Here is a 57671-nt window from a genome sequence, read left to right on the forward strand (position 1 = left end):
CAAGAAAGTCCCGGAAGGGTTCCGCGTAAGAGAACCCGTCTTTGCTGTAGAGGAAAAATCCAAATTCGGCGCCGGGATACAACGGAACGATGGAGCGGTAAGCACTGATATGCGGCAGGTACTGCTTCTGCTTCATAACACTGACGAGGTTTTCGTCCTTGTCGCCGCAAATTTCCTGCAGGAACTGCACGCGCTCCCTACCGATAAAGATACTATCCGAATCGAGCACCACGCCGTCCGGCCGCAAGCAGATCGCGAGGTCCTGGCAGAAGGCCTCGGTAAATACGCTGGAAGAAGGTCCGACCGGTTCGGTCAGATCCAGGATGATCAGATCGAACATGTCACCGGCAACGGCAGCCTTTCGCAGATAATCCGCCGCATCCGCACAGATCAGTTCAACCCTTGGATCGTTATAGTCGCCGTTGATTCCGAGGTACTGGTTTGAAAGCTCGATGACCATGCGATCGATTTCGACCATGACCACCCGTTTCACCTCATCGTGTTTTAGGACTTCGCGCAGGATGCCACCGTCCCCGCCGCCGACAATGACCACCGAGGCGGCATCACGATGACGGCCGAGCAAAGGCACATGAACCGCCATCTCGTGATAAATGAATTCGTCGGCCTGTGCGGCCTGAATCAAACCATCAAGGACAAGGATGCGTCCAAAGGTTTTATGCTCGAAGATCTCAATCTTCTGAAACGGGCTGACCTCTTTATGCAGAAGCTCCATCTCCAGCGCGTGGGTCAGGCCGATACCGCCTGAATCCTCATGCCACCACTTGCTGTAATCTTCGCCATTGCTCATCTTTGATTGGATACCTTTATGCTCGCAATCCGCCCCAGCGGTATCGCCGTTGTCATGGTTAGAGAATATCCTGCCGCCGCACGTCCCGCCAGGAACCTTGTGCTAAATCCTCCAATCCAAGCTTCCCCATGGTAACACGAAGAAGACGGAGGGTCGGAAAACCGATCGCGGCCGTCATGCGGCGAACCTGTCGGTTCTTGCCTTCGTTCAAGGTGATTTTGACCCAAGACGTGGGGATTGCCTTGCGCGCACGGATCGGTGGATCGCGCGCCTCTACTTTTGGCGGCTCATGCAGCAACTCGGCACGACAGGGTTTTGTACGATAGCCCTTGATGACAACACCGCCGCTCAAGCGCTGGAGGTCACGCAGTGTCGGTAAACCCTCAACCTGCACCAGATAGCTGCGCGCATGGCCATGGTCCGGGTCCAGCAGGCGTTTAATAAACGGCCCGTCATCACTGAGCACCAGCAATCCTTCGCTGTCCTTGTCCAGGCGCCCAGCCGCATAGACCCCAGGCGGGAGTCCGAATTCCGCCAAAGTCCTCTGGTCTGGCTCGCCGGTAAATTGGCTGAGCACACCGTAAGGTTTATGAAAGGCAATATAGCGAAAGCGGGACAAGGATTCTCCGGCGCGTCTGGATTTCTGAGGCTCTGTACAAGCGATATCGAAAAAATCGTGGTCACGCCAGCGGTCACGGGCGTTGGCTATTACGCTTGAACTTGGATCAGATTTGAACTGAAGATGAAACCGTTCCAATTCCGGCAGCTTGAGGTCATTCGGAGTCACCGCCCATGTCACTGCAAACCACCTGTATCGGGGCCTACCCAAAGCCCGGCTACGTCCCCGTTCGCGACTGGTTTCAAGGAGAAAGCCACAACGAGTCCACAGGCAACTACGAAAGTCAGATTGCTTCGGTCGGGTCCGAAGATGCAGAAGCGATTTTTGTCAGAGCCGCCGGTGAAGTGATCGCCGACCAGGTCTCCGCCGGCATCGATGTTCCCACCGACGGCGAGGTGCGGCGCGAGAACTACATTCACTATCACTGTCGGCACCTGGAGGGTTTCGATTTCGTCAACCGGACACGCACAACCGCGCGGGATGGTGCCTGCGAAATCGATCTCCCGACCATCCGCGGTCCAATCAAACCCAAGGGCAACCACTTTCTGCCAAGTGACTTCAAATCCGCGCAGGTCTTCACAAATCGCCCTCTAAAGGTGACCGTTCCCGGCCCATTGACCGTCGCCGACACCTCCGCCAACGAATTTTACGACGACCCGGTCAGGCTAGGTGCCGATCTGGCCGATGCCATCAATTTTGAGGTGCGGGCGCTCGCAGAAGCAGGCTGCAGGGTCATTCAGATCGACGAACCCCTCTTCGCCCGCAAGGCACCACAGGCACTGGACTATGGCATCGAGCACCTGATGCGCTGCTTTCATGGCGTCCCCGACGGGGTCACCAAGGTGATGCATATGTGCTGCGGCTATCCGAATTATCTAGACCAGACAGACTACGCCAAGGCCGACCCGAAATCCTATTTCGTCCTTGCCGATGCAGTCGACGCAGCAGGCCTGGACCAGATATCGATTGAAGATGCCCACCGTCACAACGACCTCGCCCTGCTGGAACGCTTCACCCGCTCAAAGGTCATTTTCGGTGCGGTTGCCATCGCACAGAGCCAAGTTGAATCTGTGGAGGAGATTTCAGAACGCCTGAAACAGGCTTTGGGCCACATCGATAAGGACCGTCTGATTGCCGCGCCGGACTGTGGCCTGGGTTTCCTCGGGCGGGATCTCGCCTGGCGGAAACTGCGAAACCTTTGCCTCGCGGCTCAGAACGTCTAACCTTCGATTAAGACCCGCTCCAGGAGAATTGGAAACGACCATGCGTTTGATCGCCATCATCTCTGCAACGATCCTCGCCCTCACAGGTGTGACCTTCGCGCAAGGCAATGGGACCGCGATCTATCCTGATATCACGTCGAGCGAAGATTACATCAGTCCGCTGGACAGCAATCACGATCAGGATGCGGGCAGCCGGGCAGCACTCGTGGCCGCCTTGACCGACCAGCAACTCAACCGGGGCTATCCACCGCAGGCAGCCTTAATACTGACCGGTATCGATTCCGAGGAACTGGCTGTTGTTTCACTGCATCGGAACGTCCTCACGACGCAGTTTCAGGCACGCGCCTACATCAACCAGCTTGCCCCTTCTTTGCGGAACCTGCCTGTCGTTACAACGAGTGGTGCAACCCTGAAGCACAACACATTGGATCTACTGAAGCTATTTGGGTTCCGGCGTGTCGTTGTCAGCGATGGAGAAAGCTTCAGTCTGCAGATCAACGTCTTTTAGCACTCGGCATCCCCCGTCATTCTGCCTACAAACAAGCAAACGGCGGAGCAGGCCTAACCTAGACACTGGCATCTGCGCAAAGCTGTGCTAATAATCGCCATGACAATAAAAAACGACAAAGTTCCACTCATCAGCGATCTCAGACCATTTGACGATCCGGATGCTGCCTGGCAGCGGGTCGACGAAATCTATCGCGACAACACCCACGAACTTAGGGCGCGGTTCGAAGCATACCAGATGGGCGAAGAGTTCGCCGGCCGGGTGCGCGCCTGCTACCCCTATGTGCAGACCCGCACAACCACCGCGGCGAAGGTCGATACTCGTCTCTCCTACGGCTTTCTTGCCGGTCCTGGTGTGCATGGCACCACCCTCACCCGTCCCGATCTTTTTAAGGACTACCTGCGCGAACAGTTCCGTCTGCTGTTGAAGAATCATGAGGCTCCACTGGAAGTCGGCATTTCGGATACGCCAATTCCTCTGCAATTCTCCTTTGCCGAAGGCATTCATATCGAGGGCAATCTGACGCCCGAACGCTACGGCAACATGGGGGACGTCTTCGATCTGCCCGACCTGACCGTGATCGACGACAGCATCGTCAATGGCATTTACGAAGTTGCGAACGATCGTCCGCGCCCATTGTCGCTCTTTACCGGACCGCGCGTGGATTACAGCCTGCACCGCCTCAAGCACTACACTGCAACTTCGCCCGAACACTTTCAGAACTTTGTCATCTTCACCAACTATCAGTTCTACGTTGAAGCCTTTATGGCCTTCTGCCACGAATTGATGACCGGCGAGAACGACGATCCGCGGCGCAGTCAGTACTCCGCCTTCGTCGAACCCGGCGACGTCATCACCTACAACCAGGCTGCAGGCGGATCGCCTGCGGCCGCAGAACAAAACGGCTCCCCGCCCCCGCGCCTTCCACAAATGCCGGCCTATCATCTGAAATGCCCGGACAACCGGGGCATCACCCTGATCAATATCGGTGTCGGTCCCTCTAACGCGAAAACCATCACAGATCACGTCGCTGTTCTGCGGCCGCACGCCTGGTTGATGCTGGGGCACTGCGCAGGCTTGCGACGGGCGCAGAAACTGGGCGACTACGTGCTCGCGCACGGCTATGTCCGCGACGACCACGTGTTGGATCGTGATCTCCCGATCTCAGTACCAATTCCGGCACTTGCGGAAATGCAGAAGGCACTTGAGAGCGCAGTCGCAGAGACCACCGATCTACGTGACTACGACCTGAAACAGGTCATGCGGACCGGCACGGTCGCCACCATCGATGACCGGAACTGGGAACTCCTCGAGCAGACCGAGATCGTCAAACGCTTGAATCAGAGCCGGGCCATTGCGCTGGACATGGAATCGGCAACAATCGCCGCCAACGGTTTTCGCTTCCGTGTACCCTACGGAACTCTGCTTTGCGTCTCGGACAAGCCGATTCACGGCGAGATAAAACTACCGGGCATGGCCAACAGTTTTTACCGGCGGCAGGTCGATCAACACCTCATGATCGGTATTCGCGCCATGGAAATGCTGCGCGAGTTCCAACCGGACCGACTGCATACCCGTAAGCTGCGCAGCTTCGCTGAAGCCGCGTTCCGCTGATCTCAGGCGTAGAAATTTAGCTGTCTTCCGATCTGCCTTCGCGTTCAGCTTTTTCCTGAAGCTCGGCAGCATGATGCCGATGTGCAGCCATGTGAGCCATCACAGTCGTCATGCGCGGCACGAATACCATGGGATGGCGCAGAACGCGCAGGATCGTCTTACGTGCGGCCGCCCGGTAGATGGCGAATCCAAAGAGCAGCACTTGGATCACGCCGATAAAATAATACAGCCCTTCTGTGCCGGCAAAACCCATGACGGTCGAAGCAATCAATGGGCCAGAGGCTGCCGCGCAGCCGTAGACGACCATCAGGCCGCCGGAGGCATTGACCCGTTGCTCGGCATCCAAGAAATCGTTTGCGTGCGCTGTGCAAACGGGATGCAGGGCAAAGGCCGCACCGCCAAAAATAGCGGTCAGGACATAGATCGCCAGTGGATCAATTCCGACCAGCAGCACCATGCCCAGAGAAGTGATGGCGATAATCACCGCGAGCGTCATGATAATATGCCGCCGATCGAAGTGATCCGACAGCTTGCCCAAAGGCCACTGCAGCACCAGCCCGCCAAAGATAGTGACCCCCATGAAAATCGACACGCCGGTCAGAGGCAATCCGGCCTCCTTGGCGAAAACCGGCCCCATACCATAGAAAGACGCGTTGGAGATTCCCGCTGCGGCACCACCCACAACAGCCAGCGGCGAGAGTTTAAAGAGGTCGACCACGCCGAAACTCACTTTGGGCACAGGCGCAGGAGCCTCGGACTGCGTGAGCGAAATCGGAATAATCGCCACGGAAAACAACACCGATACCAGCACGAACAGGCTGACTTTCTGCGTGTCATCCAGGTTGATCAGAAACTGACCGCTGCCCAGGGCCAGATAAAAAGTGATCATATAGATTGAGAGCACCTGCCCTCGGATCTGGTTGGTCGCACGCTCGTTGACCCAGCTTTCCGCGACCATGAAGACCCCGGACAAGCAGAGTCCTGCGATAACCCTGAACATAGCCCAGGCCCACGGGTTGACGACGAAGGCGTGGCAAAGCGGCAGGATCGAAAGCAATGCGGCAAAGGCAGCAAAGGCTCTGATGTGGCCAACCTTCCGGATGACTTCACGGCACCAGAAGACACCGACCACCAACCCAAGAAAATAAGACGACATGATCGCGCCGGTCGTCTCGGTTGAACCGAATTGAAGGCTCGAACGCACCGAGATCAGGGTCGAAAAGAGACCATTTCCGAGCGCAAGATAGGCAATAGCCAGAAGCAACGCGGCAATCGATGAGAGGGTTTTAAGCATCGCTGGAGCAGCAACCGCATTCAGGAATTAGGACTCGGTGAATTGTCTATAGCGTAGCAGCGATGTTGAACCCGGCTTTATGACATGTCTATTGCAATTTCCGATCATGCGCCCGGCGCATTCTGCACAGCTTAAATTGCTCCTGGGTGACGAAGCCGTGCAGTTTTGTTTGAAAGACAGCGATCATGCTACGCTCCCAGCAACGATGAGAGTGCAATGGAGTCGGTCGTGGTAACTGGAATTCTACCCTGGGTGAAGGCGCATCGAAATTCTGGTCGTGCCATCGATTTCTCGACCTTTCTCCTTGTGGCTTTTCTAATCTGCGTGCCGTTCTCGCTTGGACAGGCACAGACAATCCCAGGCGTAATCACAGAGAGTACCCAAAAGGCAGAGAGCGAACTCTCTCCGCTTGCAGAAGATCTGACGTCGGAAGAACGGAGTGACCTGCTTGCGCGGCTCAGTGACGGCCAGGTGCGGCAGTTGCTGATCGACTACCTCGACCAAAGATCTGGCGCAAACGCAGATGGAGACTCGGCCGGTATGGTCTCCGATTTCGACAGCCGCGCACATATCGTCCGCGAACGGCTGGCGGACGTCCTGCATTCCGCACCACGATTCCCTGAGCTGATCTCCGAGACTTTCGCGCATATTGCCCCGCCGGGACGCGGCAGCGAATTCCTCTTCATTCTCCTGGCTGGTTTTGCCTTCATCTTCGGGGCTGGAGCCATAGCGGAATTCGGCTTCCGGCACCTCACACAAAAAGTCAGAAATGAAATCAGTCAGGCTACGCCGGCAACAACGGCCGGGAAAGCAGGTTACCTGATTCTGCGTGTCCTGCTCGATTTCGTTGCCGTCGCTATCTTTGCATTGGTCGCCTTGGCTTGCTTCTTCGCAGTTTATCAAGGTTATCCGCCCGTCAGGCTACTGGTGCTCACCATGGTTGGAGCGGCCGTCGTTTACAGGGTCATCTCGGTAATCTCGCGTTTCCTGCTCGCACCCCTAACCCCGTCACTGCGATGTCTGCCCTTTGAAGACACCCTCTCCAAACGCCTGCACAGTCAATTCATGTGTTTGGCTCTCTTCTCCTTTTTCTTTATGGGCGGCAACCTGCTGCGGGCCTTTAACATGGATCCGGATCTGACCGAGCTCTATCATATTGCCGGCGGTGCGGTTTTCTCTCTTCTACTAATCGGCTTTATCTGGCGCGACAGGCGGGATATCGCCGGTTTGATCGGCAATACGGATGAGCCCACGACCGTTGGCGAACGCCTGCGCGCTATTTTTGGGCAGATATGGCACCTGCTCGCCGTAGCCTATGTTGTTGCGATCTTCCTCATTGCCGTGACTGCTTCACTCATCGGTCATGACAGTATCACCACCGCCGCAATGGGGAGTTTGGTCATCATCATTGCCGTGCCGCTGGTCGACTACACGCTGCGGCAGATGATCGGGGACGCGATCGCGCCGGAAAGCGCCGGCCATGCCTACCTCCCCATTCTATTCCGGGCCATCCGTCTTCTGCTGGTGATTCTCGGCGTTCTGATTTTTGCCCGGCTTTGGGGCATTGATGTCTTTGCCATATCAACCGGCGGGCTCGGCGCCTCGGCCATTCGTGCCATCGTAGAGATCGGCTTCACCATCCTGCTCGCCTACGTGATCTGGCAGGTCGCGCAGCATGCCATCGATCGCCGGATCAAAGCCGACGGCGGCGGCGAACAGGTTGAGAGCGAAGGCGAAGGCGGCGGCAAGGGCGCCACCCGGCTGGCCACGCTCCTGCCCCTGCTGCGCAAGTTTCTTTTCATCACCATCCTGGTCATGGCGGTGATGGTCATGCTCTCGGCCCTGGGCGTGAACGTCGGTCCGCTGCTGGCCGGCGCCGGGGTGATCGGCATCGCTATCGGCTTCGGCGCACAGACTCTGGTAAAAGACATTGTCTCCGGTGTGTTCTTTCTGGTCGACGATGCCTTCCGTCTTGGGGAATACGTCGATATCGGCGATGTAAAAGGCACGGTGGAGGCGATCAACGTGCGCTCTCTGGTCCTGCGCCATCACCGCGGCCCGCTGCACACCGTCCCCTTCGGCGAAATCAAATACCTGACCAACTACAGCCGCGACTGGGTGATCATGAAGCTCGAGTTCCGGGTGACGTACGACACCGATATCAACAAGGTGAAGAAGATTTTCAAGCGGATTGGCGCTGAGTTGCTGGAAGACGAGATCCTGGGCGCTGGTTTCCTGGAACCCTTGAAGTCACAAGGCGTCAAAGCGATGGAAGACTCCGCTATGATCCTGCGCGCCAAGTTCAAGGCCAAGCCCGGCGAACAGTTCATGATCCGCAAGGAAGTTTACCGGCGGGTCCAGGAAGCTTTCCACGAGAACGGTATCCACTTCGCCCATCGCCGTGTGCTGGTCGATGTTCCTGACTCCATAAACGACAATCCGGAAATGAAAAAACGGATCGAAGAAGCCGCCGCCGCCGCCATGTCCGACGACGGACAGGTACAGGGCGCGTGAGGGTCATGTTGCAAACACTCTCGCCGCTGCTACTTTCATAAGCTTCGGCGCGGTTTCCCCCATATCCAACTCGGCGCTCCGCAAAAGGATCTCCCCCGATGATATCAAGCGACGAACTGCCCAAGAAACACGCCACCGTGCTGGGCAAGCGCATGGCTTATGTCGAGCTGGGGAAAGGCAATCCCATCGTCTTTCTGCACGGCAACCCGACCTCATCCTATCTCTGGCGGAACATCATGCCGCAGCTGGAATCCTTGGGCCGCTGCATCGCGCCTGATCTGATCGGCATGGGCGATTCGGAAAAGCTGGATGACAGCGGACCCGATTCCTACCGCTTTGTGGAGCATCGGAAATATCTCGACGCTCTCCTTGAAGCCATTGATGTTAAGAATGACGTCACTTTGGTGATCCATGACTGGGGCTCGGCATTGGGCTTCGACTGGGCACGGCGCCACCCGGATGCGGTCAAAGGCATCGCCTACATGGAAGGCATCGTTCGGCCCGTCAGCTGGGACGACTGGCCGGAGGCTATCACACCACTGTTTCAGGGTTTTCGGTCCGAAGCCGGTGAAAGCATGGTGCTGGATAAGAACTTCTTCGTCGAAAAGGTTCTGCCCGGTTCGGTTCTGCGCGACTTGACCGAAGCCGAGATGGCGGTTTACCGCCGTCCCTTTACCGACGCTGGCGAGGACCGGCGCCCTACCCTTACGTGGCCGCGGCAAATCCCGCTTTCCGGCGAACCAGATGATGTTGTACAGATCGTCTCGGACTATGCCGCCTGGATGGCGGAGAACGGTCTTCCCAAGCTCTTCGTCAATGCAGAACCAGGCGCGATCCTGGTTGGCCCGCAGCGGGAGTTCTGCCGCAGCTGGACGAATCAAAGCGAAGTCACAGTGGCGGGCAGTCACTTTATTCAGGAGGATTCCCCCGATGAGATCGGCCAGGCTTTGGTAAACTGGCTTCAAGATCTCTAAGGTTTTGAGGAATGTCCGGTAAGTATATGAAAAAATTATACCTTCTGCGCCACGCAAAGTCAGACTGGAAGACGCCTGCAAGAGGTGACTTTGAGCGGCCACTCGCCGCACGCGGACACATGGCGGCCCCGAGAATGGGCCGGGAGATGGTACGCTTGGGCATTGCCCCAGCTCTGGTTCTTTGTTCGACGGCACGGCGGGCTGCGCAGACCTATGATTTAATGACCGAATGTATGCCTCCTGCGCACAAGGTCGAGCATCGTGAAGACCTCTACATGGCGCCGCCCGCAAAGCTGAAATCCATCGTTCAGCAGCAATCAGACGAATTTGAGACGATGATGTTGATTGGCCACAATCCGGGCATGGAAGCGCTGGCGGGACAGCTTGCCGGTAATGATTCTGATGCAGAAGCGTTGTCTGCACTCGATGAAAAGTTTCCGACAGCGGCAATTGCCGCTTTCGAACTGCCGGTCGAGCATTGGAAGGACCTCGCTGAGGATCGCGGCAAACTCGTGCAATTTGTCAGGCCACGCGACCTGCGTGACTAATGTGGGATCACACTCGCAGCTGTAACAAAAAGACCGCGCGAATTTTATTTTTCCCAAAAACACGGTGTAGCCTCGTAGTCCTCCCATAACATGGCGAGGGACTTGATACTCTGCGCGGAGAGAGCCTGGTACCAGCCCTGCAAAACACCTGACGCAACGCGGAGATTTGTATTTCTGGGTGCAGCAGAGGTCATTTGCTTAAGGAGTTCCTCGCAGACCACGGCATCATTTACCGCGCCGAGCGCTTCCTGCAATGATGCCAAAGCCTTGTTACGCCTTTTGGCCTTTTTAACTGTGAAGAGGTTTCGGAAAAATTCGGCCGCATAACGCATCTTCTTCACACGCAAGCGAAGCCGGTGGATGTCTTCGACCTCCAACTGTTCGAGCCGTGCAGCCAATTTTCTTACGCGCCGGTCATGCTGCGTCAGCACGGACACAGCGAAATCCGGTATGGGCTGCTTCAACGCCTTGCGTACAGCCTTATCCTCATTGGCCAAAAAGGCATCCGATTCAAGGCCCTTAAACAAGCGTAAGAGCAACAGCGCGTAGCGTTCACTTCTCACGAAAGTTCTGGCATCACCTGATGTTGTTGCCCGCATTTTTGCCGCCACCTTCGCAAGATGCGAGAGAGACTTTTCTTCCGGCATTTGGTCGCGCACCTTGGCGAGCGTTTCCTCGACGAAGACATCCCAGTCGCGTGCAGGACCCAGCTGTTTTTGCGCCCAAGCCAACTCCTCGACAATTGTCCCCTGAGTCTCGGGGCTGAGAAGAGAGCGATAAAGGACGAACAGGGATCTCAACCTGCGAATGCCAACCCGCAACTGGTGAACGCCTTCAGGATCCGCCGACTGAAGAACCGGCTGTTCATTGTCTCGCATCTGGTTGATGCAATTCCAGGCGATCTGGGAAAACACTTCACGCGTATTCGACTTGGCGTCCAGTTTCATCGAACTGGCACGTACAGGTATCGAAACTTCGTCGGTAAAGAGGCTGTACCCTCTCTTTGCCTTGCTTCGCCGTTCCACAGAAAACGGCAGCGCGCCGTGAATTTCCAGTGCCAAGTTGAGGATATCCTCCGGCCGGCCGGATATCAGTTCGAACTCGGCTTCGCTCAGAGGCAGAACCTTATTACCAGTTCGAATACTCCCCTCATCGAGCGCCATTTCGATCTCGCTCTCACCATGCTCCAAAACCGTGATCCGGCGTTTGATATCGGTGGTAAAAACCGCAGTCAATCGGTCATGAAGCTCGGTCTTGGCGAAGAGTTTTTGCAAGGGTTTGCTGTCAATGAGGGAAAGATCAGGCTCGTCCTGCGTAATCTCCTGCTCATACTCGATCAGATGTTGGAAGCCCGTCGCCTTGTTGCCCGGCACTTTGAGTGTCTGGATCCGCCTTCGTCCGATCTTGCGCACGCGCAAGGCGATCCCTTGTGCCTTCAAATCAAGTTCCGGCGTATCGAAGTAGGTACTCAGCAGATGTTTGTTGGTCGAACGACCCTTTGCATAGCGTCGAAACAACGATGCCCGTCGCCAACGGACCATGTGCTCTTCAGCGATAGCCAGTTTCAGCTCAATTTCATGCTGCATGCGTCAAAGGCAGACAGCGAGCCCTATTGGCCGGACCTCGCCGTCGAGCCATCCCTGTAAAACTAAAACCCTATCGAACTCAGTACGTAAGTTGGCGATCTTGATGATTCACCTCTTGCGATGCAACAACAATTCAACAACATGTCATAACATTGTAATATTAATGTAATAATGGTCCTAACGAAGTGCTTTTAATCAGAATGTAATTTCTCCTAAAAGTGAGATTACTCTCGGCGCACCTTTCAACTTGGTTATGAAATATACCTGCGTCCTGCAAATCTATCTATCGCCTGATCAATCCTGACGGACTCTGTTAAGAACGACCGCCCTCTAGCACAAGCACCAACGGCTGGTGCGCAGCCAGCAGTCACTCGACTCTGGCATGTCCTCGCCGAAGTAAAACCGAGTAACTTTTTCCCAGCCTCCCCGGTCCAATGCTGCACCCAAAGCGGCCTCGGCATCTTCATCCCGAGCGCCCTCGCAGGGATAGATGGCAACCGGAGAGATCCAGCGCGCGTAATAATCGTCTCCACAGCGCTGCAGCCGAAAAACAGCGCCGCGGCGTTCAATGGGCTTCGCATCCGGCGACGCCATGAAGCCCTGCCGGGTTGTCAACGGTAAGATCATCCGCCCGCCATCGCGCAGCCGACTGATCCAATTTTTGGCTGGATGGGTCGCACCGGCGTTTACATAGATGATATCTGCAGGCTCGAAGCCGACCCTGGCTCCATCGCCCTGGATGACGGTGACCTGTTCGAACGATTGCAGGTTTTCTTCCGCCCTCGTTGCCAGTTCATTGTCGTATTCCACTGCAGTCACACGACCGGACCGCTCGACCATGGCTGCCAATATCGCACTGTAGTAACCAACACCGACGCCAATGTGAACGACATGTTCACCGGCTCGAGGAAAGGCGCTGCCAATTAACTTGGCATGCAGCGCGGGCTGTCCGTTGTTGAGATTACGCGATTGATCGATCCCGACAAGGTCATTGCTGTAAAGGTAAACCGGATCATCACTTGGCGAGGGAACATACCCTTTGCCCCAACGCAGAATCGGCCAAGGTCCCGGCCCTAAGAAGTCTTCACGAGCAACCGTTGCAAAGGCATCTTCCAACGATTGATTCTCTACACCGGCAGCAGCCAGAACCTGCATGGCATAGGCGCGACGAACACTCTGGATATCGATCAAATTCAAATCCCTTATGCTCTTTATGGAAGAACTATATCTTCGATAAAGATTATCCAGGATAGATCAAATCTGTGCTCGTGTCAGCGGACCGCGGCGCCTCAGGACGGATCGATAAGCAGAACCTGGAGGTCCGCGACATTGGTCCCGGTCGCGCCTGGCTGCAGCAAATCGCCAGCCAGCGACAGCGCCTGATAAGAATCGTTGTTTGCTAAAAGCGCCTCAGCATCTCCGCCTGCCGCCTGGATACGTGCCAGACTTGACGGATCGACAATACCACCCGCGGCATCCGTGGGACCGTCACGGCCGTCCGTTCCGCCGCTCAAAAAGGTCCAGCGACCGGAGAATCCTCGAGCGGCTGCCTTCATCGCAAAGGCAAGCGCAAGCTCCTGATTCCGCCCTCCACGTCCGTTGCCCTGCAAAGTTACAGTGGTCTCGCCCCCTGTCAGCAAAGCCAATGGCCGGCCCATCTCAACGTTTGCAGCAAGCGCCGCGGCAAGAAGCAGCTCAGCGGCATCCTGTGCTTCACCGCAAAGGGCATCGCTAACGATTTGGGTCTGAAAGCCGAGCTCGCCGGCAACGCGCTCCGTCGCGGACAGGCTCATGCCGTTGCTGCCGATCAGCGACGATCCCGCAGAGTCGAAGATCGGATCGCCGGATTTCGGCGTCTCTTCGACGGCACCGTCCCGGCCCTGCTCAAGCCTTGTTTTTACGCTCAAGGGCACACGGTTCCATACATCCCCCTCTTCGAGGATCGCGATGGCATCTGAGAAGCTCGTTGCATCCGGTACGGTCGGCCCGCTCGCGATCGCGCTCAGATCGTCGCCGATAACGTCGGAAAGGATCAGTGCGTGCAGTGCCGCGGGCGCGGCGTAACGGACCAAGCCTCCCCCCTTTAGGGCCGAAAGGTGCTTACGGACACAGTTGACTTGCACAATGTCGGCACCGCAGGCTAACAGCAAATCCGTGGTCGCAATCTTTTCTCCCAGCGTGATCGGCGGCACCGGTGCCGGTAACAAAGCCGAACCGCCACCGCTGACCAGTACCAGGACAAGTTCGTCCTCATCGGCTTGAGCGGCGATTTCCATGACCCGTTGCGCCCCGCGCACACCGCCCTGATCAGGCAAAGGATGCCCGGCACCGATCAACTCAAAACCTCGAATGTCACCCGCACCGTCGTCACTGGCATTTTCGTGGTTGGTCACGATGACGCCGCCGTCGCGAAAGAGACTCTCCGGAAGCAGATCTGAAACGGCCCGTGCCATGGCTTTGGCCGCCTTGCCGATCGCGATCGGGCGCACGGTCTGCCAGTCGCCGCGACGAATCTGCGAACCCGGCGTGCCCGGCAACAGCATAATTTCAATCTGACCGTCATTAACCCGCAAGGCCCGGCATACTGCTTTCGCCGGATCTGCCGCCGCGACACCGGCCATATAGATCTTTTTCGCAACGGCCCTCAATTCGGCGAGCCGCTTGCTGTCACCGGCTTCATTCATCAAAATTTTCCGTTAGTAAGCCCAGGAAATCGGCGCAATGGGTAGCACATTCGATGCTCTCGGCACAACCGGGGGTCCTACAGCACACAGCGTAGTCGAAACCCAACAGCAAGCATGCTAAGATCATACGATCGGGGGAAGTTCAAGACGTCGGTGTTTCGTTTCAACGGTGTTGGTAATGAGCCTTATCTTCCGTTTGTCGTGGGTCGTTCTGCTGTCCTTCTTTCGCAGGCGCATGGAGCCTCTTGACTGGTCAAAGCTCAAGATGCGTGTCCTTCCGACTGATCTCGACATCAATTTTCACATGAATAATGGCAGATATCTGACCTTGATCGATCTTTGCCGGATGGATCTGTTTTTGCGCACCGGCCTTTACCGCTTGATGTGGAAATACCGTTGGGCTCCGGCCGTCAGCTCACTCACCATGGAATTCCGGCGTCCGCTCAGGCTGTTCCAGAAGTATACGCTGCGCTCGCGCATCATTCATTGGGACAAGCGTTTGGTGTTTAGCGAACATGAATTCCTGGTCGGCAAGCGCATTGTCGCCCGCGGCACCTCGAATACCTGTCTCATTGCCCGCAATGGCATGGTCGTGCCGCCGGAACGGATTTTGAAGCTTCTCGGGTGGACCGGACAAGCGCCAGAACCTGCGGCTAAATAGGCGTGCGAACCAGACAGAGTAAAATACGGTCTGCTCTTACCTATCAATCCTCGACGATCAGCTTGTAATCCGAGGTCGTATTAAGCGGGCAGGAATGGATTTATTCACCGGGCTTCAGAGTGATCTTGTAATCCTGCGCTTTGCCAGTGACGAGTCCGCCACCGGATACACTCGGCAGGTGCGCCCGATTCAGAAGACCGTCGCCCCTCACCCAAAACCCAAGCTCGCAGGAAACGTTCTTATTGGTGACGCGAAAAATATAGTCACCGGCCTTCAATGTGAGAGGCGCAGCCTTCACAACCCGTTCATCGCCGGTCTTATCGTTGAAAGCTTCGCAATCGGCTTTCCTGGTCGTTGAATAACCGTGGTAGATGCCGTCCTCGGACTCAATGAACTGACAGGCAATCTGGGTCAATGTAATGACCGTGGGTTTCGCGGAAGCATCACCGGCAAGTGCTGCTGTCGCACTCAGGCTTCCGGCCAGCGCCGCAACGAACAGATGTTGTTTGAAGATATGTGTGGGGAAAGTTTCACCATTCATCGTTCCGCCGCCAGGCCGAATTTCAGAATTGGATGAGTTACAGAGTCAGGCTGAAGTCTGAAGAACAAAGTCAACCGGCCGCCGCACCCGAAGGCAGCAAGCGGCCGGTCGTAAAAAGCCTGAAATAGACTTAAGTCTATTTAGCCGCGCAAGGGTTGCACGGGTTCTTGGCTGCACAAGGGTTGCAAGGATTGCAGGGGTTCTTGGCTGCACAAGGATTGCAGGGATTGCATGGATTCTTGGCTGCGCAGGGATTGCAAGGATTGCAAACTTTTTTCGCGGCGCAAGGCGAACAGGTTGCGAAAGCGGCCTTCGGCAGAGCCGTTACGCCAGCAGCCATGCTGCCTAGGCCAACGGCCAGACCAAGCATAACCGGAATGATTGTGGTCGAAGACAGAAGCCGTCCCTTATATGAAGTCTTTTTCATTTCTACACTCCTCGATGTTACGAACCCCCAGTGTGAGGATTCCGGGTCGGCGGACTGCCTCCCCTTGATACACTGTGCAAATGGCTACGCTCAAATTTGTTTCAGCCCTATTGCACAGCGTCGTGAAACTAAGTGATCGGACAGGGGCGAATTTACCTCAAACCGATGATTTAGTGCGTAAATTTGCGATCAATTAACAGTGATACTTCATTGATTCAGAGTGATATGAGGTAGTCTCGCGGCACAGTTAAGCAAGTCACCGGAGACACACCATGCGCTGGATCCTCTCAATGGTTCTCGCCTTTTTCCTCAACTACGCCCTTCTGGAAAGTAACGTCCAGGCGGCCTCCTCTTCTCCTTACAGCGGCTTTCAAGTCGTCCAAACGACACAGCCGTTCAATAGCTTTGCCGAGCAACTAACGGCAGCGATCAAGAAGAATAAGATGGGTTTGGTGGCGCAGGCCTGTGCCAATTGTGGGGCTAAGTCCATTGGTGTCACAATTCCGGGCAACCGCGTGTTTATGATTTTTCGCCCGGATTTCGCTGTGCGTATGCTCGCGGCGAGTGAAGCTGCCGGCATTGAGGCACCTTTAAGGCTCTACGTAACCGAACAAGCCGACGGCAATGCGCAACTAAGTTATCGCCTGCCAAGCCACACCTTCGGTGACTACAATGTTCCGGAGCTCGACAAGCTGGGCGCCGAGCTAGACGTCATCATTGCGCAGATCGTCAATGACGCTCTGAAATAGTCTGCCGCCCGTCCAGGAATTCAAGCACCGTATGACCGTAACCGCCTATCCGCCTTCTGATTTATCTCAGGATCGTAATCCTCTGCAGGTGACTGCACTGCTCATCGCGCTCGCCGCCATTTCAACGCTCGCGGTTGCAACCTACATGATCAGTGTAAAGCAGGTGATTCTGTTTGGAATTGGCATCGGGCTTGGACTGTCGCTCTACCACGCGACCTTCGGCTTTACCGGTGCCTATCGTCGGGCAATGGCGGAAGGTGACATTTCGGGCGTCACCGCCCAGCTTATCATGCTGGGCGTCGCTGTTTTGCTGTTTGCCCCTATTCTCGCGCAGGGCCAAGCCTTCGGGCATGGTGTTGGCGGCGCAATTGCACCGGTCAGCATCTCGATGGCGCTTGGCGCATTTCTCTTCGGAATCGGAATGCAGCTGGGCGGTTCCTGCGCATCGGGGACACTGTTCGCCGCGGGCGGTGGCAGCATCAGAACACTGCTGGTCTTGATATTCTTCTGTTTTGGAGCTTTCTGGGGCAGCCTGGATCTTGCCTGGTGGTCGCAATTGCCCGGCATCGGTTCGGTTTCTCTCAGCCAAACACTTGGGTGGGAAATCGCCCTGCCTCTGCAGCTCTGTGCACTCGTCGTGATCTATGGCGTTATGCGGCTGCTCGGTGGAAGGCAGAAACGCCCGCTCTGGGATGCCGAAGACTTCACCTGGAAGCGCCTCTTGCGCGGCCCCTGGCCGATATTGCTGTCGGCATTGCTGTTGGCGCTTCTAAATTGGCTCACTCTCTTGGTCGCAGGACACCCTTGGTCGATCACCTGGGCTTTTTCCCTCTGGGCGGCCAAGGCAGCCGTGCTGGCCGGCTGGGACCCCCTGACAAGCGGTTTCTGGTCTGGTGGCTTTCAGAAGGCGGCGTTGGAACGCAGCCTTCTGCAGGACGTCACCTCGGTGATGAATTTCGGAATCGTCCTTGGAGCCTTCATGGCGGCTGCGCTGGCAGGCCGTCTTGCCAAGCCAACGCGGATTGCCTTCGGCTCACTCTCCGCAGCCGTTCTGGGGGGACTGGTGATGGGCTATGGCGCCCGGCTTTCCTATGGCTGCAACATCGGTGCGTTCTTCAGCGGCGTCGCCTCCACCAGCCTCCATGGCTGGGTCTGGATCGCGTGTGCGCTGCCTGGGAACTACCTTGGCGTTCGGCTTCGCCCATTCTTCAAACTATAGAGCAAGGTACTGGCGGATAAGCGATTCAGATTATCCGCCGTATGCTTTATCCCCAGGAGCTATTCAGAAAGAGCTTCTCGGCCGGGGCCTCGGACAGTGCCTTGTGAATCTCCTTGATTTGCTCATCTACCGAAATCTTGATGCTCGAAGTGACCTCAAGCTTCCGGTCCTCATAGACGTCTTCTGCTGGATGGCTCGCCTGCCATTTCTCAATTTCAACATCCCGTTCACGCAAAAGCGTTTCAACCTGTGGGCGGAACAGGCGCAGCATCGAGCTGACCCAATTGTTCGCCGCCAAGCAGGGAAAGGTATGATCGATCAGGAACTTATCGAGCATCTTTATGACGTCTTCAGAGCTATAGAAAGTCTCGCCCGTTACCCAGCGATTGGTCGTAAACAGCGCAATGGGATAACCCTGGCGATCCATGGAAATTGCAATGATGTGCGCCAGAGCGTCGTCGCCTAAGGGGCGTTTTCCCTCGCCTTCATAGGGTGCAGGCCAGATTCCCGAAGGCATCCCCCCGGATCGCAGAAAAGTGTGAAAGTGACCGTTTTCGCCGTCAGTTCCACGATGGGAGTGGTAGTAGTACTGACTAAAAGTTTCACCGTCGTAGACATCACCGTTGGGATAGTGATCCCACTCGTAGAAAGTACCCTGGTTTGCAAGAACCTGCCCGACCACGTTGGCCGAAGTCTTGTTCAGTACCCGGTAAGATTCGACAACCTCGCCGCCGGCCTTAGCCATATCCTCGAGCCTCGCCTTACTGAGACCCGCCATTACATTACTACCAGCCATCATATTCCTCTTGCGTCAACAATCCGCCGATCTCTCACGAGACGGATAAAATCTGCACTGCGCAAGCCAAGGGAGGATTACTTAACGGCCTCTTCCTGGTTCGCGCGCCATACCCAGGGCGACGTAAACCGCCCACGCCACAATGCACGACCTGCGTTCTGTGCCCCAAGCATCGCCTTTTTGTAACGACTGGGGGCATCTTCTGTCGCCATGGCCCAACCAGTGTGCGCCATACCTTCGGCAATATCGTAACCTGCAGCCCGGCACACACCAAGAGCGTTGCCGCTCTCGCCTAGTCCTTCGACATCGCAAATCACCGAGGCTCCGGCCGTCAGGTCCATCAAAGCCGACTTGGCAATCAGACCGCAATCAATCTCTTTTTTAGGCCAACTGCAGGTCTGCTCCAACTCTGGAGCATCGATACCTTGCAGATCGATCTTCTGCCCCGCGACTTCAAGAGAATCGCCATCAATGATGCGTGAAGCACCGGTGATCGTCTCGCCGAAAGCCGGAGCGACCGTCAGAAAAAGCACCGCAGACACAGCCGTTACCAGAAATCTATTCATCTTCGCTACCAATCAAACTCGTCCGACCTGAACAGCCGAAACCGGTGCCGTGACCGCCAATACCGCGACCAGAGACGCTTGGGCAAATCGTTTGAGAATCATACGTCTTTCCAGTCACATTTGGTATTCAATCGCTGTGTTTTATGAGGTCTCGTTTAATCACGGGTCCGACACCGCAACGAAAATCGGGATGTGCCGCTACCTCAGCAGCAACACATCCCGATCAACTCGTCTAAAACACTATCTTCTTGAATCTATCTTCAGCTCAATTCGAGGCCCGCAGTTCTTCCGGCAGGAAGAATTGGAAGTCCTGGTCATCGCCGACAGCAATATGACAGTCCTTACAGAAACCAACCTGCGCGGAACCTTTGCCACCGGTCGTTCCAAAGATCTGACCATTCGGCATCATCAAGGTGTAACGCCAATCACCACCATCTGCATCGAACCCCGCCGACATCTTCTCCATCAGGAAGAAGGGTCCAGGGGTCACACGACCGCCCGAAGAAACAGTAAAGCTGTCCTTCGCCAGGATCGATCCAACCGGCATGGTCCCGCCGTCCTCAAACTTGCTATACTCGGATTTGGCCGTTGCGTTCGCGTAGTTGTTTACGAAGCGACCGCCATGGGTGTCCGAGGTATAGGAAATCTTGGAATAACGGGTCCAATCCTTATAGGCCGCCGCGCTTGGATTACCCGACTTGGAATAGCCGGCAACCAATTCATCCAGGATACAATCGTAAACCCGCATCATCTCAGAATCCGTCAGCGTAGCAGAAGCCGCAGCTGCACAAGGATTGCAGGGATTACATGGGTTACAGGGATTGCAAGGATTTGATGCCGCACAAGGGTTGCAGGGGTTTGCCGCTGCACAGGGATTGCACGGGTTTGCTGCTGCACAGGGGTTGCAGGGATTGCAAGGGTTCTTGGCCGCACAAGGATTGCAGGGGTTACAGGCCTTCGCTGCGCAAGGATTGCATGGGTTACAAGCCTTCGCCGCACAAGGATTGCAGGGGTTGCAAGGATTCTTGGCTGCACAGGGGTTACAAGGATTGCAGGCGTTTGCCGCACAGGGGTTGCACGGATTACAAGGATTGCAAGCCTTCTTAGCGGCACAGGGGTTCGCCGCCGCTAGGCGCGGCACAATGCAGCGTGCAGAAGCACCGCCGGCGCTACCGCCTGCACAAGGATTGCAGGGATTGCACGGATTACAAGCATTCGCCGCGCAGGGATTGCACGGGTTGCAAGGATTTGCCGCCGCACAGGGGTTACAGGGATTGCAGGGGTTCTTGGCTGCGCAAGGGTTGCATGGGTTGCAAGGATTCTTGGCTGCACAAGGGTTGCAAGGATTGCACGGATTTTTGGCCGCGCAGGGATTACAAGGATTTGTCGCAGCACATTGAGCGACAGCATGCCCAGGCAATGCCGTTACGCTCACTGCAACTGCGCCGGCACCAACCGCCAACCCCAAGACGACTGGGATAGCCGTCGTCGTGGTCAAAAGATTGTCCTTTAGCCCGGTAATGAATCTCCCTCGAGATAGTCCGTCGCCCATCTCCACCTCCTTATACTGTTTTTTTATCTATCCCTTCGAGGGAAGAGGACCGGGCCGAAACCCGGTCCTCCCGCGAGATCCTCGAGGGATGAGGACTTTGCTTTAAGCCCGACTCCCCGAGTGCTGGAAAGGAGCCGAACTACTGTTTATCGAATTCGGTCTTTTTGACCGACCCAACAACCAGTATATCCAACAATAGGGATTTTTATTCGGATTGGTGCATGGTTACACAGATTTGTGAAGTCACGTGATAAACTGTGCTCTGTCCACAACGCCGCTTTTCTATGAACGATAAATTCAGGAATTCATGAACACTACAGACCTCTCGCCTTTTGAGGCCGCCGCCGCACTCATCGTTCTCGCCGCGGTTCTCGGTTATCTGAACTACAGATTCATAAAACTGCCGCAAACCATTGGTTTGACGATCATCGGCGCCGTCGCGTCGCTTGCCCTGCTTGGCACGGACAAGCTCTTTCCTCAAATCGCCGTCGGCGCTGCCCTGCACGAATTCGTCAAGGACCTGGACTTTCACTCGACACTTATGAACGGCATGCTGTCATTTCTGCTGTTCGCTGGCGCATTGCATGTGGACCTGACGAGTCTCGCCAAACGCAAATGGACCGTGCTGGCAATGGCGACCATCGGCGTGGCCCTATCCACCGCCATTATAGGGTTCGGCTTCAAAGGCCTGTCGATGGCACTGGGGTTCGACGTACCGATAGCCTGGTGCCTCGTTTTCGGAGCCTTGATCAGTCCGACCGATCCGGTCGCCGTGATGGGAATTCTAAAATCAGCGCGTGTTCCCGCGACATTGGAAGCAAAGGTTGCCGGCGAAAGCCTGTTTAACGACGGCGTTGGTGTGGTGATATTTTCCATCCTTCTGGCGTCGGCCATCAGCGGCGAATCGCTTTCCCTGATAGATGCGGGCCAGCTCTTCGTCCAGGAAGCCATTGGCGGCGCCCTTCTCGGTCTTGTCATCGGTGGTTTGGCTTTCCTCGCCATGCGTTCGATCGACGAACACAACATTGAAGTCTTGATCACCCTTGCCTTGGTCATGGGGGGCTATGCCTTAGCCCAACGCCTTCACGTCGCCGGACCGGTGGTAATGGCGGTCGCCGGGCTCCTGATTGGAAACCACGGTTCACGGCTTGCCATGAGCGAAACGACGCGCGAGCATCTGAATAATTTCTGGGCGCTTTTAGACGAAATCCTGAACTCGGTTCTATTTCTGCTGATCGGACTTGAAATCGTCGCCATTGCCCAGGATAGCGGTCATTTGCTGCTCGGTGTCGCAAGCATCCTGCTGGTGTTGGCAGGACGCTGTGTGGGCGTCGGCGTGCCAATGCTAATCATGTCCAGAATCGCTGATTTCACACGAGGGGCTTACCCCATTCTCGTCTGGGGCGGGTTGCGTGGCGGAATATCCATTGCGTTGGCGCTTTCGTTGCCTGAAAGCCCGATCCGCGAAACCATCCTGACCGCAACCTATGTCATCGTCGTATTCTCGGTCGTGATCCAGGGTGCCACCGTAGGCAAGGTGGCGAAACACTTTGTGCCTCAGGACAAGTGAAGGGATACCCTCCGTCCCCGATTAATCTTCCAAATACCGGGCGCAGTTCCCCAAAAACCACCATTTGAAGCGGCGGAGTCAGCCAATTGCGACTCTCCTGCTCCTTTTGGTGGAAATCGTGGTACACTCACCCGTGGAATTTCGCTAAATTCAAGAGAATGAATTCGTGCAGGATCAAAAGCTTAACGTCAACGTCACCTGTTTGAAGGCTTACCGCCGAATTGCTTCGGCCCTACTGGCCATTGCGGTAGTTGCCGGGTTTTCCAGCGTCCCAGCGGCGCAATCCATCAACTGGGCAGATCCGCAAAGCCCGATCCTTAAGGCCGTCGTTACGCATCAACGCATTGCGAACGAACGCGAAGTCGGAAACATATTGGTTCTGCGTGCCGGCAGGCCTTTTGCCGGGGTGACCAGGATGACGCTGGTGGCTGGAGATTCACTGGTTACCGGCGATCAAACCGCGATTATTGGTTATGCAGACCAGTCTTGGGAAGCAGTGATCCATCCGGGCACACAGGTCGACTTTCGCGGTGGCGAGGTCAAAGTGACCTTTGGACGGATGTTCGTTCAACTGACCCCTTCCGAACAAAACCTGCTGCCGATCGCGGTCTCCAGCAAGTACGGCACCGTCACGGCAGGAGACGCCAGTTTCGAGATTGACGTGAGCGAAGATCGCGCGGTCGTCACAGTCATAGCAGGGAAAATCGACCTCACCCGGCCTTCGTCGGAAGTGGTAAAGCTTCAAGCTCTGGACGAAGCTGTTCTCGTTACCGATGCCCCTGTTGTGTCACGTCCGATAAGTGGCAGCCGTTCAGCTGAGATTGGCGATCGGATTGCTACCCTGGCCAATCTAGGGGTCGTGTCGTCGCCAGGCGCACGCCAAACGGCGGCAACTTCGCCACAACCAGCCACGACCACTGAGGCAACCGGGGCAAGCGAAACCGAATCAGATGCCGCGGCCCAGTTGGCGCGCAACCGCGTCGCCCAGCGCATGCTCAACGAGCTCGGATACGACGCGGGGCCCGCAGATGGTGTCGCAGGCCCCCGCACTCTGCGTGCTGTGGCGGCCTTCCGTCTGGACCGTCAACTGCCCGGCACGACAAACATCGACGATGGTTTGATCGCCGCTCTGCGCACGGCGCCCGCAAAAAAAGCTGAGCCGTCAGTCATGAGCCAAGCCGACATCGCTGCGGCCCTTGCCGGTAAAAAACAGACGCAACCGCAGTCTCAAGCACTCAAATCTCCCCAAGCACCCGAACCTCCCCAGGCGCCCAAAGCGCAAACCGGGTCTCTGGTTCCTGACGTTGTCGGGTTAGATTTTGACCAGGCCCGACAGGCGCTGATCAAGCGTAATCAGTTAATTGGACGTGTGACGTACCAATCCGACGAAGCAGCGGCACCGGGCACCGTCCTGCGGCAGTTTCCCGCGCCCGGAAATATCGACCGCCAAAACGTCTCAATCGATCTTGTTGTAGCCCGTGCTGCGCCGGTTGCGACAAAGGCCGCAACCACGTCGAGCGGAAACACTGCGGCACCCCCTCCGCCACCACCGCCCGGCAGCGCCTCAGGGTCCAACAAGACAGCAGTCGCGAGCACAGACTCCTTTCTTGGAGCGAAGGGTTATCTTGGAAACCAGGACGAGATCGCGAGCCTCTTCCGGCCGGAACAGAAACTGGAGTCAAGCAATACAACCGGAGCAAACGTCCTCAGTCGTGATGAACTCTCGGCCTGCCTGAGGATCGAGGATGATTATCTAGCCCAAAAGCTGAGAGTCGGTGCGTCCAATCAAAAGCAGGATGCGACCGCCGACGAAATCGCATCACTCGATGTCAGGCTGGATGAGATTCTGCCGAAAACCGACCCCAACAAACCTGAGACCGTGAAGGCTTATAATGACCTCCTCGATCAGCGGCTCAAATTGTTTGCCGAATACAAGGACAACATCCTGCCGGCGGCCCGGCAAAATGAGCGCGAACTGCGGGCGATAGAGCGGAACTTTCAGGCGGACTGCGGCCAACGCCCCTATCGCGCAGACGACCTGGAAGCAGCGCGCAAGGAAGCCTCCCTGGCCCGCTAGAGTGACATCGCTTTCCACTGTTTTTGCGAAAAACCTAGGTCAGCATCTCCTGCAGCAAGACAGAGTCTGGTTGCTTCCACAGAACCAGTGAATTCGTCAATCCATCCCGCAATTAAACAGTCAGCATGCAACCAGTCAGCATGCAACCGGACTTTGCCCCCCCTCAAGATGCAAAGGGGTGGCGCCGAAGTCCAGTGGAAACGCCCTCACAGAGTCTTCATATATTCGACAAGTTCCCAACGCTCTGCGTCGCTGAGTTTACCTGTGCCGTAGTCGTGTCCAGCGTTCGAATTACCAGTCTTGGAAGCATCGAAAACGAAGCCGCCATCGAAGGCCTCTGTCTCAAAGCCGACGTTCACCGGATCGAATTCGCGGCTGCCGACGGTGAAGCGGTCAACGCGCTGATCGGACGGCAACAGGAGCTGATAGAGATTGGGCACGGAACCATTGTGTAGATAAGGAGCCGTCGCCCATATGCCGTTCAGCGGTCGGCCTTTGTAAGCAAGCAAGGGGGAGTCGACGTTCAATTCGACTGTTTCGATATTCTCCTCACCTTCAGGCGCGAGACCAGCCAACGCAGCCTGTAATGATTTTTCAGAGACTTTGATGTTCTCCACGCCCTCGACTGCAGGGCCCGAAACGCGTTGAACGACGCGGCGGATGATCACGCCTTTGACGACGTGGCTGAGCAAAGCGCCTGCGGGCTCTTCTTCGCCCAGACGGCTGCGCCCAACGATGACCTTGGTCTTGGCGCCCTTCAGGCGCCCGGTCTTTGCCGTCCTCTGAATGAAGTTCGTTGCCATCCGCGGATCGGTTCCCAACTTCGAAACCTTTGCCATCTTGGCTTTGATCTTCCGCTTGGGGTCGGTCCGCTCGTCATCGCCGAGCACGACATGGCAGCCGGCACAGTATTTGTTATAATGCGCCTGCCCCGCGGCCGCCTTTGCCGTATCGACTGCAGGTAGCTGCTCCGGCCACTTCGGTGAATAGAGTTTCTTGATGTGGTCTTCCATGTCGCGCAGGTTCCGGGTTTCCGCTGACGAGCGATAACCGAAGCGCGACTTCTTGACCTCGAGCTCGCCAAAGACTCCCAGCACTTCCCCCACGTTGCGGCCAAGCGAACCCAACAGGCCGTTGCGCGCAATCCCGTTCCACTGAACAAAATCGTGCTGCGGCGTATCCCACAGGAAAGGATAACTGACGGGAGCGTCTGGAGCCCGGTAGTTCTCTGGCAGATTAAGTGCGGTGCCGCTGACTTCGTTGAGGATAATCCCAAAGGCGTCAACCCGGGCATTGCCGTAAGCGACAGGCGAGTGACTGCGCGCCTGCCATGCCTTGAGTTCCACGGTCAGGCCATTCAAACGATCACGCAGATCGCTGCGTGCTGCATCGTCACCCCCGTCTTCCAGGACTTTGGCGGCGAAACGATCAAATTTCGCGTTCTCGGATGCGGTCTTGGAGAGTGCCGCGATTAACCCGTCATGGAACGCCGTGTGATCGCCAAGCGCGGGCGCGCCATCAATCCGCATCTGGGTACCCTGAAAGTCAATCTGTCCGGTATGACAGGCGGCACAGGTAAACCCCATCCAGGCCTCACCGTTTGACCCCTCGTGTTTGGTCATTCCCACGGGCAGTCCGTCGGGGTTGTAGTAGGATGTTGTGACATTGGTCAGGTAGCGGTAGCCGTTGATATTGGCGTCGCTGCGAAAGTCCTCTTCGCTATCGGCTTGCTCGACCGCAAGAAACCAATCATAGGGGATCAGTTGAGACCCTTGGGTCGTCGTATAGAACCACTGCCGGTCTGCATTCGACCACCCTTGGTCCAGATAAACGAATCCATCATCCGGAATGTTATGAGCGCAACCCGCAACAGCAACCACTGCGGACAGCAGCGCAGCGCGAAAGAAATTTCGCATAATCCCCACCTCTGTTCGATCGAGCAATCGTACTTTCCTGCAGCAATTGCTCGCCCCCAACCCGACTCCCCGCTCACTTGCGGTCTGTCTCCTCAGCCACAATCCTAAGTCATAACAGATTGAAAGCATAGCATTTCCTGCCCACACACCGCAGCGGTCGACGGGTACAGAAGAACGCAGAGACGCGGTCAGTTCTTGTAGCGAGTCCAACCGATCCCGTTGGGAAAGCGGAGCGTGTCATCGCCATCGAGTTCGATCGTATAACTGAGCCAAGAATCGCCGTAGATGTCTCCTTCGCGCGGATCATAGATCTCGCCGCCATAGATCTCGGTGATACAGCCCCGGTCGTCCGCGACCGGTTCGAATTTGCTCAGAATATTTGCTTCGGAAACCAGACGGCCGCGCTTGCTCTCGTCCGGGTGGTTCGCATCCAGACGTGGTTTTCCTGTCTTCTCGTCGAGCGGCCTTGCCTCCCAGACAAACCGGCTGCAGACCGCCTCGCCACAGTTGAAGATTTCCTGTCGCGACTGTTCCGGCGAGTCAAAAGGCTCGTCTTCCCAGGTCGACCAAACTCCGTACACGGAAGCGCATTCCGCCGCTTCGACTGCAACAGGTGTCAGCGCCAGGAGTATCGCTGCGGCGAGACGTTGGATCATACTTTGCATGACCGGACGATAGCGGAAGCACCTGGCGGCTGAAAGCCTCGACCAGTCACATTCCGATCACCAGATCGTAGTCGACCAAATTTCTGCGCAGGAGGTTTGCAGACCTATCAATCTTTGTTAGGCGGGTTCCTTCATACACTGACGCAACGAGGCCGCGGTCGTTTCAGTCACATAGTAGACACCGTCGACGATCGTCGTGCGCTTGTCATCCCACTTGGTGGCATTGAAATCCCAACCGATCAGCTGCGCCTTCTTTTCCGGATCGTCAATAATCCGCCGCAACCGTCGGGTCATAAGCTTCTGAAACTCGGAAACCGCCCGCAGGTCTGTGTCGCCGGACAGATCCATTATTTCCCGCATGCGGACCCGGCCGCCCTTCTTTGCGAAAAGCTCCAGGCGACGCCGCTGATCCGCCGAAAGGCCATGCACGAACTTCATCGCCTGTTCCGGCCGCAGATCCACCGGCTGACGCCACTTGAGCTGTCTTGTGGATGGGCTGGGCTGGGCTGCCGGCCCCCTCTTACCCGTGAGAACCGAAAGCAGCTCCTGCTGTGTCTCGGGTTTCAGACGGCGGAACTCTCTATCTTCGACCACAATCTGCATGACAAATTCTCCTGGCGGCTAACGAGCCCATTGAAGTTAAGGAACGATTACAACCGACACTGAACCTCAACACGCAATGGGAATCAGGGCTAATAACGTCACGAAATGTCCAAAACGAGGCGATCGCGCGCTACGGGACAAGTTGTCTGTATAATAGTCCAATTCGCAGCGACATTCGATCACATCTTTATCCCCGGTCGGCTTCAAATCCTATCGGTGATTGTAGATTAGGTCTCTGCGCCAATTCCTATAATTCGGGTCGATTGACCATCAGCCAAAATATGACGATAACGGCTGTGAAAGCAGGCCAGCCGAGCCAGAACCATGCCCGGGCGCAACGGAAGTACTCCTCCGGCAACGCCGTCCCTGCGGCACGCGCTTCAGATGCAAAGTTCCGCATACGCAGTTGCAGTTTCAGCACGACCAGCCAACAAATACCGGCAATTCCATAGAGCAGCAACGCCAGCACGAGCCAGCCCTCCCCCCAATCGTAACCCGCTAATTCGATAAGCACGGCGCCGCTCATCGGCTGGACAATGACCGACGGCAACGTGAAGGCCCAGTCGGCACGCACCGTATTGCGCGTCGCCACAGCGATCGCAGCGACATCGCGCGATAGATGTGTCAGCCAAAGATGCAGCGCCGTGCCCAGGCCAGTCCCGAAAAGAATGGTCGAGCTGAGGATATGCACCCACTTGGCGGTCAGATAAGGATCCATTATCTGCTCTTTGCCAAGACCGCCCAGATCGGAATAAGCGCAAGCATAGGCAGGTTCTTTATCAAGGGTCCGAAAGGATCGCTCCACAGCTCAGGAATAGCGATGCCAAGCAATAATGTGTAGGTCAGAATGATTGCCGTCTGCACTAGGGCACAGAGCCCCGTCGCGCGGCGCGACGCCACCCAAAGGCCGACCGCGATATCCATCAAGCAGGATCCAGCCGCGGCAATATCCGCCACTCCGCCGGATAGGCCCAGTCTTCCAGCTATTTTCTGCCCCACATCGGGCAAAACCCAAAGACCGACACTGCCGGAGACAATCCACGTTATTGCCAATACAAGCGTGGTCATTGCCGCAGCAAAGTAGAGTTGTGCGTGCCAACGATCCTGGACGTCGGATGGCTCGCGCTGAAGGCTTTCGGCCAGAGTACGGGCCTCAAATTCCATAGCCTTCGCGTAGCCTTCGTTGTCACCGCAATTGCCCTGCAGGATTTGATCGAGCGACGTGGTTCGCAGCGCGCTGACACCACTCAGGTCACCGATACGGCAGGCAAGTTTCACGAATGGCAGCGGAATCTCGATGCATGCCGTGCTCGGAATACCCAGCCAAGCGCGGTACTGCAGAAGAATATCCTTGAGTGACAAGTTTTCCGGTCCGGCCGGCTCCAGAATACTCGTCGCGAATTCTGGCTCCTCAAGCACTCTAATGACCGTGCGGCCGAAATCGTCGAGATGAATTGGCTGAAAAAGCTGATCGCCGGATCCCGGCAGAGGCAGGACAAAGGGAATTGCCGCGAGCGCGCGAATCAAAGAGGTGCCGCCATAGCTTCCTTTGGCGTAAAGCAGCGACGGTTTCAGAACCACCCAATCCAGATCGAGCCCCATTAGATGGGTATCACCACGACACTTGGTTTGAGCGTATTCCGTGTCGACACCTGGGCGCGCGGAGATCGCCGAGATCTGAATAACTTTACGAAGGCCAAGATCACTGCAGGCGTCGAACAGGGCCGCTGGTCCCAAATGATGAATCAACTCCGGATCGACACCCGGGCTGCGCTGAAGAACGCCGGCACAGTTTATGACGGCATCGAAGCCGGCAAGACGTCCGATCCAGACCTGCTTGTCCCCATCACGCATAAAATCGCAGGCAATCGCATCGACTGACGGCCACTGCAGGCGAAAGGCGACGGGATCGCGAACGGCGGCCGAGACGTTATGACCGGCTTCTATCAGAAATGTCATGATATGGCGGCCAACGAAACCGTTGGCACCGGTCAGGAGGACTTTCAAAGCGATCAATCACCTTCAGGTGGGATCAACCCAAGCTCTATAGCAATCCTGAAAGCGCTCAGCAATGGCCTGAACCGTTACAGAGTGCCGCAGCAGTGTTATCCCCAAAGACACCACTCCGCCTCGAAACCTAGTTGACGCAGCAAGGTGAAGCGGTGGATGCGCCCTCCAAAAGCCTCTATGTTAAGCCGCCTTCAGATTATCCAGGAATTCCTGAACCTTGGACTTCAACTGGTCGGACTGCTGCGACAGCGCATCGGCTGCTCCCAGGACCTGACCCGCTGCAGAGCCGGTATCGCTCGAGGCCTGTTTGACCCCGCTCATGCCGTCGGTCACTTCACTTGTCCCTCTGGCAGCTTCCTGCACATTGCGTGATATCTCACTGGTCGCGGAATTCTGCTCATCCACGGCTGACGAGATTGAGGCGGTGTTCTCACCGATCTGGTCGATCACCTGCCGCACACCACCGATAGCATCAACCGTCTCAGACGTCGCAGCTTGGATGTTTGAGATCTGGGCCGCGATGTCGCTGGTTGCCTTTGCCGTTTGATTGGCCAGAGATTTAACTTCCGACGCGACGACGGCAAAGCCCTTGCCGGCATCGCCAGCCCGGGCGGCTTCGATAGTGGCATTCAACGCAAGTAGATTGGTCTGCTCCGCGATTTCCTGGATCAGATTGACCACATCGCCAATTTTCTGTGCCGCTTCTGAGAGGCCGCTAACTGTTCCGCTCACTCTTTCGGCCTCTGTTACAGCCCGACCGGCGATTTGGGTGGATTGATTCACCTGGCGAGTGATTTCTGAAATAGACGCAGAAAGTTCCTCTGTGGCAGCAGCAACGGTCTGGACATTGCTGGATGCGCTATCCGAAGCGTTCGATACTGCCTCCGTTTGTTTAGAAGCCTGTTCCGCGGTACCGGTCATCGATTGAGCAGTGGCCCGCATCTCGGCGGAAGCTGCGGAAACGGCATCCAGCATTTCTGCTGCTTCGACGTCGAATTTGGAGCTTAGAGTCTGGATATACTCCGCCCGTTTCGCCTTGCCTGCCTGCTCGTCAGCCTGCGCAGCGGCGAGGCGTGTCGTTTCGATCGCGTTTTCCTTGAAGACCTGAACTGCACCGGCCATTTCGCCAATTTCGTCCAACCGCTCGCGTGACGGAACCTCAAAGGAGGTATCACCAGAACTGAGCTGCCGCATGGCATCACTCATCCCCTTCAGGGGAGTCGCAAGCCGAAACACGGCGTACCAAGCCGCAGAGGCTATCAGCAGTACAGCGATAATCACCAGCAAACTGTAAGAGAAGATGGACAGTGAATTGAGCTCTTCCATTGCGCTCTGTGTGTCCGCCTCACGGCTCAGCTGAAGCGATTGCTCAATCGTACTTGAAAGCAACTCAAGATTTGCACCGATCTTAAGCAAACTCTTGTTGACGATGCCCAATCGCTGAGTCTCTTCGAACGCAAAGTTAGCCGTCGCAGCCGCGAAGTTTTCATCTTTAATCAATGCCAGCGTGCGGTTGTTCGAATCCACAAACATTTCAAACAGCGGCGGCAGCGTCTCTGCAACGCGTCGAACAATATTCAAACGGCGACGGCTTTCCGCCTGTAGCTCACTCTCACCTTCTGCCTCCGCGTTCGAACGAACCAGGCCCGCACCTTCCAATGACGCGCTCAACTCCCTGATGTTCGCACGAAACACGTCGATTTCTTCCCCAGCCTTTCCACGGGCATTGAAGGTCTGCTCAATCAGACCCGAATTCTTCATCAGGAGGCTGCTCTGATGAACCTTAAGCATGGCATTCGTGTCCTGAACCAGGGAGAGCATCTCATCCTTAACAGCATCGTTTGCATGAACGATTGCCTCACGTGCCGCGTCAGACACATTCCTGATTTCAAATGATTCGCTGAATACGCCAAAGCTCTGCGTCATGCTGAAGACATTGAGACCAGCCATCAATACGACCGGCAAGACGGCAAGAGCGACGACTTTACCGCCAACACCGCTCATTACCCGCTTTAAAGAGTTAATCCCGCGAGTCTCGGGCCCATCGGACGGGATGATTTTATTGAGAGCAGACATTGCAATTCCTTGATTCGATCTTTAGCAGCTTGGCACGGTCAGACTTTGACCGGGAGCAGCTCAAACGCACTCTGATCAGCTGTTCACTTGAAGCGTTTCAACCATCTGGAGTGCCGTCTCCAGTGCGTCGTAGACATCGGACGGCGTCTTGCCGGCTGGTGCCGCAATGATGTCGGACGGATCGCTGGCACCAACCGCGAGTTTCATGGCGACAACCTCAGCCTGGACATTATTCAAAATGTCGATCACGTGGGCCGGAGTAATTTTGCCCTCCCGCAGGTTGGGCATGACAACACCGCCTGAAATAGCAAATCTTTCGTTCTTTGCCAGCTCACCAATCCGCTCAAGCAATTGAACGCCCAATTTGTAGACTTGATTGGGTTTCTTGCCCGAGGAAACACTCTCAACAGCGATATCGTCCGTCATCCCGCGGGCGATGCGAACTTTCTGCAAGTCGCTGACAATCGTTAGTGCGACCCGATACACGTCATTTGGGACGGTTTTTGGCATTCCCAAGCCGTCGATCCAGGCGCTGGTTTTTGTCAAATTTCCATAGACGTCAGTCGGTGTTTTGCCTTCAGGCAGAGCAGCGGGTTCGGCGTCCGCTGAAACGGCAAAAGGCTCACGGAGCCCGCGCAAATCAGTCAATACCACTTCAACCATGCCCTTAACGTCGGCAGGCTTGATGGCACGAACCGGAAAAGGCTGCAATTCCGTCACCGGCAAACCATTGATCCTGCGCAGCAACTGCACTTTCAGAAACACCTCGCGCGCTTTCTGAATGACATGCCGCGGCTTGCGCGGCGTCAAGGCCGGTGCCGATTTATCAACCAATGCCACTGAATCGTCGGCCTCCAACAGCAGGCTGAGTTCGGCATTGATATTGTCGACGACCTGATAAACATGGGATGGCGTCGCATCCTGAGCCGATGCCGGCACAGAGACCGCAAAAGCCGACAGAACGGCAAGGCCACCGAAAATCGAACGCGCCAGTTTCATCACAGCACTCCGGTGAAAAAATTCAACACTCTCCGACTCAATCGGAACGTTCTTGTGTCTATCGGAATTACACTGACGATTAGTTAATTGAAAATCCCACCCCAAGTTGTTTCAGCATAATTTGTGGTTGTTTTTTCGAATTAGAAATTAATCAACAAAACAAAAGCCAATTAGTTTCGTATATTGATTTATTATTTTTTCCGGTCTGCATGTAAAAATAAAATTTCACGAATAACCATTCAACCAAAAGCAGGTGTGTATTTTAATAAACAGAAAAAATACGTGAAAATTTACACCACAAAATTGAGTCGAACGACATAGACCGTGGAGGGTCTTTTTAGTTTAATCAGGATCACCCTCGTGACATTCGCAAGTCAGAAGTAAAGACAGGGGTTGTCCGTTAAAGCTTGCCATAGGCTCCTCGAGTTTGAGCAGCGCCAAGCCGGCCGTTCGAACGACTTGGTGCCAAGAACTCAGTGTTCGGAAATACCAGGGCATTGCCGTCCAATTCTGGTTCTCGAATGCGGAGAAATCTTCGTTGCGCCAACCATCTCGATAGTCTTGGCCCTGTTCCAGGCTCCAGGGATGAAGCGTCTGAATGATGACCACTCCCATTGCCGACAGATGGGGCCGGATCGCGGCCAGGAGCGAGGGAGCGTCCTCATCGAAAAGAGCATAGTTGAACACAATGACGTCGAACGGCGCTTCAAAGCTAACCCCGCCATCCATCAGTTCTTGATAGGTGATAACTTCGTATCGGCCATTGGGATCGGCACACTGAGCATCCGCAATCAATTGGGAAGAACCGTCGATACCGGTCGCCTCGCACCCCAATGTCTGGACGGACTGCCGGCAGAGCCAACCTTCTCCGCAACCAACATCGAGCAGACGTCTCGGACTATGCGTTGAAATCGCCGCCAGGATAGCATCGTCTGTCCCGGCATCCCGGCTGGGGATCAAGCGCTCCCTTACTGCCCTGGTCCAGTTGCCAGCGTTTGCCTCCCACGAAGAAGCCAGCGCTTTCGTCCGATCCATCGCGTCCCCACGCACACTCGAAAGCTATGAACTAATCGTTCGCCCGCACTTTTACGTAGGAACCTGGTGCGTCCTCGATGATCGATAACTTACCATCGCCTGGTATGCGCGCGGGCGTCTTTTTGCTGCCAGACTTTTTCGACAGCCAGCTGTGCCAATCGGGCCACCAGGAACCTTCCAAGCGCTCGGCCCCCTCAAGCCATTCTTCCTTGCTCTGCGGCTTTTTGCTGTTGATCCAGTGACAGTACTTGTCCGCCGCCGGCGGATTAACGATGCCGGCAATATGCCCTGACGCGCCCAGCACAAATCGCACTGGTCCACCGAGAAGCGATGTCGCTGGGTAAGACGACCCCCAGGGCGCAATGTGATCTTCTTTGGTGGCCAGGAAATAGGTCGGAATCTTGATCTTGGAAATATCGATCGGCACTTCATCCAACACCATACCGCCCGGCTCTTTCAAAAGATTCTGCTGATAGACATTGCGCAGATAGTACGACAGCATCGTTGCAGGCAGTCGCGTCGAATCGGAATTCCAATAGAGCAGGTCGAAAGGCATTGCATCGCGGCCCATCAGGTAGTTGTTCACGACGAAAGACCAGATCAAATCGTTCTCGCGCATCATGCTGAAAATCTGCGCCAGGTGATGCGCCTCCAGGTACCCCTTTTCCTCCATATGTCGGTCCATCGACGCCAACTGCTCATCGTCGATGAATACGCTGACTTCCCCTATATCCTGCAGATCGACCATCGTCGCCAGAAGAGTGGCCGAGGCGATACGATCATCCCCCTTGGCAGTCATGTATGCGAGCGTCGAAACGGTCAGGATGCCGCCGATACAGAAACCTAGGATGTTGATTTTGCTTTCGCCGGTTGCTTGTTCAATTGCGTCGATCGCCGCAAGCGGTCCTTCAAGCATGTAGTCGTCGAAGGATTTGTGAGCGAGCTCCTTGCGCGGATTGACCCAGGAAATCACGAAAAGTGTATATCCCTGATCCACCGCCCATTTGATCAGACTGTTCTTGGGCTGGAGATCCAGAACGTAAAACTTGTTGATCCAAGGCGGCACAAACAGTAACGGTCGCTTATAGACTGATTCCGTGCTTGGCTCATATTGAATGAGCTGCATCAAGTCGTTTTGAAACACTACCTTGCCAGGCGTGACCGCGACATTCTTGCCCACTTCGAATTTCGACTCGTCGGTCATGGAAATGTCGAGGCGGCCATCGCCCTTTTCCAGATCCGCCAACAAGTTCTTCAAACCGGACATGAGGTTTTCACCACCAGTGTCTCTGGTCTTTTTCAACACGGCGGGATTGGTCATTGCAAAATTGCTGGGAGAGAGAGCGCTCAAATACTGCCGGGTATAAAAATCGACCTTTTCCTTGGACTTGGAATCAATGCCGTCAACGTCGCGTACAAGCGATTGCGCCCAGCGAGAGGACAGCAGATAGGACTGCTTGATAAAGTCGAACAGCAGATCCTCGCTCCATTCCGCCGCCTTGAAGCGCCGGTCGCTTCGATCGGGAGCAATCACCGGGTCAACCTCTTCACCCATCATGCGACGGCCTGCGCTTTGCCAGAGAGCCACACTCTCCTGGACCAGCTGCGCCTGCGCTTCCATCACCTTGGCCGGATCGCTCCACATCGCCGCCGACATCTCCATGAAGGCTTTGCCAACGGACACCGGATCAGTCACTTGAAAGCCCTGTTCGCTCTGGCGTTCCCAGAAAGCCTGCATCACGCGCTGGCTTTGCTCGGCAAGTTCGCCCCAGCGTTCTGCCGCTTCCGCCTGGCCTGACATCGCCCGATGCAGATGCTCGAAACCGTCGCCGTCTTTCGCACCGTTTGAACTCTTATCGGCCTGATCGCTCACATCGCTCTCCTTGGGGTTTGATCACTTATCTTTAAATCAAAGAAAAATGTGAATCAGCCCCTCATTCATATAACCAGATGGCGTTTCGCTTTCATGACTGTATTTGTCAAGACGACCGCACTCCAGTGACTCAAGTCACCAAGTTATAGCATCCCGTTGCCTCTGGCGGCGACCGGTTATTGGATCGAGATGGCGGGTTCCGCGAATCCACATAGCACCCCTTGCCAGCCAATTCGAGTCACAGCGGCCGATCTACCCAAGATAGATTCGAAGCAGAAACATTGAAACCAATAACGAGTATTTGCCCGATAAGCACGAACTCAAGTAACAAAACAGGATTATTTTGCTCAAGGAATGAGCAATTAAGTCAAATGCGTGACCTAGATGCCCGCATCTCCTCAAATTATGTTACATTTTCGCGGTTTATGGTAATGTCCTTTTTCGGCGTTAGGACAAATCAGCGTTCAAAGGCCAAAGTGCATATACGTAATGATCCTCACATGCATCCAATCCAATAATCGTGATAGGCCGTGTAACGAAGCAATCAATTATGCCTTCGTTCACAAGGGGTATTTCGCATTTGCCGAGGCATCCTTGGAACTGAGACATAAGAGTCCGAGACAGGCAGTCATCAATAAACCGCGCGTACGCTAATTTAGAGGGTCTTTCGGATATTCCTGCTGGGGACGGGCGTTCGCAAAGCGGATACGAATGAATAATGAAAGAGGGAAAGTATTATGAGTGAAGACGTCGGAGAGACTTGGGATCTAATTGTCGGGATCGTAACCACCTACGGCATCGATGTCGTGGGCGGCATTGTTATCCTGATACTCGGTTGGATGGTCGCTGGCTGGGCATCACGAACCGTCGACAAACTTTTGGCCAAAAGCCCGCGCATGGATGAAACCCTGCGCAAATTCTTCGCCAGCATCGTCCGCTATGCGGTCATTATCTTCACGATATTGGCCGTTCTCAGCCAGTTCGGCGTCGAGACCACCAGCTTTATTGCTGTCCTGGGTGCCATGGGTCTGGCAGTTGGCTTGGCTCTGCAGGGTACCCTCGGTCACGTGGCCTCCGGTGTCATGCTGCTGATGTTCCGGCCTTTCAAAATCGGGGATTTCATCGATGGCGGCGGCGTTACCGGCACAGTCGAGGCTATTTCGCTCTTTACGACCACGATGAACACGCCCGACAACGTCCACATTATCGTGCCAAACGGTCAGCTTTGGGATACGGCAATCAAAAACTTCAGCAAGAACGCGACCCGCCGTGTCGACATGGTTATGGGGATCGGATATGGCGACAGCATTGATTCGGCCATGAAGGCGATCCTGGAAATTGCTGCTGCAGATGATCGGATTCACAAGGATCCGGCACCGATGGTTGCGGTTGGAGAACTGGCTGACAGTTCGGTCAACATTATCGTCCGGGTTTGGTGTGACGCCGGGGACTATTGGGGCATCAAGTTTGACATGACCAAAGCGATGAAGGAACGCTTCGACGCCGACGGCATTTCAATCCCCTTCCCGCAACGCGACGTTCACCTCATTAATTCGAGCGACGCCGCTTAAGCGACAACCTGAACAAAGATGCCGGGTGCAGGATCGCACCCGGCATTTCGGTTTTCATCCTACAGCTCGTCAACTTACTCAGCTTCGCTGCGCTTGCTATCTCTGTTATTGCCGCTGCGCCAGGCCTTTTTGCGCCGGTCATCCTTGGACAAGGTACCATCGCCGTTCCTGTCGTGTCGCTCGACCATGTTCGCAAAAGGCTCCAGATACTCGCCCGATGTCACTTCGGCATCACCGTCTTCGTCCAGGTTCTGGAACCGGTCGACCATACGGGAACGGGACATCTCGAGCCAAAGCGCCTCAAATTCCTGCAGACTGAGCTTTCCATCCTTATCACTGTCAAACTTGGCAAGCTGCTCTGCCCGGCCCTGATCAATTTCGGCCTGCGTCAAGGAACGATCCTCATTGGCGTCGAACTGCTCCATCATACGCCGCATCATCTTGTGGCCTTTGCCGTGACGGCCGCCATGTTTGCCATGCCCTTCGTGGCCATAACCCGCGCCACCGCTTCTGTAGCTTTCACTGCCGCTCCAACGATCGTGGGCGTTGCTCAAACCCACCCCGGTCAGGGCGATTGTCGCCGCCAAACCAGCAGCCCCGATGGCAAGTTTTGTTCTTTTTTTCATGATCATCCTCTGTATAGACAACTTCGATGGCCTCAATCTAGGGAGCACTTGTCGCAAATGTTTGTCACCGGAACCGGAAAATCGTCGCAAAGTATGACGAAGACAGTCCTTGTGACACTTTGATACAATTTTTTACGAAAACCAGCCCGCTCCTGCCTCATAGTGCCCAGGTATCGATGGATAAGCCGTCGTTTCGCAGCGATATAGCCCCTGAACACGCATCACAAACGGACTCCATGGATCCAACGCCGCATATCCTAGTTGTCGACGACCACGAAGACATTAGAAGCCTGCTCGCCAAGTACCTGCGCAAGCACGGTTATCGCGTCACGACAGCTGATGGCGGGATGGCAATGAAACGCGCTGTTCAGGACAGCGCCATCGACCTTGTGGTCCTTGATATCATGATGCCCGGCGAGGACGGGCTCTCGCTGTGCCGCTGGTTACGCGCCGGCGACCAAACCCCTGTGATCATGCTGACCGCCATGTCCGAAGAGACCGACCGCGTGATCGGGTTGGAAATTGGCGCAGACGACTACTTGACCAAACCTTTCAATCCACGAGAACTCCTGGCCCGGATTAAAGCTGTCCTGCGACGCTCCAACAGCCTTCCGCCACAACGTGAGAAACCGGCTGAAAACAGGCTGAGCTTTGAGCACTGGCATCTCAACATCGATCAGAGGGAACTGATCGACGAGGCACAGGTTGCCACCCCCCTCAGCACTGCTGAATTTTCGCTGCTTTTGGCCTTTCTCAATCACCCCAATAGAGTGCTCACCCGGGATCAGCTTCTCGATCTCACGCAGGGGCGTGAAGCGAAAGTCTTCGATCGCAGCATCGATAATCAGGTGAGCCGGCTGCGCAAGAAGATCGAAACAGACCCAAAGGCACCGCGGCTGATCAAAACCGTTTGGGGCGGCGGCTATTCCTTTACCGCCGACGTGAAACGGTCATGAAGCGGCTATGGCCTCAAAGCCTTGCCGGTCAGATGATCGCGCTGTTGTTGCTGGCTCTGGTGGTTTCGCACATCGTCAGCGCGGTTATTTTCGAGGACGAGCGTCGAGCCTCTGTGCGCAGTGCGGTACGGGAAGAAGCCGTCACGGCTATTGCAACGGCGACCAAGCTGCTGCTGGACACTCCTGAAGCTGACCGCAAACGCGTTGTCCGTCAAATCAGTTCGCGCCGCCTGAGATACTGGCTTTCATCGGACAGCGTAATCGGATCGGACCGCGGTTTACGCCCCGCCGATAAGGACAGGGCGCTGCTATACAGCCTTCTGGAGGCCGCCGTGCCGGAGATTCGCGTCGCGATGACCGATCGCCCGCGTTTCTTCAGGTGGGCAAAGCACCAGAAACAACGCGAAAAAAAGGAAAGACGCCATGACGAATGGGATCACGGCGATGACGATGGCCGCGCGCACGGCCATGGTTGGCCCGGCCCACCCGGGTTCGGCTTACTGGCCTCCATACAACTGCCCGACGGCATGTGGCTGAATGCCGCCACCGTTGTGCCCGGCACAGCTACGGCGTGGCAATGGCCGGCGCTGGTTTCCATGATTGTCATGGCTCTGCTGATTGCATTGATCGTCGTGCTGATGGCACGGCGCATGGCCCGCCCCATGACTCGGTTAGCCTCGGCTGCGGACCGTTTCGGGCGTGGCGAAGACTTCCCGCCTCTGCCAATTGCAGGACCACCGGAGCTTCGCCGTACGACCCAGGCCTTTAATGCCATGCGTACGCGGCTCAAGCGCTTTGTGGAAGATCGCACTCGGCTGCTAGCTGCCGTCTCCCATGATCTGAGGACCCCCATCACCTCGTTGCGCCTTCGCGCTGAGTTCATCGAAAACGAGGAGGTGCGGGAGAAAATGATCGAAACCCTGGACGAGATGGAACGCATCACCGACGCCACCCTCGCCTTCGCCCGTGAAGAGGCCGTGCAAGAGGACACCCGAACTGTCGATATTAGTGCATTGGTCGAGAGCCTCTGCGACGACTTGCGCGATCTTGGCAAAGACGTCGACTGCCGGCAGAGTGAGCGTCTCCCCTACGCCTGCCGACCGGTCGGACTGAAACGTGCGTTGCGCAATGTGATCGAGAATGCTGTTTCCTACGGCGAACGGGCGCGCGTGCGTATTGAGCAACGACCGGACAATCTGCTGATTGTAATCGAGGACGACGGCCCCGGAATCCCCGAAAATGCGTTCGAAAGAGTTTTTGCCCCTTTCGAGCGATTGGAAGAATCCCGTAATCGGGAGACAGGCGGTATCGGGCTGGGCCTGGCAATCGCGCGCTCGATCATCCGCAGTCACGGCGGTGACATCACTCTGTTCAATCGATCTGAGGGCGGCCTGACGGTGACGGTTTCGCTGCCGAGCATATCTGAAATTTAAGTCAAATCCCCGATTTAACGGATTTTTGGTCAGTTCGGCTAAAACTGTCCTGCATATCGGCTCGATCACGATGGGACGTCGAGGATTCAGTCCCTACTCTAGTGCGTTAGAGGGCGATCGGGTGAACCGGAGGGTGGGATGATAAAGCTTGGGATTTGGATCGTCGCTTTAAGCTACGCGCCAATTCTCTTGTATGTCCTACTCGGACCTGCCGATGGCAACCCCATCGGACTCGGAATGCTGACGATTATCGGCAACTTTGCGGGAGCCGCGTTGATCGTCTTCGGAATCGTGCTCGTTCTGGTGCGCAGGCGCACACTTTAGGGCCGAACGTATGGTTCGATCCCGATGCTTGCATACAGACGAGTTGCATCGACGGGCGGAATGCTATAGACGTCCGATAAAGATGGTAAAGAGACTCCTGATGGAGTCATGCTTGCGATCTTAAGCACCGGCGACAGTTGTATGAATTTTTTTGATGTACGCGCAAAAGGTGTTTAACATTTAATCTTGAAATGGCGGCTCGTCGTCAAAAAATAAAGACGACGCCATATTGAAGACATGATCACGACTTAGCGTGCGACGGTCTTCAAGGGGTCTTGTCGGGCCTGTCGTCAGTCTGCAATTTTACGAGGAATTTTTCGTCCATGGGCGATTATGCGTTCAATCACACGTCTCTCCTGCTCGACCTTTGCGCCGCTGTCCGTGGCACGACCAAAGAGCATGGTGTTCAACTGTCTGACGACGGTGGAGAGCTCATGCGCGTCCTCGATAATTATCTGGCATTTGCCAACGACGAAGGCTTCATCGCAACACCCGCCCAACTCAAACGCACAGGTTCTTGAGCGTACAAAGCACAAGGCTTTACCCAGTTGCGAAAGCCATCACCGATGCACGATGTCCACGTCGGTTGATAACTTCGAGATGCGCAAACTACACCTGATTTTCTGATGTGTGGATTTGCCGTTCCAAGCGCTGAATCGCGATTTCGGCTTGGTTCGACACCGTGGTTTCTGTCATCCTCTAGGCAATCACTGAAACAGGCAGCAGCGGAACCCGCTATTGCCCAAGAACAGGTATGCTGACGGGAGGAGATCAGGAATGTCGCTGGCTACGGAATCGCGGGTGGCACAGGCCGCTGAGGAATATCGTCCGTTGGATGCCGACAGCCTGCCAGCCTATCTCGCGGGCGTCGACAGCTGCGCCGGAAAACTGGGTGGCGGCGCCGACGAATGGCAGGTGGACGAAGTCGGCGACGGCAACCTCAATCTCGTATTCATTGTGCGTGGGTCGGTTGGTTCGCTTGTCGTCAAGCAAGCCCTGCCCTATGTCCGCCTCGTCGGTGAAAGCTGGCCCCTGCCCCTGAAGCGCGCCTACTTCGAACATGAAGCCCTGATCACCGAAATAGACTGCGTACCCGAGCTGGTGCCGGCGGTCTATCATTACGACGACACCATGGCGCTGACGGTCATGGAACACCTGACGCCGCACATCATTCTGCGGAAGGGCCTGATCGCGGGGATCCGTTATCCTAACCTCGCCGAACATGTCGCCGAATTCATGGCGCAAACCCTGTTCAAGACTTCCGATCTCTATCTGCCCGCCTCTAAAAAGAAGGCGCGCAACGCCGTCTTCTGCGACAATATTGAACTCTGCAAGATCACCGAAGATCTTGTTTTCACCGACCCTTACCGCATTGCCGAACTCAATCGCTGGACAACACCCCAGCTCGATGACATGGCGGCTAAATTCAGGGGTGACGCGCCGCTCAAGCTGGAAGCACAGATTCTCAAGGAAGCCTTTATGGGGCGTGCGGAAGCCTTGATCCACGGAGACCTTCATTCCGGTTCGATTATGGTAACGGAAACGGAAACCAAGATGATCGACCCGGAATTTGCGTTCTACGGACCGCGCGGGTTCGACGTGGGTGCGGTGATCGGCAATCTGCTCCTCGCGTACTTTTCACAAACCGGCCACGCCACCGCCGATGACGACAGGATTGACTACGGCATCTGGATACTGGAGCAGATCGGACTGATCTGGGAAGGTTTCCGCAATAAATTCCTCCGGCTCTGGGAAACCGAAGGCCGAGGCGATATCTACCTGCCCGAACTCTTTGACGACCCTGCGGGAGCAACCACCCTGGCAGCCTACCGAGATGTCTATATGAAAGAGATGTTTCACGACTCCCTAGGCTTTGCGGGCATGAAGATGGTTCGACGGATTCTCGGTCTGGCTCATGTCGAGGATCTGGAGACAATCGAGGATCCGGACCTGCGCGCAACCTGCGAAACCAAGGCGCTGCTCCTGGGCCGGGAGTTGATCGTCAACCGCCGCAAGTACGACAGCGTTGCGTCTGTTGTAAGCCACGCACAGAAACTCCAGAAAGGGGCTGAACAATGAATGTCGACGGCAAAGCCTATCGGACCATTTGGCTTGCACCTGACAACAAGACGGTCGAGATCATCGACCAGACAAAACTTCCGCATCTCTTCACGACCGTGCAGCTGACAAGCCTGGAAGATGCCGCCCACGCCATCAGCGCAATGCTTGTGCGCGGCGCCCCTCTAATCGGCGCCACCGCCGCCTACGGCATGTGTCTGGCCTTGGAGGGAGACGCATCGGACAGCCGCCTCGCCCAGGCTTACGAAACCTTGCTTGCGACACGGCCGACGGCGGTCAACCTGCGTTGGGCACTCGACGACATGCGCTCGAAACTGCTTCCATTGGCGCCGGAAGAACGTCAGGCAGCTGCTTACCGGCGGGCAGCAGAGGTTTGTGACGAAGACGTCGAGATCTGCAGCTCAATCGGCGATCACGGTAAGAATTTAATCTCTGCACTTTGGGAAAAGAATGAGCGGAAAGGCGTCATCAACGTCCTCACTCACTGCAATGCCGGCTGGCTTGCGACGGTGGACTGGGGCACGGCAATCGCCCCGATTTACAAGGCGCATGACGAGGGGATACCGGTTCACGTATGGGTCGATGAAACCCGGCCCAGAAATCAGGGTGCAAGCCTCACGGCCTGGGAATTGAACCGTCATGGCGTTCCCCACACGGTTATCGTCGATAACGTCGGCGGTCATCTGATGCAGCACGGCCTGGTCGATATTTGCATCGTCGGAACAGACCGGACGACGGCCGCGGGCGACGTTTGCAACAAAATCGGCACCTATCTGAAAGCCTTGGCTGCTGATGCGAACGGCGTCCCCTTCTACGTAGCCTTACCCAGTCCTACGATCGACTGGACCCTGGAAGATGGTTTGAGGGATATCCCGATCGAACAGCGCGACGCGACTGAGGTGTCTCACATGACCGGCCGCAACTCGGAAGGCGAATTGGTCACCATACAACTAACGCCCGATGGCAGCCCCGCAGCCAATTATGCCTTTGATGTGACGCCGGCCCGCTACGTCACTGGGCTGATCACCGAGCGTGGTGTCAGTCCTGCGTCGCGAGAAGGTTTGGAAACCCTGTTTCCGCAACAACAGGCGATGACGGCTTCCTGATCGACGCCAAGTTCTTCCAAGCGCCATCATGGCTGCATAAGACAAAGACTGGAGTGAGTGCCGGATGCGTAGCGACAAACGCGGGATCCCCCTGACGACCGACAGTGATGCCGCTGCTGCGGCGTACGACGAAACGATACAGAACTATCTGGAGTTCCGCTTGGCGGCTACACCGTCGCTGAAAAGACTCCTGGACGCAGATCCGGACTTCGCCATGGGCCATTGCCTGAAAGGCTTTCTGCTTTCCGGATTTCACTCGGTGACGCTACACGACAAGGTCGGCGAAAGTCTGGCGGCGGCCGAGGCTTTGTCGGCGAATGCGACGTGGCGCGAGAAGGCGAGTATCGCCGCCCTGGCAGCGCTGCACCGTGGTGACACACGCGGGGCTTGTCAGATTTGGGATGAAATTCTGCTGGAATATCCGCGCGATATCCTCTCCGCACGCTTGCACCATCATAATTCCTTCTGGCTTGGGCGGAATTACGGCATGCGCGACGCGGTCGGGCGTCTTCAGTCAAGTTGGGACGCATCGGTTCCTGGTTACGGTTTCCTGCTGGGCATGCATGCCTTCGGCCTCGAAGAAAGCGGCGACTATGCTGCAGCTGAAAAATCCGCACTACAGGCCGTCGAATTGAATGGCGACGACCTCTGGGCCGTCCACGCGCTGGGGCATACCTTCGAAATGCAGGGGCGCCTCGACGAAGGCATCAAACTCTTGACCGTTCCCAGCGAAGACTGGGCCGACCGCAACCCCATGAAAGAACACCTCTATTGGCATCTGGCGATGTTTGCGCTGGATTCAGGTGATACCGAGCGGGTCCTCTCACTCTACGACACAGCGATCTATCCGGAAGCAACGGACTTCTATCTGGATGTACAGAATGCTGTTTCGATGCTCCTGAGATTGGAGTTGCGGGGCGTCGACGTCGGTGACCGCTGGGATGACGTCGCGAACATCTGCTCCGCAAAAATCGGCGATCACGTGCTGCCGTTTACCGACACCCACGTTATGATCGCCCTCGCCCGACGCGGTTACGATATGGATATCGCCCGTTTGACCACGTCCCTCTTCGAATTCTCCTCAACAAAAGGCAATGTCGCAGCCGGGACAATCGCGGATCTGACACTTCCTCTCTGTGAAGCAATCGCCGCTTACTTCAAAGGTAATCACCGGCGCTGCATTGAACGAATGCTTCCAATAAGGCTCGAGTATGCCCGTATCGGCGCAAGCCACGCCCAGCGCGATGTATTCGCCCAAATTCTGATTGATGCCGCAATGCAAGCCGGCGAACTGAAGCTTGCACGGAACCTGCTCTCGGAACGTTTGGCCTTGCGTCCTCGCAACAGCGACAGCTGGGCAAAATACGCAGAAGTCCTGAACGGTCTCGGTGAATCCAATGCCGCCGGCGATGCCCGTCAGCGCGCCGCGGAATCGTTTCATTGAAGGTTGAGATTTTTTTGACCTCAGCGAAAGCTCTCAATCCAATGCAGGAACGGGATTGAGAGCAATTCAACTCTCGTCAGGACACACGCTCAAGGCGCTTTGAGACGCGCCGGTCGGGCGGGAAGACCGCCTTGACGGTCGTACCCAGACCAAGTGCGCTATCAATTTCGAACCTGCCGCCGTGAAGCTTGATCAGCGCCTTGACGATCGGCAGTCCCAGTCCCGTGCCGGGATGGTTACGCGACAAGGGGTTAGCAACCTGTCCAAAGGGTTGCATAACACGCGTCAAATCGTCTTCATCGATACCAATGCCGGTATCGCGAATAGTCAGCAAAATCCCGTCTGTTTGCGCGTCTTCGATAGCCAGAACAGCCACATCTCCGACATTGGAAAACTTAATTGCGTTGGAAAGCAGGTTCATCATGATCTGACGCAGAGTCCGTCGGTCGGCCCGCATCCAGATTTGATCCTGTATCGTCTGCAAAGAAAGAGTGATCTCCAGCTTTTCCGACTGCGGACCCATCAGCTTGATGACTTCGCGCGCCAGTTCCACCAGATCGAGTTCTTCTTCATGCAGTTCGAACTCGCCTGCCTCGATTTTCGAGAGATCAAGGAGGTCGTCGATAATATCCAGTAAATGCTCGCCGCTTGCGAGAATATCAGAGGCATATTCCCGGTAGCGGGCATTACCGATCGACCCGAAGAGCTCACCGGCAATAACCTGTCCGAAGCCGATTATGGCGTTCAGAGGCGTGCGAAGCTCGTGGCTCATATTGGCCAAAAAGTCCGATTTCGCCTGGTTCGCCTCCTTGGCCTGGTTCAGCGCCTGAATCAGTGCCATCTCCGTTGCCTTCTGCACCGAAATGTCCTGGCAAACGCCGAAGAGAGCCGCGACCTCTCCGTCGCCGCCCAATTCGCAACTGCCGTCCAATCTGACGAACAGCTCACTGTCGTCGTCTCTCAAAACGCTGAAAGCAAAGTCACAGGCGGACTTTTCCCGAACGGTTTGTTCCAGCGTATTGACGAAGATATCGCGATCCTGCGGGTGCACCCGATCCAGGAGGTCTCTAAAGTCGACTGCCATTTTACGCTCTTTGAACCCGAGCATACGTGACAGCTCTGCCGAGCATTCGACAACCTCTGTCTCGACATTCCAATGCCAGTCACCGAGGTGCGCGATTCTTTGGGCCTCGGATAACTGCCGCTCGCGATGACGATGTCGCGAGGTCTCGCGCGCCATCTCGGCCATCAGAGATTCGATGTGAAGTTTACTTTCCTCCAGATCGGCAACGTAACTTCGAAGATCGCCTTCGCTTTTTTGGAGGGCGATCGAAACACGTCGCCGCCGTTCAACAGTCAGAAGAACGTAAATCAACAAAAGCAGGGCTCCAATCTCAGCCCACATATCCTTGAGGGTTTCGACGAGCAGACTTCCCTGGGACACCATCAGGACCGCTTGCCAGGGCACGCCTACCACGTCTTGCTGCATCACGAGGATATCAGAGGGCCTGCCTCGTGCATCTAGATACCGCCGGACATTTGCTGGCGCCGTTTGGAAGATCTGCACCTCGCTAACCCCGCCGTCGTCGCGTGCCTCCTTCGCCGGAGCATAAGCCAAGACCCGCTGGTCGCTATCCAACAGAAACATCCGGCCGATACTCGGCAAACCGGCCCGGAGATCACTACCCAATTTTTCCAGGTCCAGATCGAGAGCGATGATACCGAGATATCGATCCTTGTGATCCACGGGAACGGCAAGGCTGGCAATTTCGCCGGTCTGCAGCGAGGTCTCGGTTGAATGTCCCCAAAACCGCGTTCGTCCAGGGTTCTTGTCGACATGTCCATTGGTAATCAAAGGTTCGGAAAGGCTTTCTTCCTGAAACCGGTGCACGGCGGAGGGAACCCAAGGGTACGTGATTTCAAAGCCTCTCAAGGACCGGTAATAGATCCGCTTGATGTGAGGAACCGAGCCCTGTGACGACGCGAAAAGCGGGTTGAGACGAAGCGCCATCTCGATTTCAATGCGTTGAGGGCGGTCGTCAGGGTCCAATTCCCCCATACCCGTCAAGTTTCCGAAACGGGACAATTGAGGTTGTGACGTCAGATTATCGAGGGCATAGCCGTTGAAGTAAGGGGACGGCTCAAGATTGTCGTAGAGGCTTGGTCCGCTTCTGTGCCCATCACCCAGATGATGGTAATTCAGCAATTCGTGCTGCGCGACATCCCGTAGAATGTCGATATGATCACCAGCTCGTTTAACGGCGCTGTTCAGTTGCGCAACAGTTGATTCGAAACTGCGCTTCAACTCGCTGACGCTCGCCGACTGACGCTGATGCGCGTCGACACCCAACAAGGCGACAGCCGTCGCAAGTACCAGCGCTGATATTGTATAGGACCTGTGCAAAGCCGACCGTCTTCAAAAAACCTGAGCTTTGCGCTGTTTTATACGCAGACCCGTGAACAATTGGTTATAGTTCAATAGAGTGTTTTTGTCTGCGAACTCAACATTTTATTACGGCAGCCCGGCTCTGTCCCGCAATTCAGAATTGCAGAGCGCGCTCAATATTGGAAAACCCGGATCTGCAGAATGGCCTTCCAACTCCTTCAGGACGGCGTCATGGCATTATTTGGGGCGTCAATCCGTCACACCGGAAGGGTGTCTTCCTAAGGCCTAAAGAAGGCAAGGCGCCACCTTCTCCGCCGTTGAGGACGGCGGATCAGGTCCATATCAAATCGATATTGAGCGGGCGCTTTTAGGATCCGACGGCTTTAGTTCCGCCAGCCGTTTCACCGGAAGCGGTTGCGCCGCCCTTTTGTGCGGCAGACTGCACGGCGCGTGCCGCTTTCACACTTTCAAGCCGCCGACAGTTACCGCCAAAGTTCGCCCCTGCTTCGATGGACAGGATTTGATGGATGACGTCGCCGGTCATGTGCGCTGTTTTCGAGATGTTGATGGTCGGCGCTTCGACCTGACCATTGACGGTGCCACTGATGTTGATCGTATCCGCCTGAATGGATCCTTTGATGTTCGCGCCCGGGCTCACGGTCACCGTGCGGGACCTGATATCACCCTCGACCACGCCGTCGACCTGTATATCCCCAGCGCTCTCGAGATCTCCAATCACCCGGAGATCGGCATTGATCACCGAAGGCTTACCGCTGCTCGACCGCTGTGGTGTCGGCGTCGCCGTCTGTGCCGTGGTCGTCTGTTCCACCTTGGTCTGGTCCGCTTTGGGCTGTTCAGCTTTGGACTGCTCCACTTTCGCTTCCCCTGACTTTTCGCCTCTTGAAAACATAATCTGGCCTCCTCCCCTTATCTCGCAACATGCGGCACCTCAGAAGTTCCGAATTGGATCTCCTGAGCACCGAACGATTAGATCTCACTCTCGACGACAATAATGACCATTTTCCGTACGATCTGTGTCATATCTGTGAACTGGCGCCATCCCTTTTAGTTGCAAGCGCCAATCATGTCAGCGTTCCATAGTATCTGGTTTGGCGAAATGTGACCTCCCGTCTGAGGTGTATGCCGGCAACCGGCGATCACCCAGTGTGGGATTTACCTAGCTCCGAGAAAACCAGATCCTGAAACCCCACCGCCCCTCATGAGACTTGCGGGAGTTGTCCTGATAGTACATTTCTGCGAGCCTAGAAGCTATGGATCAACAGACAGAACAAGTATCAGAGCGGAAATCCGGCTTATGAAGCCTTCCATCAGAAGCGTCCTCGTCATGGGGATCATAGGCCTTCAGTTCGTTACGGTGTCCGCGATTCTCTTTTCGTCCTACGTTACGACTGAAGCAGTTCTTCTCGGTCACGCCCGCCAGATCATGGAAAACGTGGCTTCCGACACGATCGACCGCTCTGAGGATTTCCTGTCTCCAGCCCAGACAGCAGCCGATTTAACGCAGCGCCTGGCCGACCATAATGTCCTCAGCAGCGACAACCCAAAGTCGATGGAGCGTTATTTCTTCGAGCAACTTCGGCTCTATCCGCAGTTCGCCGGAATTTACTTTGGCGCCACCGATGGTAGTTTTTTCTATGTCAAACGTGACGACAAATTCGCGAATGGTGGTTACCGGACGAAAGTAATCACCCAGAACGGAGACGACCGAACCGTAGAGCTGCTCTGGCGGGATGCCAATTATCTGGAAACCGGTCGAAATCGGGACCTAGAGGATACCTACGACCCGAGGACTCGTCCCTGGTTTAAGAAGGCCCTGGCAACGGGGGACCTTGTTTGGACCAATCCCTATATCTTTTTCACTTCTCGCCAACCGGGCATCACAACCGCTGCACCGGTCTATGATTCCGAGGGTACGATCCGCGGCGTTGTCGGCGTGGATATCGAAATCACAGAAATTTCGACCTTTCTCGCCCGCTTGAAGATCGGGAACTCGGGATCCGCTTTCATCCTTAATCAGAACAGCGATGTCATCGCCTTTCCCGATGCGGACAAGATCAAAGTGCCAAGCTCCGACAGTTCGAAGGGGCTGCGTTTCACGCGGATCGAGGAACTCGATGACAATCTAAGCCGAGCCGCTTTCGCCTCCCTTTCGCGTTCAGGCAATGCCTTCGATCTGAAATCCCAGCAATTCACGACCTTCGAAGTCGCTGGCGAAACTTTCCACGCGATCTTTGCGCCATTCAAAAACCCGAACTGGCCCTGGGTCATTGCCATCCATGTACCCGAGAATGATTTCCTTGGAGAAATCAAGAATAATCAGATATTTAACATCTACTTGGCGGTCGCAATCGCAGTTGTTGCCTGCCTTGTAGGCTTCTTACTCTGGCGTTCCATCGCCCGCCCAATGGCGGCTTTGCGTGCGAATGCGCTCGCCATTACCAGCGGCGATCTCGCGTCAACGACAGTGGTTCGCAGCCGCTATACCGAGGTACAGGAAACCGCGGACGCCTTTACCCATATGGTGGCGGCGCTCAAGCAGCATGAAATCGAAAACAGCGCGCTGACCGAAGGGTTGCGTACCTTTTCACGTGCTGTCGAACAAAGCCCGGCCGCGATCATCATCACAACCGACAACGGCAATATCGAATACATCAACCCGAGCTTTACCAGCTTGACCGGTTACACCATAGGTGAGGTGTCAGGCCTGCTGCCGCGCGAGCTGGTAGGCGCAGAGACCTTGAGCGAAGAGTGCAAAGACCTTCTTACCGTGGTCACTGCCGGTCGTATCTGGCGCGGAGAACTCAGGTTAAAGACCAAGGCGAGCCGGGAAATCTGGTGTGCCATGACGGTCTCACCGGTACGCAATGCCGAAGGTGGCAAAGGCCACTTCATCGCCATCGCCGAGGACATCACTGAGCGCAAGCAGGCGCAAGAAGCCCTCAAGGCCGCTCGTGACGAGCTTGAGGTCCGTGTCGAAGAACGGACCAGAGAACTGCGCGAAGAGATTATGGACCGAAAGCGTGCAGAAGAGCGCGCCGAGACTGCAAACAGGGTCAAATCGCGGTTCCTGGCGAACATGAGCCACGAACTCCGGACCCCGCTGAACGCAATCATCGGCTTTTCCGATGTCATACGCCGAGAACTCTTCGGGCCCATGTCGAGTCCCAAATACATGGATTACGCCTGCAATATCCATGAATCGGGCACACATCTGCTGCAATTGATCAACGACACGCTCGACCTTTCAGCGATTGAAGCCGGAAAACTCGCACTCCATGAGGAAAAAGTAGATCTGGCGGATGTCTCGGCCGCGGCCCGCCGCCTGATCACGCCACGCGCCGAAAGCGGCAAGGTGACGTTAGAAAGCGTAATCGATCCGGACCTGCCATATCTCTTTGCAGATGAATTGCGGATCAAGCAGATCTTTATCAACCTGCTGTCGAATGCGGTTAAATTCACCCCTGAAGGGGGTTTGGTCACATTGTCGATCGCAACTAACGAGAACGCCGATTTTGTTGTCAAGATCAAGGACACCGGTATTGGCATGGATGAGGCTGGGATCACTGTCGCCATGGAAGTCTTTGGTCACGTCACAAATGCCTTTTCAAAAGGGCATGAGGGCACAGGTTTGGGACTGCCTCTCACTCAGAAACTGGTACAAGCCCATGAAGGCTCGCTCAATATCGCGAGTGCCGTGGGTGTCGGCACTACCATTACCGTTAAGTTCCCAGCGGTTCGAGCGGTTCCCCGTTATGCCAAGGCAGTGGAAGGCGGCTCGGCGGTGACGCAACAACAGCCTGCGCGTAAACAACCGGATTGAACGGACTGGCGCTCTGATCAGCGCGCAGGGACAAACTCTAAGACGGTCCTCGCGAAATCGTGAAGAATTTTTCCTCTTTCCACTATTAGAGTCCGCGCTTGTTCTATTTCAGATTGTGCGCTCCTCCCCCTCACTCGCAGAATTAGCGAGTTTCTCTTGCTGCGAATTACCACTGCGGAAGCTCTCGCAAGGGGCGAATTTACGCAACTTTATCAATTAAGTTATCGTTCGGCACAAGTGGGGCGGAGGGTTAAGAATATTAGCCTAGTACATTGAAATATTTTACCAAAACCGAAAGCTTGTCGCCAATTCCGCTATCATTGATTCTGAAAAGATTAACCGCTCTATAACGTCTTTGAGCGATGCTGTGGGCATGGTTTAGCTCGAACCTAAGCCTTGAGGATGATTCGTGGAAACAAAGAAAACTCTACGCGGTTACAATGCAGACTATCTGGTAAGCGAAATGCAGCCAGAGAAACGTGCAGAAGTAGCGCGAAAACTTGGCGGCAAGTTAGACACGGGGCTCAGCGAGCTTGAACGTGAGTTGACCTGGGCGATTGCCCGTCAATTGGCTGAAGATGCTGTCGAAGTCGTTCGGGAATCCTTAGCCCGAAGCGTGCGCGGCTGCAAGTTTCTACCAAAAGACATCGGTTACACGCTCGCTTACGACCTTGATTCCGTTGCGGTCCCGTTTCTTGAGGTCACTGAGATATTCTCGGAAAACGAACTTTGTGCCATCGCGCTCGCAGTGTCTGATTCCGTGCGCAGCGCGATTGCGGGGCGCGAAGACCTGACATCGAAGGTAAGTGGTCTCCTGGCAGAGCTCGGCGATGCCGACGTCGCCCACACTCTGATTGAGAACGAACCAGCGGAAATTGACGAATCTGGTTTTGCGGCCCTGACGAAGCGTTTCTGCGATGACCAAACGCTGTTTGAAAAAATGGCGACCCGGACCGATTTACCGCCCTCCATCGCAACCGAACTCGTTAAGCGTGTTTCAGACTCTGCACGGGAACAACTCGAGACGCGCTACAGCATGGCGCCTGATTTTGTAAATGTTCTAGCTCAGGACGCACAGAGTAACGCTCTCCTGAAGCTTGCGGAATTCGCTACGGCTGCAGAAGCGATGGGCTATGCCAAAGAACTCTATGGCAAGGGCGAACTGACACACACCTTCTGCCTCATGGCGATCCGCAACGGCAACTTGCCATTCTTTGAAGCCGCCATGGCCGTCCGGACCGGCATTTCGGTCGAAAATGTTGAACTGATCCTGCGAGACGGTGGTGTCGAGGCCACTGGGAAACTCTGTACCAAAGCCAAAATTCCAAACTTCTTGCACCGCGAGATCGCCGAAACAGTCGATCGCGAAGTGCAAGCCATGACCGATTCATCGACCCCTGTAGCCTGATATCTGCTGGCTTGAATACCGCAGCTTGGACAAAAGCCATTGTTCCCAGTGACCAGCATCGACATAGAATCGAAGCCGCGTAGACACACAACGCAATAACGCCGCGAGGTGGTGCAGAACTTCAACACCCTTTGCAAGCATTTCCAGGGACAATCCAGTTGGAAACTGCTAAACGCAGTCCATGAGCACGGAAACAACCTCACCACGCAATCGCTGGATCCAGCCTGAAATTCTGCTGATGTTGATGGCAGCATCAGTGCCCTTGAGCTTCGCTACCTGGCAAACGCTACTCAACAATTTCGCGATCGAATCTGCAGCCTTCACCGGCGCCGAAATGGGAATGCTGCAGAGCATACGCGAGATTCCTGGCTTCCTTGCCTTCGCCGTCGTTCTTGTCTTGCTCCTACTTCAAGAACAGACCTTGGCGGTGCTGGCGCTTTTGCTCCTGGGCATTGGAACGGCCGTGACCGGTTTCTTTCCTTCAGTGCTGGGACTCTATGCCACAACAGTGATCATGTCGCTCGGCTATCACTACTTCGAAACCGTGCAGACATCGCTTGCTCTGCAATGGATCGACAAGAAACGGACAGCCGAAGTGCTCGCGAAGATCCTGGCTGTCGGTTCCCTGGCATCGATCGTCACTTTTGCCCTTATCTGGCTTGCCTTCGACTTCGCGGGTCTTTCCTATCAGTTGGTCTATGTTCTCGGCGGCGGCTTGACCGTTGTCGTCGCCCTGGCCTGCTGGCGTATGTTTCCGCATTATCCTGAAAAGGTACGCCAGCATAAGAAGATGCTGCTCCGACGGCGCTACTGGCTCTACTATCTGCTGACTTTTATGTCTGGCGCCCGCAGACAGATATTCATTGTCTTCGCCGGCTTCCTGATGGTCGAAAAATTTGGCTACGAAGTTAGCGAAATCGCAGTCCTGTTCTTCATAAATGCGGGAATTAATGTGGTGCTGGCACCCCGTATCGGGCGCTTGATCGGCAAGATTGGTGAACGCCGGTCGTTGCTATTCGAATACGTCGGCCTGATCATCGTGTTCGTTTCCTATGCCTTTGTCGAGAACGCGACTGTTGCTGCCGGACTCTATGTCATCGACCACATGTTCTTTGCCCTCGCGATCGCTATCAAAACCTATTTCCAGAAGATCGCAGATCCGGCGGATATCGCGGCGACCGCGGGTGTCGGTTTTACCATCAACCACATTGCGGCCGTAGTGATCCCGGTTGTTTTCGGCCTGCTTTGGCTCTCTTCTCCGGCGCTTGTATTCCTTGCAGGTGCAGCCATGGCTGCCGTGTCCCTGGTGCTGGCTTTCGGTGTTCCGTTGCATCCTGAACCAGGCAATGAAACCGTATTCGGCAAATCTGCGGCGGCGAGCGTGCCTGCCGAATAGGCTCGGATTTGACCCAATTCAATAGCTCGTTGCGGTGTGGTGCGTTCACCCGAGTGTGATTCGCTTTTCTTTCAAGACTAGCCAACACTTGGCCATGGGGTTCCTTCATCTCGCCTACGCGCCGATAAGAACAGCGATTTTAGCAGCGGCCATAACAGTCCCGACCTTGTTCGGTATGAACTTGGCGGGCATCCTCTCACCCGCCGCCGCCCAATCCGTTGACTGGTGGAAGTCGGAGTGGCCCAACACTGATTTTTCACTTCATTCCATCGAATTCAGCGAGATTTTAAGCGGCGGCCCTCCCAAGGACGGCATCCCTTCCATCGATCGCCCGAAATTTGTATCGGTCGCTTCTGTCAGTGATCTGGCCCCGACCGAGCCCGTCGTCGGCTTGACGGTAAATGGCGAGGCGCGGGCGTATCCTCTGCGGATTCTGACTTGGCATGAGATCGTTAACGATACGATCGGCGGTAAACCCGTCACCGTGACCTATTGCCCGCTGTGCAACTCGGCAATCGTGTTCGACCGTGAGGTCGACGGCAAGATTCTGGAGTTCGGCACGACCGGCAAACTTCGCAATTCAGACCTTGTCATGTACGACCGGACGACGGAAAGCTGGTGGCAGCAGTTTCTCGGCGAAGCCATCGTCGGAGAAATGACCGGAACAAAGTTGAGAATGCTGCCCTCCCGCCTGGAATCGTGGGAGCGATTTGCAGCCCGGAACCCCGATGGACAGGTGCTGGTACCCAATGATGAGGGCATGCGGTCCTACGGCCGTAATCCTTATGACGGCTACGACACCTCTGCAGTTCCTTTCCTCTACCGCGGTGAAATGCCCGAAGGCATCGAACCCATGGCACGGGTCGTCGCGGTGGGCAAGAAGGCCTGGAGCATGAACCTCTTGCGCGCGGGCGGTAAGATCGAAAGTGATGATCTGGTGCTTACATGGGAAGCGGGGCAGAATTCCGCGCTCGATAGCAGCACCATCTCCAAAGGCCGCGATGTCGGTAATGTCATTGTTCAGCGTCTGGAGAACGGTACGATGGTCGATGTGCCGTACGACGTTACCTTTGCCTTCGTTTTTCATGCCTTTCATCCCGAAGGCGAATTGCGCATCGAGTAGCGCAAGTGGGAACTTGTTGATAAGTTCCCCGCTCAGAGCTTTCCCGCAGATATCATCGAGATTTTATGTTCTACGAAACCGCTGAAAATAAGCACGGCCTTCCGCACGACCCCTTCAAAAGCTGCATTGTTCCTCGTCCGATCGGTTGGATATCTACCGTCAATCGCGAAGGCGTAGTCAATCTCGCGCCTTACAGCTTTTTCAATGGACTGGCGTCCGACCCTCATCTGGTGATGTTTTCGTCCAACGGACTGAAACACGGCGAAGCAAAAGACAGTCTTACCAACTGCCGCGAAACCGGGGAGTTTGTGGTTAACATTGCGACTTGGGATTTAAGACAGGAGATGAACGTCAGCAGCGGGCAATATCCAGCCGAGACCAACGAAATGGCAACGGCTGAACTGGAGGCCGAAGCCTCTGTCCTGGTCGCACCGCCGCGCGTCAAGGCTTCTCCAATCCATCTGGAGTGCAAAACCCATCAGATCATCAAGCTGCCCAGCAACAATCCGTTAGAAGACAACGCCATGGTTATCGGTCAGGTTGTCGGCATCCACATTAATGATGACGTGCTGACCGATGGCTTGGTGGACATCTCCAAGGTCGTGCCCATCGCGCGGATGGGTTACATGGACTACACCAAGGTCGAGAGCGTTTTCTCGATGCGCCGGCCGAAGTAAAGCAGTTCAGATAGATAAAGGGCCACCGGTCCCGATTGAAACAATCGTGTCCAGTGGCCCTTCAGGTTTTCGCCGTAGGTATTCTGCTTTGCCGGGACCAGACTTATGCTGCCGCCTGATCAGAGAGGTAATAGTCCGTTGCCAGATCGGTCGCGAGCGCCGTCGAACCGCAATGCGGGCATTCCACGGATAAGCCAAGAGAGCCGATCAGAAAACTATGCATTTCACTGTGCTCGTCACAGAGCACGACATAGCCTTCGGTAATTTTTGCGTCGATAACCATGTTCTCTATTCCCCCGTTGCGAGGTTAAGGGAAACGCGGTCCAAGGCATAAATTTCCTCGAGCACACCGAGCCATTCGTTCGCCCAGCAAGCACTAATCGCCGCGTCCCTGCCCATGGTTGAAATCATATTGTTTGCTAAATCAGATTGAGCGGATCTTACTTCCTGAATGTCCGCCGTCTGGAGCCCCGCTAACATCATACTTACGCCCCTCTCCATACATTGAAGAATGACGAGATAAATATAAAATTTCTCCATTCATTTCAACTAAATTATTACTTTTTATTTATCTTAATATTAGTTAAAATCGATCTCTATAGTTAATTTACAGAGCTACAGTTACATTAAATTGTTGTTTTTATGCATATTTACCAATTTAATTAAGAATAAAACTAAACCATTGGCTAAACGCCAATTTTTTTTACCGGCCCTTCCACTATCAAGGTAAATGACCTTGTTCAGTCCTCTCGCAAAGGCGCTTGCATAGCATCGGTTTCGCAAATCATACTCGCATCAAGCGGTTTCGGTCAGGGTCAGGTAATACCTGTTCAACATCACAATTCTTCATAGATCGCGCCTCGTAGAGGACGCTGGGCGGTATTTTGTCTTCTACCTCTCAGTAGTCCGCACCTCTTAGCGACCTTCGGTCCAATGATAGCGGCCTCGTGATAGCCAGACTGATACCTTCTATGCCGGCGATTTGAGCACCGGCAAACGAAACGGGAAAGGAAACGGGATGACAATACTGAGTGGATTCATAAAAACGGCAGCCACCGCAACCCTGCTGATCGGCGGCTTGTCAGCATCTACAATGGCGCAAGATTTAAAGTTTTTTACGATTGGCACGGGCGGCACCGCCTATACCTATTATCCCGTAGGCGGCGTCATCGCGAACGCCATATCCAAACCCCCGGGGTCGCGAGAGTGCGGCGAAGGCGGCAGCTGCGGTGTCGATGGTCTGATTGCGTCAGCGGTTTCGTCGCGTGGATCGGTCGACAACGTCAACGCTATTATCTCCGGCTTGCGAAACTCGGGATTCGCCCAATCCGACGTGGCCTATTGGGCCTACACCGGCACGGGCACAATGGAAGGTAAAGAACCGTCCAAAGACTTGCGGACTATCGCTGCCCTGTTCGAGGAGCATATCCATCTGGTGGCGTTGAAAGACAGCGGTATCAACGGCGTCGCTGATCTGAAGGGAAAACGGGTTTCACTCGACGAACCCGGATCGGGTACCTACGTCGATGCGAATCTGATCCTCGAAGCCAACGGCCTGGCTATTTCCGACGTTGATGCTGAGGCCCTAAAAGGC

The 57671-nt window shown here is 55.4% G+C and carries 49 protein-coding genes (2 of these 49 only partly in view); 26 read left to right on the plus strand and 23 right to left on the minus strand.

The features are described 5' to 3' along the window. Both QMZ18_RS28835 and QMZ18_RS28840 read right to left on the minus strand, forming a co-directional pair. A protein-coding gene (locus tag QMZ18_RS28835) for a hypothetical protein (RefSeq protein WP_282609860.1) crosses the window boundary here: on the minus strand, positions 1-808 show its 5' portion. 77 nt of this gene lie to the left of the window's left edge; the window shows 808 of its 885 coding nt (coding positions 1-808); the start codon lies at positions 806-808; the stop codon falls past the left edge of the window. 58 nt (positions 809-866) lie between these two features. Further along, positions 867-1607 (minus strand): pseudouridine synthase, encoded by a 741-nt coding sequence (locus QMZ18_RS28840; protein ID WP_282609861.1) that lies wholly within the window; start codon positions 1605-1607, stop codon positions 867-869. On the opposite strand from QMZ18_RS28840, the gene QMZ18_RS28845 reads away from it, so the two are divergent. The 3 genes from QMZ18_RS28845 (at position 1601) to QMZ18_RS28855 (ending at position 4772) form a co-directional block, all read left to right on the plus strand. Next, a complete protein-coding gene (locus QMZ18_RS28845; RefSeq protein WP_282609862.1) occupies positions 1601-2650 on the plus strand; it encodes a cobalamin-independent methionine synthase II family protein in 1050 nt (349 codons plus the stop codon). The two genes, QMZ18_RS28840 and QMZ18_RS28845, sit on opposite strands and share 7 nt — an antisense overlap. 40 nt (positions 2651-2690) lie before the next feature. Then, on the plus strand, positions 2691-3158 hold the full coding sequence (locus QMZ18_RS28850; protein WP_282609863.1) for a hypothetical protein: 468 nt from the start codon (positions 2691-2693) through the stop codon (positions 3156-3158). A gap of 99 nt (positions 3159-3257) precedes the next feature. Then, on the plus strand, positions 3258-4772 hold the full coding sequence (locus tag QMZ18_RS28855) for an AMP nucleosidase (RefSeq protein ID WP_282609864.1): 1515 nt from the start codon (positions 3258-3260) through the stop codon (positions 4770-4772). Positions 4773-4788: 16 nt separating this feature from the next. Here QMZ18_RS28855 and QMZ18_RS28860 read toward each other — a convergent pair whose 3' ends face one another. Further along, positions 4789-6066 (minus strand): MFS transporter, encoded by a 1278-nt coding sequence (locus tag QMZ18_RS28860; protein WP_282609865.1) that lies wholly within the window; start codon positions 6064-6066, stop codon positions 4789-4791. Between the two features lie 216 nt (positions 6067-6282). Here QMZ18_RS28860 and QMZ18_RS28865 point away from each other — a divergent pair, with 216 nt between their 5' ends. From QMZ18_RS28865 to QMZ18_RS28875, 3 genes are all read left to right on the plus strand, one after another. Next, positions 6283-8580, plus strand: coding sequence for a mechanosensitive ion channel domain-containing protein (locus QMZ18_RS28865; RefSeq protein ID WP_282609866.1), 2298 nt, complete (start codon positions 6283-6285; stop codon positions 8578-8580). Positions 8581-8678: 98 nt separating this feature from the next. Beyond that, positions 8679-9554: a haloalkane dehalogenase gene (locus QMZ18_RS28870; protein WP_282609867.1), complete on the plus strand. Its 876-nt coding sequence runs from the start codon at positions 8679-8681 to the stop codon at positions 9552-9554. A gap of 26 nt (positions 9555-9580) precedes the next feature. Further along, a complete protein-coding gene (locus tag QMZ18_RS28875; protein WP_282609868.1) occupies positions 9581-10102 on the plus strand; it encodes a histidine phosphatase family protein in 522 nt (173 codons plus the stop codon). A gap of 44 nt (positions 10103-10146) precedes the next feature. Here the strand turns inward: QMZ18_RS28875 and QMZ18_RS28880 are convergent, their stop codons facing one another. The 3 genes from QMZ18_RS28880 to QMZ18_RS28890 all read right to left on the minus strand — a co-directional run bounded on the left by QMZ18_RS28880 (position 10147) and on the right by QMZ18_RS28890 (position 14372). Then, on the minus strand, positions 10147-11688 hold the full coding sequence (locus tag QMZ18_RS28880) for a CYTH and CHAD domain-containing protein (RefSeq protein ID WP_282609869.1): 1542 nt from the start codon (positions 11686-11688) through the stop codon (positions 10147-10149). Positions 11689-12018: 330 nt separating this feature from the next. Continuing rightward, a complete protein-coding gene (locus tag QMZ18_RS28885) occupies positions 12019-12879 on the minus strand; it encodes a protein-L-isoaspartate O-methyltransferase (RefSeq protein ID WP_282609870.1) in 861 nt (286 codons plus the stop codon). A 98-nt stretch (positions 12880-12977) separates the two neighbouring features. Then, complete coding sequence (locus QMZ18_RS28890; RefSeq protein ID WP_282609871.1) at positions 12978-14372, minus strand: glycerate kinase; 1395 nt, start codon at positions 14370-14372, stop codon at positions 12978-12980. Between the two features lie 178 nt (positions 14373-14550). Here QMZ18_RS28890 and QMZ18_RS28895 point away from each other — a divergent pair, with 178 nt between their 5' ends. After that, positions 14551-15033, plus strand: a complete 483-nt coding sequence (locus QMZ18_RS28895) for an acyl-CoA thioesterase (protein WP_282609872.1) — start codon at positions 14551-14553, stop codon at positions 15031-15033. A gap of 100 nt (positions 15034-15133) precedes the next feature. On the opposite strand, the gene QMZ18_RS28900 is transcribed toward QMZ18_RS28895, so the two are convergent. Beyond that, positions 15134-15574, minus strand: a complete 441-nt coding sequence (locus QMZ18_RS28900; protein ID WP_282609873.1) for a hypothetical protein — start codon at positions 15572-15574, stop codon at positions 15134-15136. A 699-nt stretch (positions 15575-16273) separates the two neighbouring features. Here QMZ18_RS28900 and QMZ18_RS28905 point away from each other — a divergent pair. Both QMZ18_RS28905 and QMZ18_RS28910 read left to right on the plus strand, forming a co-directional pair. After that, a complete protein-coding gene (locus QMZ18_RS28905; protein WP_282609874.1) occupies positions 16274-16750 on the plus strand; it encodes a DUF302 domain-containing protein in 477 nt (158 codons plus the stop codon). A gap of 31 nt (positions 16751-16781) precedes the next feature. Further along, the gene (locus QMZ18_RS28910; RefSeq protein WP_282609875.1) at positions 16782-17969 is read left to right on the plus strand and encodes a YeeE/YedE family protein; all 1188 of its coding nucleotides are present in this window, start codon (positions 16782-16784) and stop codon (positions 17967-17969) included. 46 nt (positions 17970-18015) lie between these two features. Here the strand turns inward: QMZ18_RS28910 and QMZ18_RS28915 are convergent, their stop codons facing one another. The 3 genes from QMZ18_RS28915 to QMZ18_RS28925 all read right to left on the minus strand — a co-directional run bounded on the left by QMZ18_RS28915 (position 18016) and on the right by QMZ18_RS28925 (position 20082). Then, positions 18016-18765, minus strand: a complete 750-nt coding sequence (locus tag QMZ18_RS28915) for a hypothetical protein (RefSeq protein ID WP_282609876.1) — start codon at positions 18763-18765, stop codon at positions 18016-18018. 77 nt (positions 18766-18842) lie between these two features. Then, a complete protein-coding gene (locus QMZ18_RS28920; RefSeq protein ID WP_282609877.1) occupies positions 18843-19331 on the minus strand; it encodes a thermonuclease family protein in 489 nt (162 codons plus the stop codon). Positions 19332-19596: 265 nt separating this feature from the next. Beyond that, on the minus strand, positions 19597-20082 hold the full coding sequence (locus tag QMZ18_RS28925) for a cytochrome P460 family protein (protein WP_282609878.1): 486 nt from the start codon (positions 20080-20082) through the stop codon (positions 19597-19599). A gap of 70 nt (positions 20083-20152) precedes the next feature. Between QMZ18_RS28925 and QMZ18_RS28930 the strand changes: the two genes are divergently transcribed. The 3 genes from QMZ18_RS28930 to QMZ18_RS28940 all read left to right on the plus strand — a co-directional run bounded on the left by QMZ18_RS28930 (position 20153) and on the right by QMZ18_RS28940 (position 24530). Next, complete coding sequence (locus tag QMZ18_RS28930) at positions 20153-20731, plus strand: hypothetical protein (protein ID WP_282609879.1); 579 nt, start codon at positions 20153-20155, stop codon at positions 20729-20731. A gap of 459 nt (positions 20732-21190) precedes the next feature. Then, positions 21191-22453: a sodium:proton antiporter gene (locus QMZ18_RS28935; protein WP_282609880.1), complete on the plus strand. Its 1263-nt coding sequence runs from the start codon at positions 21191-21193 to the stop codon at positions 22451-22453. A 166-nt stretch (positions 22454-22619) separates the two neighbouring features. Continuing rightward, positions 22620-24530, plus strand: coding sequence for a PASTA domain-containing protein (locus QMZ18_RS28940; protein ID WP_282609881.1), 1911 nt, complete (start codon positions 22620-22622; stop codon positions 24528-24530). A 206-nt stretch (positions 24531-24736) separates the two neighbouring features. On the opposite strand, the gene QMZ18_RS28945 is transcribed toward QMZ18_RS28940, so the two are convergent. The 9 genes from QMZ18_RS28945 to QMZ18_RS28985 form a co-directional block, all read right to left on the minus strand. Then, positions 24737-26446 carry a di-heme-cytochrome C peroxidase gene (locus QMZ18_RS28945; RefSeq protein WP_282609882.1) on the minus strand — a complete coding sequence of 570 codons (1710 nt, stop codon included), beginning with the start codon at positions 26444-26446 and terminating at the stop codon, positions 24737-24739. A 188-nt stretch (positions 26447-26634) separates the two neighbouring features. Then, positions 26635-27102, minus strand: coding sequence for a DUF2147 domain-containing protein (locus tag QMZ18_RS28950; protein ID WP_282609883.1), 468 nt, complete (start codon positions 27100-27102; stop codon positions 26635-26637). A gap of 126 nt (positions 27103-27228) precedes the next feature. Then, the gene (locus QMZ18_RS28955; protein ID WP_282609884.1) at positions 27229-27714 is read right to left on the minus strand and encodes a hypothetical protein; all 486 of its coding nucleotides are present in this window, start codon (positions 27712-27714) and stop codon (positions 27229-27231) included. A 247-nt stretch (positions 27715-27961) separates the two neighbouring features. After that, positions 27962-28432 carry a DUF2269 domain-containing protein gene (locus tag QMZ18_RS28960; RefSeq protein WP_282609885.1) on the minus strand — a complete coding sequence of 157 codons (471 nt, stop codon included), beginning with the start codon at positions 28430-28432 and terminating at the stop codon, positions 27962-27964. Beyond that, positions 28432-29721 carry an SDR family oxidoreductase gene (locus QMZ18_RS28965; RefSeq protein ID WP_282609886.1) on the minus strand — a complete coding sequence of 430 codons (1290 nt, stop codon included), beginning with the start codon at positions 29719-29721 and terminating at the stop codon, positions 28432-28434. The genes QMZ18_RS28960 and QMZ18_RS28965 overlap by 1 nt, the downstream gene beginning before the upstream one ends. A gap of 183 nt (positions 29722-29904) precedes the next feature. Further along, complete coding sequence (locus QMZ18_RS28970) at positions 29905-31800, minus strand: methyl-accepting chemotaxis protein (protein ID WP_282609887.1); 1896 nt, start codon at positions 31798-31800, stop codon at positions 29905-29907. Between the two features lie 75 nt (positions 31801-31875). Next, positions 31876-32799: a hypothetical protein gene (locus QMZ18_RS28975; RefSeq protein WP_282609888.1), complete on the minus strand. Its 924-nt coding sequence runs from the start codon at positions 32797-32799 to the stop codon at positions 31876-31878. Positions 32800-33141: 342 nt separating this feature from the next. Continuing rightward, the gene (locus QMZ18_RS28980; RefSeq protein WP_282609889.1) at positions 33142-33834 is read right to left on the minus strand and encodes a trans-aconitate 2-methyltransferase; all 693 of its coding nucleotides are present in this window, start codon (positions 33832-33834) and stop codon (positions 33142-33144) included. A 31-nt stretch (positions 33835-33865) separates the two neighbouring features. Then, a complete protein-coding gene (locus tag QMZ18_RS28985) occupies positions 33866-35707 on the minus strand; it encodes an alpha/beta hydrolase (protein ID WP_282609890.1) in 1842 nt (613 codons plus the stop codon). A gap of 737 nt (positions 35708-36444) precedes the next feature. On the opposite strand from QMZ18_RS28985, the gene QMZ18_RS28990 reads away from it, so the two are divergent. Then, positions 36445-37278, plus strand: a complete 834-nt coding sequence (locus tag QMZ18_RS28990; RefSeq protein WP_282609891.1) for a mechanosensitive ion channel family protein — start codon at positions 36445-36447, stop codon at positions 37276-37278. Between the two features lie 74 nt (positions 37279-37352). On the opposite strand, the gene QMZ18_RS28995 is transcribed toward QMZ18_RS28990, so the two are convergent. Further along, entirely contained in the window at positions 37353-37904 is a 552-nt protein-coding gene (locus QMZ18_RS28995; RefSeq protein ID WP_282609892.1) for an EF-hand domain-containing protein, read from the minus strand. Between the two features lie 236 nt (positions 37905-38140). Here QMZ18_RS28995 and QMZ18_RS29000 point away from each other — a divergent pair, with 236 nt between their 5' ends. From QMZ18_RS29000 to QMZ18_RS29030, 7 genes are all read left to right on the plus strand, one after another. Then, positions 38141-38860 (plus strand): response regulator, encoded by a 720-nt coding sequence (locus QMZ18_RS29000; protein WP_282610000.1) that lies wholly within the window; start codon positions 38141-38143, stop codon positions 38858-38860. Beyond that, positions 38857-40293 (plus strand): ATP-binding protein, encoded by a 1437-nt coding sequence (locus QMZ18_RS29005; protein ID WP_282609893.1) that lies wholly within the window; start codon positions 38857-38859, stop codon positions 40291-40293. The genes QMZ18_RS29000 and QMZ18_RS29005 overlap by 4 nt, the downstream gene beginning before the upstream one ends. 138 nt (positions 40294-40431) lie before the next feature. Beyond that, on the plus strand, positions 40432-40617 hold the full coding sequence (locus tag QMZ18_RS29010; protein WP_282609894.1) for a hypothetical protein: 186 nt from the start codon (positions 40432-40434) through the stop codon (positions 40615-40617). A 323-nt stretch (positions 40618-40940) separates the two neighbouring features. Beyond that, positions 40941-41138, plus strand: a complete 198-nt coding sequence (locus QMZ18_RS29015; RefSeq protein ID WP_282609895.1) for a hypothetical protein — start codon at positions 40941-40943, stop codon at positions 41136-41138. Between the two features lie 256 nt (positions 41139-41394). After that, entirely contained in the window at positions 41395-42696 is a 1302-nt protein-coding gene (mtnK, locus tag QMZ18_RS29020; RefSeq protein ID WP_282609896.1) for an S-methyl-5-thioribose kinase, read from the plus strand. Next, positions 42693-43802 (plus strand): S-methyl-5-thioribose-1-phosphate isomerase, encoded by a 1110-nt coding sequence (mtnA, locus tag QMZ18_RS29025; protein WP_282609897.1) that lies wholly within the window; start codon positions 42693-42695, stop codon positions 43800-43802. The genes mtnK and mtnA overlap by 4 nt, the downstream gene beginning before the upstream one ends. Before the next feature lie 64 nt (positions 43803-43866). After that, on the plus strand, positions 43867-45246 hold the full coding sequence (locus tag QMZ18_RS29030) for a tetratricopeptide repeat protein (protein WP_282609898.1): 1380 nt from the start codon (positions 43867-43869) through the stop codon (positions 45244-45246). Between the two features lie 76 nt (positions 45247-45322). Here QMZ18_RS29030 and QMZ18_RS29035 read toward each other — a convergent pair whose 3' ends face one another. Beyond that, the gene (locus tag QMZ18_RS29035; RefSeq protein WP_282609899.1) at positions 45323-47650 is read right to left on the minus strand and encodes an ATP-binding protein; all 2328 of its coding nucleotides are present in this window, start codon (positions 47648-47650) and stop codon (positions 45323-45325) included. 349 nt (positions 47651-47999) lie between these two features. Beyond that, complete coding sequence (locus QMZ18_RS29040) at positions 48000-48542, minus strand: polymer-forming cytoskeletal protein (protein WP_282609900.1); 543 nt, start codon at positions 48540-48542, stop codon at positions 48000-48002. Between the two features lie 405 nt (positions 48543-48947). On the opposite strand from QMZ18_RS29040, the gene QMZ18_RS29045 reads away from it, so the two are divergent. From QMZ18_RS29045 to QMZ18_RS29065, 5 genes are all read left to right on the plus strand, one after another. Next, positions 48948-51473: a PAS domain S-box protein gene (locus QMZ18_RS29045; protein WP_282609901.1), complete on the plus strand. Its 2526-nt coding sequence runs from the start codon at positions 48948-48950 to the stop codon at positions 51471-51473. A gap of 409 nt (positions 51474-51882) precedes the next feature. Next, complete coding sequence (locus QMZ18_RS29050; protein ID WP_282609902.1) at positions 51883-52881, plus strand: DUF2336 domain-containing protein; 999 nt, start codon at positions 51883-51885, stop codon at positions 52879-52881. 181 nt (positions 52882-53062) lie between these two features. Then, the gene (locus QMZ18_RS29055) at positions 53063-54277 is read left to right on the plus strand and encodes an MFS transporter (RefSeq protein ID WP_282609903.1); all 1215 of its coding nucleotides are present in this window, start codon (positions 53063-53065) and stop codon (positions 54275-54277) included. A gap of 94 nt (positions 54278-54371) precedes the next feature. After that, on the plus strand, positions 54372-55400 hold the full coding sequence (locus QMZ18_RS29060; protein ID WP_282609904.1) for a DUF3179 domain-containing protein: 1029 nt from the start codon (positions 54372-54374) through the stop codon (positions 55398-55400). A 65-nt stretch (positions 55401-55465) separates the two neighbouring features. Continuing rightward, on the plus strand, positions 55466-56077 hold the full coding sequence (locus tag QMZ18_RS29065) for a flavin reductase family protein (protein ID WP_282609905.1): 612 nt from the start codon (positions 55466-55468) through the stop codon (positions 56075-56077). Positions 56078-56180: 103 nt separating this feature from the next. On the opposite strand, the gene QMZ18_RS29070 is transcribed toward QMZ18_RS29065, so the two are convergent. Next, complete coding sequence (locus tag QMZ18_RS29070) at positions 56181-56360, minus strand: hypothetical protein (RefSeq protein ID WP_282609906.1); 180 nt, start codon at positions 56358-56360, stop codon at positions 56181-56183. A 735-nt stretch (positions 56361-57095) separates the two neighbouring features. Here QMZ18_RS29070 and QMZ18_RS29075 point away from each other — a divergent pair. After that, a protein-coding gene (locus tag QMZ18_RS29075; RefSeq protein WP_282609907.1) for a TAXI family TRAP transporter solute-binding subunit crosses the window boundary here: on the plus strand, positions 57096-57671 show its 5' portion. 438 nt of this gene lie beyond the right edge of the window; 576 of the gene's 1014 nt are visible here — the first part of the coding sequence; the start codon lies at positions 57096-57098; its stop codon lies beyond the right edge, outside the window.

It is taken from the genome of Pelagibius sp. Alg239-R121 (genome assembly GCF_947331435.1).
In the GTDB taxonomy this organism is placed as follows: domain Bacteria; phylum Pseudomonadota; class Alphaproteobacteria; order Kiloniellales; family Kiloniellaceae; genus Denitrobaculum.

Bases quoted from the DNA above. Each gene is read 5' to 3' on its own strand.
- QMZ18_RS28910 (WP_282609875.1), top strand. From the start codon at position 16,782: ATGACCGTAACCGCCTATCCGCCTTCTGATTTATCTCAGGATCGTAAT.
- QMZ18_RS29055 (WP_282609903.1), top strand. From the start codon at position 53,063: ATGAGCACGGAAACAACCTCACCACGCAATCGCTGGATCCAGCCTGAA.
- QMZ18_RS29045 (WP_282609901.1), top strand. From the start codon at position 48,948: ATGAAGCCTTCCATCAGAAGCGTCCTCGTCATGGGGATCATAGGCCTT.
- QMZ18_RS28865 (WP_282609866.1), top strand. From the start codon at position 6,283: ATGGAGTCGGTCGTGGTAACTGGAATTCTACCCTGGGTGAAGGCGCAT.
- mtnA (WP_282609897.1), top strand. From the start codon at position 42,693: ATGAATGTCGACGGCAAAGCCTATCGGACCATTTGGCTTGCACCTGAC.
- mtnK (WP_282609896.1), top strand. From the start codon at position 41,395: ATGTCGCTGGCTACGGAATCGCGGGTGGCACAGGCCGCTGAGGAATAT.
- QMZ18_RS28915 (WP_282609876.1), bottom strand. From the start codon at position 18,765: ATGGCTGGTAGTAATGTAATGGCGGGTCTCAGTAAGGCGAGGCTCGAG.
- QMZ18_RS28895 (WP_282609872.1), top strand. From the start codon at position 14,551: ATGAGCCTTATCTTCCGTTTGTCGTGGGTCGTTCTGCTGTCCTTCTTT.
- QMZ18_RS28990 (WP_282609891.1), top strand. From the start codon at position 36,445: ATGAGTGAAGACGTCGGAGAGACTTGGGATCTAATTGTCGGGATCGTA.
- QMZ18_RS28850 (WP_282609863.1), top strand. From the start codon at position 2,691: ATGCGTTTGATCGCCATCATCTCTGCAACGATCCTCGCCCTCACAGGT.
- QMZ18_RS29070 (WP_282609906.1), bottom strand. From the start codon at position 56,360: ATGGTTATCGACGCAAAAATTACCGAAGGCTATGTCGTGCTCTGTGAC.
- QMZ18_RS29005 (WP_282609893.1), top strand. From the start codon at position 38,857: ATGAAGCGGCTATGGCCTCAAAGCCTTGCCGGTCAGATGATCGCGCTG.
- QMZ18_RS28925 (WP_282609878.1), bottom strand. From the start codon at position 20,082: ATGATGCGGGTTTACGATTGTATCCTGGATGAATTGGTTGCCGGCTAT.
- QMZ18_RS28955 (WP_282609884.1), bottom strand. From the start codon at position 27,714: ATGCAGATTGTGGTCGAAGATAGAGAGTTCCGCCGTCTGAAACCCGAG.
- QMZ18_RS28890 (WP_282609871.1), bottom strand. From the start codon at position 14,372: ATGAATGAAGCCGGTGACAGCAAGCGGCTCGCCGAATTGAGGGCCGTT.
- QMZ18_RS29010 (WP_282609894.1), top strand. From the start codon at position 40,432: ATGATAAAGCTTGGGATTTGGATCGTCGCTTTAAGCTACGCGCCAATT.
- QMZ18_RS28905 (WP_282609874.1), top strand. From the start codon at position 16,274: ATGCGCTGGATCCTCTCAATGGTTCTCGCCTTTTTCCTCAACTACGCC.
- QMZ18_RS28970 (WP_282609887.1), bottom strand. From the start codon at position 31,800: ATGTCTGCTCTCAATAAAATCATCCCGTCCGATGGGCCCGAGACTCGC.
- QMZ18_RS28935 (WP_282609880.1), top strand. From the start codon at position 21,191: ATGAACACTACAGACCTCTCGCCTTTTGAGGCCGCCGCCGCACTCATC.
- QMZ18_RS28860 (WP_282609865.1), bottom strand. From the start codon at position 6,066: ATGCTTAAAACCCTCTCATCGATTGCCGCGTTGCTTCTGGCTATTGCC.
- QMZ18_RS28950 (WP_282609883.1), bottom strand. From the start codon at position 27,102: ATGATCCAACGTCTCGCCGCAGCGATACTCCTGGCGCTGACACCTGTT.
- QMZ18_RS28960 (WP_282609885.1), bottom strand. From the start codon at position 28,432: ATGGATCCTTATCTGACCGCCAAGTGGGTGCATATCCTCAGCTCGACC.
- QMZ18_RS28995 (WP_282609892.1), bottom strand. From the start codon at position 37,904: ATGAAAAAAAGAACAAAACTTGCCATCGGGGCTGCTGGTTTGGCGGCG.
- QMZ18_RS28855 (WP_282609864.1), top strand. From the start codon at position 3,258: ATGACAATAAAAAACGACAAAGTTCCACTCATCAGCGATCTCAGACCA.
- QMZ18_RS28870 (WP_282609867.1), top strand. From the start codon at position 8,679: ATGATATCAAGCGACGAACTGCCCAAGAAACACGCCACCGTGCTGGGC.
- QMZ18_RS29060 (WP_282609904.1), top strand. From the start codon at position 54,372: ATGGGGTTCCTTCATCTCGCCTACGCGCCGATAAGAACAGCGATTTTA.
- QMZ18_RS28900 (WP_282609873.1), bottom strand. From the start codon at position 15,574: ATGAATGGTGAAACTTTCCCCACACATATCTTCAAACAACATCTGTTC.
- QMZ18_RS28920 (WP_282609877.1), bottom strand. From the start codon at position 19,331: ATGAATAGATTTCTGGTAACGGCTGTGTCTGCGGTGCTTTTTCTGACG.
- QMZ18_RS29040 (WP_282609900.1), bottom strand. From the start codon at position 48,542: ATGTTTTCAAGAGGCGAAAAGTCAGGGGAAGCGAAAGTGGAGCAGTCC.
- QMZ18_RS29030 (WP_282609898.1), top strand. From the start codon at position 43,867: ATGCGTAGCGACAAACGCGGGATCCCCCTGACGACCGACAGTGATGCC.
- QMZ18_RS28980 (WP_282609889.1), bottom strand. From the start codon at position 33,834: ATGGATCGGACGAAAGCGCTGGCTTCTTCGTGGGAGGCAAACGCTGGC.
- QMZ18_RS28845 (WP_282609862.1), top strand. From the start codon at position 1,601: ATGTCACTGCAAACCACCTGTATCGGGGCCTACCCAAAGCCCGGCTAC.
- QMZ18_RS29065 (WP_282609905.1), top strand. From the start codon at position 55,466: ATGTTCTACGAAACCGCTGAAAATAAGCACGGCCTTCCGCACGACCCC.
- QMZ18_RS29000 (WP_282610000.1), top strand. From the start codon at position 38,141: ATGGATCCAACGCCGCATATCCTAGTTGTCGACGACCACGAAGACATT.
- QMZ18_RS29015 (WP_282609895.1), top strand. From the start codon at position 40,941: ATGGGCGATTATGCGTTCAATCACACGTCTCTCCTGCTCGACCTTTGC.
- QMZ18_RS28875 (WP_282609868.1), top strand. From the start codon at position 9,581: ATGAAAAAATTATACCTTCTGCGCCACGCAAAGTCAGACTGGAAGACG.
- QMZ18_RS28880 (WP_282609869.1), bottom strand. From the start codon at position 11,688: ATGCAGCATGAAATTGAGCTGAAACTGGCTATCGCTGAAGAGCACATG.
- QMZ18_RS28975 (WP_282609888.1), bottom strand. From the start codon at position 32,799: ATGAAACTGGCGCGTTCGATTTTCGGTGGCCTTGCCGTTCTGTCGGCT.
- QMZ18_RS28945 (WP_282609882.1), bottom strand. From the start codon at position 26,446: ATGCGAAATTTCTTTCGCGCTGCGCTGCTGTCCGCAGTGGTTGCTGTT.